50 protein-coding genes and 1 pseudogene (1 of these 51 running past the window's edge) are annotated in these 57,671 nt (G+C 41.8%); 25 read left to right on the top strand and 26 right to left on the bottom strand.

Annotated elements, in window-relative coordinates; all coding sequences use genetic code 11:
* The 7 genes from V7K21_RS08510 to V7K21_RS08480 all read left to right on the top strand — a co-directional run.
* A protein-coding gene (locus tag V7K21_RS08510) for a glycosyltransferase (protein ID WP_335173291.1) crosses the window boundary here: on the top strand, positions 1-227 show its end. The gene continues 928 nt to the left of window position 1, outside the view; the window shows 227 of its 1,155 coding nt (coding positions 929-1,155); the start codon falls outside the window, past its left edge; it ends in the stop codon at positions 225-227.
* A 99-nt stretch (positions 228-326) separates the two neighbouring features.
* Positions 327-1,085 carry a sugar transferase gene (locus V7K21_RS08505; protein WP_335173432.1) on the top strand — a complete coding sequence of 253 codons (759 nt, stop codon included), beginning with the start codon at positions 327-329 and terminating at the stop codon, positions 1,083-1,085.
* A gap of 520 nt (positions 1,086-1,605) precedes the next feature.
* Positions 1,606-2,685: a GDP-mannose 4,6-dehydratase gene (gene gmd / locus V7K21_RS08500; protein WP_335173286.1), complete on the top strand. Its 1,080-nt coding sequence runs from the start codon at positions 1,606-1,608 to the stop codon at positions 2,683-2,685.
* Between the two features lie 23 nt (positions 2,686-2,708).
* Positions 2,709-3,653 (top strand): GDP-L-fucose synthase family protein, encoded by a 945-nt coding sequence (locus V7K21_RS08495; RefSeq protein ID WP_335173284.1) that lies wholly within the window; start codon positions 2,709-2,711, stop codon positions 3,651-3,653.
* A 73-nt stretch (positions 3,654-3,726) separates the two neighbouring features.
* Positions 3,727-4,302 (top strand): 5-formyltetrahydrofolate cyclo-ligase, encoded by a 576-nt coding sequence (locus tag V7K21_RS08490; protein ID WP_335173283.1) that lies wholly within the window; start codon positions 3,727-3,729, stop codon positions 4,300-4,302.
* 198 nt (positions 4,303-4,500) lie between these two features.
* The gene (locus V7K21_RS08485) at positions 4,501-4,779 is read left to right on the top strand and encodes a hypothetical protein (RefSeq protein ID WP_335173281.1); all 279 of its coding nucleotides are present in this window, start codon (positions 4,501-4,503) and stop codon (positions 4,777-4,779) included.
* Between the two features lie 129 nt (positions 4,780-4,908).
* A complete protein-coding gene (locus V7K21_RS08480; RefSeq protein WP_335173279.1) occupies positions 4,909-5,745 on the top strand; it encodes a carbohydrate ABC transporter permease in 837 nt (278 codons plus the stop codon).
* Positions 5,746-5,766: 21 nt separating this feature from the next.
* Here V7K21_RS08480 and V7K21_RS08475 read toward each other — a convergent pair whose 3' ends face one another.
* Together V7K21_RS08475 and V7K21_RS08470 are read right to left on the bottom strand one after the other, a co-directional pair.
* Positions 5,767-6,480, bottom strand: coding sequence for a sugar transferase (locus tag V7K21_RS08475; protein WP_335173277.1), 714 nt, complete (start codon positions 6,478-6,480; stop codon positions 5,767-5,769).
* A 358-nt stretch (positions 6,481-6,838) separates the two neighbouring features.
* A complete protein-coding gene (locus tag V7K21_RS08470; RefSeq protein WP_335173275.1) occupies positions 6,839-10,876 on the bottom strand; it encodes a hypothetical protein in 4,038 nt (1,345 codons plus the stop codon).
* A 557-nt stretch (positions 10,877-11,433) separates the two neighbouring features.
* On the opposite strand from V7K21_RS08470, the gene V7K21_RS08465 reads away from it, so the two are divergent.
* The 3 genes from V7K21_RS08465 to cobT all read left to right on the top strand — a co-directional run bounded on the left by V7K21_RS08465 (position 11,434) and on the right by cobT (position 14,146).
* Positions 11,434-12,135 (top strand): Crp/Fnr family transcriptional regulator, encoded by a 702-nt coding sequence (locus tag V7K21_RS08465; RefSeq protein ID WP_335173273.1) that lies wholly within the window; start codon positions 11,434-11,436, stop codon positions 12,133-12,135.
* Between the two features lie 10 nt (positions 12,136-12,145).
* Entirely contained in the window at positions 12,146-12,883 is a 738-nt protein-coding gene (locus V7K21_RS08460; RefSeq protein ID WP_335173271.1) for a DUF2232 domain-containing protein, read from the top strand.
* Between the two features lie 69 nt (positions 12,884-12,952).
* A complete protein-coding gene (cobT, locus tag V7K21_RS08455; protein WP_335173269.1) occupies positions 12,953-14,146 on the top strand; it encodes a nicotinate mononucleotide-dependent phosphoribosyltransferase CobT in 1,194 nt (397 codons plus the stop codon).
* Positions 14,147-14,618: 472 nt separating this feature from the next.
* On the opposite strand, the gene V7K21_RS08450 is transcribed toward cobT, so the two are convergent.
* Complete coding sequence (locus tag V7K21_RS08450; protein ID WP_335173267.1) at positions 14,619-14,990, bottom strand: hypothetical protein; 372 nt, start codon at positions 14,988-14,990, stop codon at positions 14,619-14,621.
* A gap of 356 nt (positions 14,991-15,346) precedes the next feature.
* Here V7K21_RS08450 and V7K21_RS08445 point away from each other — a divergent pair, with 356 nt between their 5' ends.
* Positions 15,347-16,507 carry an extracellular solute-binding protein gene (locus V7K21_RS08445; RefSeq protein ID WP_335173265.1) on the top strand — a complete coding sequence of 387 codons (1,161 nt, stop codon included), beginning with the start codon at positions 15,347-15,349 and terminating at the stop codon, positions 16,505-16,507.
* A gap of 90 nt (positions 16,508-16,597) precedes the next feature.
* Here V7K21_RS08445 and V7K21_RS08440 read toward each other — a convergent pair whose 3' ends face one another.
* The 8 genes from V7K21_RS08440 to V7K21_RS08405 form a co-directional block, all read right to left on the bottom strand.
* On the bottom strand, positions 16,598-17,146 hold the full coding sequence (locus V7K21_RS08440) for a hypothetical protein (protein WP_335173263.1): 549 nt from the start codon (positions 17,144-17,146) through the stop codon (positions 16,598-16,600).
* A 41-nt stretch (positions 17,147-17,187) separates the two neighbouring features.
* Positions 17,188-17,961, bottom strand: a complete 774-nt coding sequence (locus tag V7K21_RS08435) for a methyltransferase domain-containing protein (protein WP_335173261.1) — start codon at positions 17,959-17,961, stop codon at positions 17,188-17,190.
* A 385-nt stretch (positions 17,962-18,346) separates the two neighbouring features.
* Positions 18,347-19,534, bottom strand: coding sequence for a dGTP triphosphohydrolase (gene dgt / locus V7K21_RS08430; protein WP_335173259.1), 1,188 nt, complete (start codon positions 19,532-19,534; stop codon positions 18,347-18,349).
* Positions 19,521-19,721 carry a hypothetical protein gene (locus V7K21_RS08425; RefSeq protein ID WP_335173257.1) on the bottom strand — a complete coding sequence of 67 codons (201 nt, stop codon included), beginning with the start codon at positions 19,719-19,721 and terminating at the stop codon, positions 19,521-19,523. Before V7K21_RS08425 ends, dgt begins: the two co-directional genes overlap by 14 nt.
* A gap of 306 nt (positions 19,722-20,027) precedes the next feature.
* A complete protein-coding gene (locus tag V7K21_RS08420) occupies positions 20,028-20,645 on the bottom strand; it encodes a Uma2 family endonuclease (protein ID WP_335173255.1) in 618 nt (205 codons plus the stop codon).
* A gap of 164 nt (positions 20,646-20,809) precedes the next feature.
* The gene (locus V7K21_RS08415; RefSeq protein ID WP_335173430.1) at positions 20,810-22,612 is read right to left on the bottom strand and encodes an ABC transporter ATP-binding protein; all 1,803 of its coding nucleotides are present in this window, start codon (positions 22,610-22,612) and stop codon (positions 20,810-20,812) included.
* 242 nt (positions 22,613-22,854) lie between these two features.
* The gene (locus V7K21_RS08410) at positions 22,855-23,985 is read right to left on the bottom strand and encodes an aldo/keto reductase (RefSeq protein ID WP_335173253.1); all 1,131 of its coding nucleotides are present in this window, start codon (positions 23,983-23,985) and stop codon (positions 22,855-22,857) included.
* A 99-nt stretch (positions 23,986-24,084) separates the two neighbouring features.
* A complete protein-coding gene (locus V7K21_RS08405) occupies positions 24,085-24,582 on the bottom strand; it encodes a bifunctional nuclease family protein (RefSeq protein ID WP_273768592.1) in 498 nt (165 codons plus the stop codon).
* 340 nt (positions 24,583-24,922) lie between these two features.
* Between V7K21_RS08405 and V7K21_RS08400 the strand changes: the two genes are divergently transcribed.
* Positions 24,923-25,603 (top strand): riboflavin synthase, encoded by a 681-nt coding sequence (locus V7K21_RS08400; protein ID WP_335173251.1) that lies wholly within the window; start codon positions 24,923-24,925, stop codon positions 25,601-25,603.
* Positions 25,604-25,658: 55 nt separating this feature from the next.
* Here V7K21_RS08400 and V7K21_RS08395 read toward each other — a convergent pair whose 3' ends face one another.
* Both V7K21_RS08395 and V7K21_RS08390 read right to left on the bottom strand, forming a co-directional pair.
* Positions 25,659-27,215, bottom strand: a complete 1,557-nt coding sequence (locus V7K21_RS08395) for a M23 family metallopeptidase (protein WP_335173249.1) — start codon at positions 27,213-27,215, stop codon at positions 25,659-25,661.
* Positions 27,216-27,305: 90 nt separating this feature from the next.
* The gene (locus V7K21_RS08390) at positions 27,306-28,124 is read right to left on the bottom strand and encodes a biotin--[acetyl-CoA-carboxylase] ligase (protein WP_335173247.1); all 819 of its coding nucleotides are present in this window, start codon (positions 28,122-28,124) and stop codon (positions 27,306-27,308) included.
* A 77-nt stretch (positions 28,125-28,201) separates the two neighbouring features.
* Between V7K21_RS08390 and pgeF the strand changes: the two genes are divergently transcribed.
* Positions 28,202-28,975 carry a peptidoglycan editing factor PgeF gene (gene pgeF, locus V7K21_RS08385; RefSeq protein WP_335173245.1) on the top strand — a complete coding sequence of 258 codons (774 nt, stop codon included), beginning with the start codon at positions 28,202-28,204 and terminating at the stop codon, positions 28,973-28,975.
* Positions 28,976-29,258: 283 nt separating this feature from the next.
* On the opposite strand, the gene V7K21_RS08380 is transcribed toward pgeF, so the two are convergent.
* Positions 29,259-30,734 (bottom strand): glycosyltransferase family 87 protein, encoded by a 1,476-nt coding sequence (locus tag V7K21_RS08380; RefSeq protein WP_335173244.1) that lies wholly within the window; start codon positions 30,732-30,734, stop codon positions 29,259-29,261.
* 428 nt (positions 30,735-31,162) lie between these two features.
* Complete coding sequence (csaB, locus tag V7K21_RS08375) at positions 31,163-32,206, bottom strand: polysaccharide pyruvyl transferase CsaB (RefSeq protein WP_335173242.1); 1,044 nt, start codon at positions 32,204-32,206, stop codon at positions 31,163-31,165.
* Positions 32,207-32,436: 230 nt separating this feature from the next.
* On the opposite strand from csaB, the gene V7K21_RS08370 reads away from it, so the two are divergent.
* From V7K21_RS08370 to hisA, 3 genes are read left to right on the top strand one after another with little or no spacing between them, the layout of a single operon-like run.
* Positions 32,437-32,772: a DUF2499 domain-containing protein gene (locus V7K21_RS08370; protein WP_335173240.1), complete on the top strand. Its 336-nt coding sequence runs from the start codon at positions 32,437-32,439 to the stop codon at positions 32,770-32,772.
* A complete protein-coding gene (locus V7K21_RS08365) occupies positions 32,769-33,068 on the top strand; it encodes a DUF3593 domain-containing protein (protein ID WP_335173238.1) in 300 nt (99 codons plus the stop codon). Before V7K21_RS08370 ends, V7K21_RS08365 begins: the two co-directional genes overlap by 4 nt.
* Positions 33,069-33,122: 54 nt before the next feature.
* Entirely contained in the window at positions 33,123-33,896 is a 774-nt protein-coding gene (hisA, locus tag V7K21_RS08360) for a 1-(5-phosphoribosyl)-5-[(5-phosphoribosylamino)methylideneamino]imidazole-4-carboxamide isomerase (RefSeq protein ID WP_335173236.1), read from the top strand.
* 843 nt (positions 33,897-34,739) lie between these two features.
* Here hisA and V7K21_RS08355 read toward each other — a convergent pair.
* Both V7K21_RS08355 and V7K21_RS08350 read right to left on the bottom strand, forming a co-directional pair.
* Positions 34,740-35,816 (bottom strand): hypothetical protein, encoded by a 1,077-nt coding sequence (locus tag V7K21_RS08355; RefSeq protein ID WP_335173234.1) that lies wholly within the window; start codon positions 35,814-35,816, stop codon positions 34,740-34,742.
* A 58-nt stretch (positions 35,817-35,874) separates the two neighbouring features.
* Positions 35,875-36,858 carry a hypothetical protein gene (locus tag V7K21_RS08350; protein WP_335173232.1) on the bottom strand — a complete coding sequence of 328 codons (984 nt, stop codon included), beginning with the start codon at positions 36,856-36,858 and terminating at the stop codon, positions 35,875-35,877.
* A 599-nt stretch (positions 36,859-37,457) separates the two neighbouring features.
* Here V7K21_RS08350 and V7K21_RS08345 point away from each other — a divergent pair.
* The 5 genes and pseudogenes from V7K21_RS08345 to V7K21_RS08325 all read left to right on the top strand — a co-directional run bounded on the left by V7K21_RS08345 (position 37,458) and on the right by V7K21_RS08325 (position 42,607).
* Positions 37,458-38,210 carry a winged helix-turn-helix domain-containing protein gene (locus V7K21_RS08345; RefSeq protein WP_273768578.1) on the top strand — a complete coding sequence of 251 codons (753 nt, stop codon included), beginning with the start codon at positions 37,458-37,460 and terminating at the stop codon, positions 38,208-38,210.
* A gap of 53 nt (positions 38,211-38,263) precedes the next feature.
* Entirely contained in the window at positions 38,264-39,583 is a 1,320-nt protein-coding gene (locus tag V7K21_RS08340) for a sensor histidine kinase (RefSeq protein WP_335173230.1), read from the top strand.
* 28 nt (positions 39,584-39,611) lie between these two features.
* A complete protein-coding gene (gene phoU, locus V7K21_RS08335) occupies positions 39,612-40,280 on the top strand; it encodes a phosphate signaling complex protein PhoU (protein ID WP_335173228.1) in 669 nt (222 codons plus the stop codon).
* A 392-nt stretch (positions 40,281-40,672) separates the two neighbouring features.
* Positions 40,673-40,840: pseudogene (locus tag V7K21_RS08330) on the top strand (helix-turn-helix domain-containing protein); the annotation flags it as partial.
* A gap of 126 nt (positions 40,841-40,966) precedes the next feature.
* Complete coding sequence (locus V7K21_RS08325; RefSeq protein ID WP_335173226.1) at positions 40,967-42,607, top strand: iron uptake porin; 1,641 nt, start codon at positions 40,967-40,969, stop codon at positions 42,605-42,607.
* A gap of 464 nt (positions 42,608-43,071) precedes the next feature.
* On the opposite strand, the gene V7K21_RS08320 is transcribed toward V7K21_RS08325, so the two are convergent.
* Positions 43,072-43,332: a hypothetical protein gene (locus V7K21_RS08320; RefSeq protein ID WP_335173224.1), complete on the bottom strand. Its 261-nt coding sequence runs from the start codon at positions 43,330-43,332 to the stop codon at positions 43,072-43,074.
* 272 nt (positions 43,333-43,604) lie between these two features.
* On the opposite strand from V7K21_RS08320, the gene V7K21_RS08315 reads away from it, so the two are divergent.
* The 3 genes from V7K21_RS08315 to V7K21_RS08305 all read left to right on the top strand — a co-directional run bounded on the left by V7K21_RS08315 (position 43,605) and on the right by V7K21_RS08305 (position 46,531).
* Positions 43,605-44,207, top strand: a complete 603-nt coding sequence (locus V7K21_RS08315) for a DUF3318 domain-containing protein (RefSeq protein WP_334794420.1) — start codon at positions 43,605-43,607, stop codon at positions 44,205-44,207.
* 179 nt (positions 44,208-44,386) lie between these two features.
* Positions 44,387-45,931, top strand: a complete 1,545-nt coding sequence (locus V7K21_RS08310) for a hypothetical protein (protein WP_335173222.1) — start codon at positions 44,387-44,389, stop codon at positions 45,929-45,931.
* A 402-nt stretch (positions 45,932-46,333) separates the two neighbouring features.
* Positions 46,334-46,531: a hypothetical protein gene (locus V7K21_RS08305; protein ID WP_442948859.1), complete on the top strand. Its 198-nt coding sequence runs from the start codon at positions 46,334-46,336 to the stop codon at positions 46,529-46,531.
* A 187-nt stretch (positions 46,532-46,718) separates the two neighbouring features.
* Here V7K21_RS08305 and V7K21_RS08300 read toward each other — a convergent pair whose 3' ends face one another.
* The 8 genes from V7K21_RS08300 to acpP form a co-directional block, all read right to left on the bottom strand.
* Entirely contained in the window at positions 46,719-47,129 is a 411-nt protein-coding gene (locus V7K21_RS08300; protein ID WP_335173218.1) for a hypothetical protein, read from the bottom strand.
* A gap of 356 nt (positions 47,130-47,485) precedes the next feature.
* Positions 47,486-47,617, bottom strand: a complete 132-nt coding sequence (locus V7K21_RS08295; RefSeq protein WP_442948858.1) for a hypothetical protein — start codon at positions 47,615-47,617, stop codon at positions 47,486-47,488.
* Between the two features lie 41 nt (positions 47,618-47,658).
* Positions 47,659-50,277: a S8 family peptidase gene (locus V7K21_RS08290; protein ID WP_335173216.1), complete on the bottom strand. Its 2,619-nt coding sequence runs from the start codon at positions 50,275-50,277 to the stop codon at positions 47,659-47,661.
* Positions 50,278-50,303: 26 nt separating this feature from the next.
* On the bottom strand, positions 50,304-51,305 hold the full coding sequence (locus tag V7K21_RS08285; RefSeq protein ID WP_335173214.1) for an ATP-binding protein: 1,002 nt from the start codon (positions 51,303-51,305) through the stop codon (positions 50,304-50,306).
* A gap of 317 nt (positions 51,306-51,622) precedes the next feature.
* A complete protein-coding gene (tkt, locus tag V7K21_RS08280; RefSeq protein ID WP_335173212.1) occupies positions 51,623-53,650 on the bottom strand; it encodes a transketolase in 2,028 nt (675 codons plus the stop codon).
* A gap of 252 nt (positions 53,651-53,902) precedes the next feature.
* A complete protein-coding gene (gene fabF / locus V7K21_RS08275) occupies positions 53,903-55,153 on the bottom strand; it encodes a beta-ketoacyl-ACP synthase II (protein ID WP_335173210.1) in 1,251 nt (416 codons plus the stop codon).
* A gap of 333 nt (positions 55,154-55,486) precedes the next feature.
* Positions 55,487-55,681, bottom strand: a complete 195-nt coding sequence (locus V7K21_RS08270; protein ID WP_335173208.1) for a hypothetical protein — start codon at positions 55,679-55,681, stop codon at positions 55,487-55,489.
* A gap of 19 nt (positions 55,682-55,700) precedes the next feature.
* On the bottom strand, positions 55,701-55,955 hold the full coding sequence (acpP, locus tag V7K21_RS08265; RefSeq protein WP_273768562.1) for an acyl carrier protein: 255 nt from the start codon (positions 55,953-55,955) through the stop codon (positions 55,701-55,703).
* Between the two features lie 700 nt (positions 55,956-56,655).
* On the opposite strand from acpP, the gene V7K21_RS08260 reads away from it, so the two are divergent.
* On the top strand, positions 56,656-57,561 hold the full coding sequence (locus V7K21_RS08260; protein ID WP_335173206.1) for a CoB--CoM heterodisulfide reductase iron-sulfur subunit B family protein: 906 nt from the start codon (positions 56,656-56,658) through the stop codon (positions 57,559-57,561).
* Positions 57,562-57,671 lie beyond the last annotated feature (110 nt).

Genomic DNA, 57,671 nt, shown 5'->3' with positions numbered 1-57,671 from the left:
TCCGCTCTTATGTGGATACAGGGACAGGTATATTCTTCAAGACGCAAACAGAGGCGGCTTTAGTGGAGGCAGTAGAAAAGTTTGAAATGTATGAAGGTTTGTTCAGTTCCGAGTATATGCAATCGCACGCCGCGCAGTTCTCACCGCAAATCTTTGCAGATCGTTATCTAGATTTTGTAAACAAGTGCAACGAAAAAGACCGTTTTCAGAATGATGGTCTTGGTTAATGTCTTATTTTTTTGGGCTTTTGGCAATTTCCCCCCAGAAGAACCTCATTTTGGCTTTAATATTGGGACTATGTGTGGTGTGGATTATTAAGGAGTATGATGACTGCCCAGAGCTCACTCCTCTCCGGCAAGCGAGGCGTACGGCAAGACACTAGAGGGTCTACGCGTACTTTCTTAAAACGCGGTCAAAAAACAAAGACGCCAAAAGTTAAACCCAAAGGTTTCTCTTTTCAGGGTTTAAACGGAGAGTTTGCCAAACGACTGTTCGATATAATGTTTTCGCTGTTGGTGTTAATTTTGTTCTTCCCCGTCTACTTAATCTTGGCCTTGCTGATTGCTCTCAGCTCAGAAGGTCCAATTTTTTATGTCCAGGAACGGGTAGGGAAAAATTACAAGGCGTTTAATTGTATTAAATTCCGAACAATGGTGAGCAATGCCGACGAAATCCTCATGCAAATGATGGAAACATCGCCCCAGTTGCGACAAGAATTTGAAAGCAGTTTTAAGCTGAAACAAGACCCCAGGATTACCAAAATTGGTCGATTTTTGCGAATTACTAGCTTAGACGAATTTCCCCAGTTCTGGAACGTTCTAAAAGGGGACATGAGTGTAGTCGGTCCCCGACCTTTAGTAGCAGAAGAACTGCCAAAATACGGTTGTCACATTGATGAGATCTTAACAATCCGTCCAGGAATTACTGGTTTGTGGCAGGTGTCTGGACGTAATGACATTCCTTACCCTCGGCGAGTCCAAATAGACCTGCATTATGTCAAATTTAGGAATTTCTGGCTTGATTTATGGATTATCTTGAAAACTGTTGATGTAGTCATTCTGCCCAAAAATAACGGGGCATACTGAGTAAGTACTTAGGGTCGATTCTGTGGGACAGTTAATGCCCCTAAGTACCAATTCTTGCCGTAAAACTAAATTACTGTTCATTTTGTTTATATAGTTATCTATCTATATTTATGCTTTTCTACCTAACTCAGACTTCTCTTAATGTTCATCTGTAACTTTTTTTGCTCTTATTCAGATTTTTGCCAAAATAAAGTTTAATTTAAAATATTTATTTTATTCAGTCTTCACAAAACTAGAGATATATGAAGTTTTGACAAAAAACAACGTATACAATACAGAATCTTTAAAGAATCTTCATCTATTTGGTAAAAGAAAAAATACACATAATTAAACAACCTTCATCTATTTAAGCTTGATATAACATGTTAAATTAATTTTTATTAAGTATATTTATTTATGGAAAAAGTCTTCTAATAACAAGAAATAGTATGTTTCCCATTAGGCAATTCAGCAATTAGCTGCTAGGTTGTATAAGATTGACTGTAACTTTTTAATCAAAGACGATAAGGGATAATTGAGGATGACGCAACAGAAGCGAGCGTTGATTACTGGTATTACTGGTCAAGATGGTTCATATCTGAGTGAGTTTTTGCTGGAACAAGGTTATGAGGTTCATGGCATTATTCGCCGGACTTCTACTTTCAACACAGACCGCATCGATCACATTTACGAAGACCCCCACAAAGACGGAGTGCGGTTGTTTCTTCATTATGGTGACTTGACGGATGGTACGACGTTGCGGCGGATTTTAGAAGACGTCAAGCCAGTAGAAATTTACAACCTGGGCGCTCAATCCCATGTCAGAGTCAGCTTTGATTCACCAGAATACACAGTAGATGCTGTAGGAATGGGGACACTGCGTCTGTTAGAAGCAATTCGGGACTACCAACAGCGTACTGGAATTCAGGTGCGATTTTACCAGGCGGGTTCTTCTGAAATGTACGGTTTAGTACAAGCAGTACCTCAAACTGAGACAACACCCTTTTATCCCCGCAGTCCGTATGCGTGTGCGAAAGTTTATGCCCACTGGCAAACTGTAAATTATCGTGAATCCTATAGTTTGTTTGCTTGTAATGGCATACTTTTTAACCACGAGTCACCAAGGCGGGGTGAAACCTTTGTAACCCGCAAAATTACTAGAGCGGTGGCTGGTATCGTTGCTGGGAAGCAGAAAAAAATTTACATGGGTAATCTAGATGCCAAGCGAGATTGGGGCTATGCGAAGGATTACGTCAAAGCAATGTGGTTGATGGTGCAGAAAGACCAGCCAGACGATTACGTAATTGCTACTGGTGAAACCCACTCGGTGCGGGAGTTTTTGGAACTGGCATTTAGTTACGTAAATCTCAATTGGCAAGATTATGTAGAGTTTGATGAACGTTACCTCCGTCCATCTGAGGTAGAGTTATTGATTGGCGATTCTACCAAAGCACGGCAGAAGTTGGGCTGGACACCATCAGTAACCTTTGAAGAACTAGTTTCCTTAATGGTAGAAGCAGATTTACAAGCATTGGGTCACACTTCACCCAATGGAAATGGTTCGCAATTTCCAAATGATATTGCGACTATTCGTCAACAACTGGGCGCTTTGCACTTCTGATTTACACCACAGAGGATAAAAATATGACCGCCTTAGAATTAAAAAATAAACGCATTATTGTCACTGGTGGGTCAGGGTTTCTAGGTCGTCAGGTGATAGATCAACTGGGTAAAGCAGGGGCTGATCGTGAGAAGATTACAATAGTGCGATCGCGCGATTGTGATCTGCGTGTCTGGGAAAATAGCCAACGTGCAGTTGACCAACAAGACATAATTATCCACTTAGCAGCTCATGTTGGTGGCATCGGTCTGAACCGCGAAAAACCCGCAGAGTTGTTCTACGATAACTTGATCATGGGAACCCAGCTAATTCACGCTGCTTATCAAGCTGGAGTACAAAAATTTGTTTGTGTTGGCACAATCTGCGCCTATCCTAAATTCACTCCAGTGCCATTCAAAGAAGATGATCTTTGGAATGGCTACCCAGAGGAAACCAATGCCCCCTATGGAATTGCTAAAAAAGCGCTTTTAGTCCAATTGCAATCTTACCGTCAGCAGTACAATTTTAATGGGATTTACCTACTGCCAGTGAATTTATATGGCCCAGAAGATAACTTTGACACTGGAAGTTCCCACGTCATTCCAGCATTAGTTCGCAAAGTTCATGAAGCACAAATTAAGGGAGAAAAGCAACTTCCAGTTTGGGGTGATGGTAGTCCCACCCGTGAGTTTCTGTATTCAGAAGATGCAGCGCGGGGGATTGTTATGGGGACTGAATTTTATAACGAATCGGAACCAGTTAACTTGGGAACAGGTGATGAAATCTCCATCCTCAATTTAGTAACTCAAATCTGTGAATTGATGGAGTTTAAGGGTGAAATTGTCTGGCAAACTGATAAGCCTAATGGTCAACCCCGCCGCCGTTTAGATACTGAACGGGCAAAGCAAGCCTTTAATTTCACGGCTCAGGTGGGCTTTGAGGAAGGGTTAAAGAATACGATTGAGTGGTATCGTCAACACGCTGCATAACGATGTACTGGTGAATGTAGGGTGGTATAAGCTGGGCGATGCCCAGCTTATTTGTTTGACGCTATAAATTTTCATGGATAAAGTTAATCATCAAATAAATAAAGCAGAACTACGCCGCACTCTACTCAAAACACGTCAATTAATGTCCGTCGAAGAGTGGGGAGAAAAAAGCGATCGCATTTGCTCTCATTTACAAAACTCTACTTTGTTTACCCAAGCAAAAACAATACTTGCTTATTTCAGTTTTCGGCAAGAACCTGATCTCAGTCCACTATTTGCAAACAGCAAATACCGTTGGGGATTTCCTCGCTGCGTTGATAAATCCCTATGTTGGCATATTTGGGCACCTGAAGATTCTCTCCAAAGCGGCGCTTATGGCATCCCTGAACCGCACCCCGATGCTCCAATATTAGATCCGGCTGAAGTGGATTTGATTCTCGTCCCCAGTGTAGCTTGCGACTATCAAGGATATCGTTTGGGTTATGGCGGCGGATATTATGATCGCTTGCTCAGTTTACCGCAGTGGCAGACAAAGCCGACTATCGGAATTGTCTTTGATTTTGCCTATTTGTCCGAAATACCGTTTGAGCCTTGGGATAAACCACTACAAGCTGTTTCTACGGAAATAGGATTTACTCAAAAAGGCTGAAGGATTCAGGGTAATGAAGACACATCATCAAATGTTTTATGACTAATCCAACATCTACTACTAAGCAACAAGCAATCATCGACGAGGTAGCAACTAGCCTCCAAACTCAACAAAAAACAGGCTCAGACCCTTGCCCTAAAAATATGATAAATATTTAATTTATATAACACAATGCCTATTCTCAATTGGAGACCAACTATGAATAAAGATAATGAACTAACTGAAAAACTGAATAATATGTTCACTGAATCCGCAGATAAAGAATCTGTTATTAAGTTCTTGAGATTGAGTAATTATTCAAAAGCAGAATCAATTAAAGTTTTAAAAAATGCTTTGGATATTTCTTATTATGAAGCACAAGATATCATTCATAATAGTCAAACCTGGAGTAATGTAAAAGAACGTGACGCCAAAATAATGAATGACTTTTTTGATATTCTGGAAGAATTAGGGAGTTCAGAAAGTGAAGAAACTTAATGATATTAATATGTGAATAAATTCCATAACAGAATTAGGTGAATTAATTTAACCAATCATTTTTTCTCTTTTAATTGTAAGTCTTTAAGCGCAAAATAGTAGGTTTAGAGGATTTAGGTTATTAATCAAATGCTGAACTGGAAAAAATCACGATCGCAAATTCTGCTAATGTATGCGCTATTGGGAGCGATCGCACTGGTGATGCTCTTTCCTTTACTATGGCTAATTAGCACAGCCTTAAAATCGCCTACGGAAAATATTTTTCAGTCGCCGCCACAGTTGTTGCCTACCTCACCAACACTAAATAACTTTTTTACTGTATGGAACTCTCTACCTTTTGGACAATACCTGTATAACAGTACTTTGGTGTCAGTGCTGACTGTGGGCTTAAATCTGCTGTTTTGCGCTTTAGCTGCCTATCCGTTGGCAAGATTGTCGTTCGTCGGGCGAGACTGGATTTTTGTGGCGATCATCTCCACGATTATGATTCCCTTCCAAATCGTGATGATTCCCCTCTATATTTTGACAGTCCAGTTGGGTTTGATCAATACTTATTTAGGGATGATTTTTCCTAGTTTAGCTTCTGCCTTTGGCATTTTTCTGTTGCGCCAAGCTTTCATGAGTGTCCCCAAAGAAATAGAAGAAGCCGCCCGAATGGATGGTAGTTCCGAGTTAGGTTTATGGTGGCATGTGATGTTACCAGCAGTTCGTCCAGCACTGGTAACTTTAGCTATTTTTGTATTCATTGGTGCTTGGAGTGACTTTTTGTGGCCTTTAATTGTCATCCAAGACGAAAATTTATACACTCTTCCCTTGGGAGTCGCAAAGCTAGTCGGTACATTTTCCCTTGACTGGCGGTTGGTAGCTGCTGGTTCAGTGATTGCGATCGCTCCAGTATTATTACTATTTATATTTTTACAACGTTACATTGTACCTACGGAAACTGGTAGTGGGGTCAAGGGTTAAACAGGTGCGAGTAGCAACAAATTAATAAGCACCAGTCTTTTTTAATACTACCCCGATAGTTTTAACAATCAGACTCAAGTCGTAAGTTACAGACCACTTGTGTTGATAATCTATATCCATCTTGACAATGATTTCAAAGTCTTTGATGCTCGAACGACCATTAGCCTGCCATTCTCCGGTAATACCTGGTTTGACTCGTAATCTATTCCAGTGATGTGGATCGTAATGCGTGACTTCATCAGGAGTCGGTGGACGAGTACCAACTAAACTCATGTCCCCTACTAGAACATTCCAAAATTGGGGGAATTCGTCCAAGCTAGTACGCCGCAAAAATTTACCTACAGGAGTAATCCGAGGATCGTCAACAGATTTGAAGATGTGACCTTTAGCTTGGTTTTCGACCAAATGCTTGAGTTTATCGGCATCGACAATCATAGAACGGAATTTCCATATCCGGAAAGTTTTTCCGTTCAAACCGCAGCGCATTTGGGAATAAAATATTGGACTTGGTTCATGAATAAGGGTAGCAATTGCTACCGGAATTGCTATTAAAAATGTAATTGTCAGCCCCACAATGGCTCCGATAATGTCAATTAATCGTTTAGCCATGCTTACAGTTGAAGGATGTAAAGGCTGTTGTGAGCAATCAACTGAATAAAGATAAAGGTGATTCACAAGGGCTAATTTATCTACAACAGGACTTTTTGCATCAGTAGTATGTGTAGATATGGACATAATTTTCTTAATGCGATTTTTACTGCTTTGACCATTTCTACTGAGTGTTAACATACACAAAAATCAAACAAAATAAAAACCGAAAACTCAAAATTTACAGAATCTTTCAATTAAGATGATGAATTATAAATTTCCAGTATTTTTCCGTAAAGAATACTGCTACGATTTACAATCAGTAAATTCCGAATAAACAGTAGATTTCCTCAGAAAATTACGCGTTGTAGCTGGGAAATTTTTTAGAGAGCAGGCTGTCCTAAAGTAATAGTAGCGCTTTGTATAATTCAAAATTCAAAATGCTTGTGAAGTAAGCATTTTGAATTTTGAGTAGTTTCCTTATTTACACTGTGATCTCTTAGTCTCAATGATCAACCTCTAAGGCAAAATTCACCGTATATGGTTCCTCCAATGATTGCTGATTACTAGCCTTGATCGCATCTAGGTAGCGACGCAAAGACAACAGTTGTTGGGAATTGGGACGATAAGTGAGACTCCCTTGTTTTTCAAAAAGTGGGGCTGTAGCGATCGCTTGATAGTCAGGATTTTCTTGTGAACCGTGAGTGAGCCAGGTTGATTCTGTAACTGAAGGTATCAAACCTGAAGGCAGTTCACCTTCCAAAAAAGCCAGCAGCCGTTGCTGACAAGTGCGAGTATTGATCCCGCGACCCTCAAATAACTGGATAACTTCACCAAAAGATAAGGGTCGATCTGGTAGCAGCCGCAGCAATTCTGTAAACAGGAAATAATCAGTGTATTGTTGCCTGGGTATATCTAACATTTGGGGATGCAGAGGCAGCATCGCCAATCCATAAGCAACCCGACTACAATTGGGAGCGCCGTTTTCACCGAGATATAAATCTTGAATAATCTTAGCGTTGGGGAGTTTTTGCCGTAACCAGCGGTTTACCGTCCCAACACAAGCCACTCCACCAGTCAGGATCGCTTGATTAATTGCTTCTGTAGGGATGCCACGAGCTACCAATAACTTATTGAGTTCTCGGTTCAGGCGGCGCACAAACGGGATAAATACCTGGCTTTCTAAGTCTCGTCGCTGCAAAATCCACTGATGATCGGCCAATTCCAGGGTAAAAGAGTCTTGGTGTTGCAAAATCAATTTTAGGGCAAGTGCGGCATCCAATACCGCCTGTCCCAGCAGAGAACTTTCTAGACGCTGTTGGAGGCGAATCCGAGCGGTGATATCTGGTTCGCCGACTCTGGGTAGTTCTAATTCTTCCAACCCTAAACTCTGCCAACGCATTTGGTCTAAACCGGGAATTGATGGTTGCCATTGCCAAGGATTACTAGTAATAGTTTTGCGATCGCTTTGTGTTTGGGGGCGTGATTGCCGAGATTTCGGTGGCAATAGCAGCTGACAGATAATATCTTGTTCAATTCCCTTGCCAGCATAGGCAAAACTGTGGAGCATGAAATCATTGTATGTCAATTGCAGCAATGTTTCTGGTATATCTACCAGTAACATTTCTGTGGCAGTTGTCCCAATGTTAATCACCAGGGTGTTGCCAACAATGGGATGTTCGCTGGTTTTTGCTGGATGAGAACCCTGATGTTGGCTTAATTTTATTTGCTCACCGTTAGTAGCATCAAGTTCCGGGAGTAGACTAGCGATCGCTTCTTCCACAAAAAAGACTTGCTGCGGGTGTTGGATGAGTTTGCTGGTGAGTAAAGCTTCCCGCACGTTGAAGCGGTATTGTTCCGACCAGCTAGATGGGCAGGTGCAAATCACACCAGCAATATTATTGATAATCTGCGGAAAATTTTGTTCGCTGATCCCAACAGCAGCAGCCATTAAACTAGGGGTGGTACTAGTCTGATCGGATTTGAGGGTTAATAGTAGCTTAGAGAGCGATCGCACAACCCAAATCAAAGGCCCTGCCGAAAATTCATTTAATTGTAAAACAGGTTCCCATTTTTGCCGTTCACTCTTGTAGGGAATGGCTACTTGTAAATAGGGCTTCAATTGCGCCGAGTAAAGATTATTTTTCGTCGGATCTGCTGTTGATCTAGGTGTTGCCGGAGTGGTAGCTGAGTGGTCAGGCACTTTATCTTGAGCAACAGCCGCAGGTGCTATCTGCTCATGTGTTTCGATACTTTCATTTTCTCCGTGGGGTACAGAAGCTGTAGGCAGATAAACCTCTGTTGGTAAACGAAATGATTGCTGGAAGGAACTTGTTCCTGGCTGATTTTCTGCTGACCAGTAGATAGGATGTACAACAAAAGTCGAGCGATTTAATAATGCGGCAGAAATTCCTGTTGTACCTAAATCAATTCCTAAATACCAAACTGATTCTAGAACATTAAACGAAACTTCTGGATTGGTGATGGAGTTGGAAATTGAAGGTAAAGAACTGTCTTGAACAGGAGTTGTAACTTCCTTTTTTTTTTCAGTTTCTACCTGGGGAACTGCCAAGCTGGAGTAAGCAACAGTTGAGGTGTTTTCTGCTGTTTGGATATTTTCTGTTTGCGGTTCAGGGGAAGTTGTGGGGATTGGGTCTTGAGTTTTACCAATTAGTTCGGAGAAAATATCCAAGTTTATAGCTGGCTCCGACTCAGAATTTAGCTGCTGATCAAAATTAGCCAAATCCCGATCTAATTGTTGCAACTGTTCTTCATCTAAGGAAATATCAGGTAAGATTCGAGCCTGGTTTGACTCTAAAGAAAGTAAGTTTTCTTGGGGTGAAGCAGCAATGTAGTTATCTAAAAACGGTTCTGGCTGCTCATCGTTATTTAATACTTCCGATGTGGCGATACCTTCTGTAGCCTTTGCTAACGGAATTTCTGCTACTTCTGGAGTAACTGGTGCTGTAGCTGTGGCATTATCCACAGAAGATGATACTTCCGGCAGTTGCTGATCACTAGCTACATCAGCCAATAGCTCAGTTAGGGTATTAATTGTATCAACACTAGCTGGCTGAGTGTCAAGTTGCAACAAGGAACTCTCTGTTTGTGGCACAGAGTTGCTAAGAGGCGAGTCTTGGTCAGTATCTTCTTCAAAAAGTGGTTCTGATGAATTTGTGGTTTCTACTGGAGTCTGTTGAGTTGTTTGTGGGTGAGTATTGCTCAGATCCAACAGATCCATTTCTGGTGTCACAACCGCAGAATCCGCGGTTGGAGGCACAGGTGGACTCTCAGCGATGTTCAACGTTGATGGGGAGGCTGGGGAAGCAAATAAGTCATTTGTGACAACCTCAAGACTTGGGTTATTAACATCACCAGTACCAAACAAACTGGCGTAAAGCTGGTCTACTTCATCACCAATTAATGCAGAAATATCTTGTGGTAATTCGGTCGGGGTTTCAGAAGATTGAGACGAGTCTAAGCCAAGCTGCAACAGCACTGCATCTAAATCCTCTGTGAGGGTAGTATCCTGTTGCTCAGAATTAATTGTGAGTGAAGATGAAGTTTCTGGCTGGATCAGCTCCAAGGGTTGGGGCGCAACTTCAGTACTGATCTCGGCTGGGTTTGCCAATGATGGTGGTGTCTCAGATTCTCCCCCAAGGAAAGATGGCTGGGAACTAGGGGATTGTTGCTGCAAATGCTGGGTGAAATTGTTGAGAAAGCTAGCCATCAACTGTTCGCCTTGCATTCCCTTGTTATGCATTCTTGCCAGTGCTTGCGACAGGGATTCGTCATAAGTATTAATGTTGCGCTGTAGTGCCTCAAAGACTACATTTACCGTCCCGTCTAGCGATAATAAACGTTGATCCAACTCTCTGGCCAGCTGGGTTAATTGCTGCACACGGTCTGGGGATTCTAATAAAGGTTGAGTTCCAGAGGTTGCGTGATTAATTCCTCCTAAAGAACTGGTGGAATTTTCCCCCGTTTGTGCTATCAGTGGCGTTAAAGTTGGCACAAGGCGACTCATGAGTACCTGTAAAAACTCGGTAATTATTTGCTCCTGGTTTGTCAACTGCTGCGCTAGAGAGTAGTTTTGCAAACGCTTTTGTTCTAGCTGGCGAATTTCCTGGATGAGAGTGGTTCGCTCTTGCAAGAGCAATTCTAATTCCGATCGCAATGGCTCTATCAAGCTCGAAAATTCACTTTTTAATTGTCCTGCCCCAAGAGTGCTCTCTTCCTGACTGAATTCGAGCGGTGGTAGTGGATACTGGTTATAATCATGATCAATAAATTTTGTTAATAAAGGCGATAGCTTTGCCAACGCCAAGGGCGAACGCGGTTCTTCAGAAGACTGATTTGGGACGCCGCTCTCTAATGCCTCTTTTTCTTGTAGCCTCACCAAGAAGTTGCGAATTCGTTCCAAAACCTCTTTAGGCTCTTGCATCTGACCAGGCAGAAATCTAGACAGGCGCTTACCACCGCTGGTAAGTAAGTTGTCAATGTCTGCGATCAGCTTTTGAATTTCATCTGCACTGGAAGTCACTTTTATCACCTTACCTAAAAATGTATGTCAACTAATGTAACAATTACTTTCCAATCACCGTACCCCTGTGGGGATCTTGCTACGCGCAGCATCGACCATAGGAGAAGTTTTGAGTGGCAAAAGCCGTTGCTTGGATTTGTGACTGTCATTATGTTATGGATTACTGAGAGTCGTGGCAATCTTCAGTCAGCATTTGTTTAAAAAGCTTAGTTTTGCAAATCATTAGGTTGCCTATTTTTGAAAATCCCTAAAATACCTGAGCAATAATTTACTCCCTTTAGTATCATTAATGTTGTTTGCCTATATTCTTAACTAATCAAGTTTGCAGTGCAGCTAGCCCCTAAGCAATACAACCGCCGGCTATAAACTACTTTTTGCAAAACTTTTACCCCATTTAAACTTATAGGTAAAGATTATTTATAAAAACGTTCTTGTCGCTTTCTTATGTAGCATAGTTGGTTTTCCCTTTGAAAGGGGGCTGTGCAATGATAGCTTAGGCTAGAAAATGGCGCTCTTGTTTGTTGTGTGTACATAGCAGCTTGAATAAAGATGTCATAATGGAAGACCGATATAGCTTGCAAGCACAGGCTCATCCCTGGATGATCACATCGGCTCCCTTTTTTCAAGGGTTGCCAAAAACTGCTGTGGAATCAGCCCTCATCCATCTTGTCACCCGCACTCACCCGACCAATCAGGTGATTCTACTGGAAAATGACTGGGGTGGTTCTGTGTATTTTATTATGGACGGATGGGTAAAAATTCGCACTTACAATCTGGAAGGAAAAGAGGTAACGCTGAATATTCTTGGCAAAGGGGAATTGTTTGGTGAAATGGCGGCGCTAGATGAAGTACCTCGATCGACAGATGTGATTACCTTGGCCCCGACGGTAATTGGCAGTATGCCTGCTCAGGATTTTATCAAGTTACTTCAGATAGAACCCTTGGCAGGAGTTCGATTAGCGCAACTAATGGCACGACGTTTGCGGCAAGTAAATCGCCGATTGCGGTTGCGGGAATCTGATAGCCAGTCAAGAGTGGCAGATACGTTGCTATTTTTGGCAGAAGGACAGGGAAAAAAAGGGCAAACAGGAACCGAAATCCCCAATTTACCTCATCGGGAATTGAGTAGTTTGAGCGGACTGGCGCGGGAAACGGTGACACGAGTATTGACAAGGCTAGAAAAAAAAGGGTTGATTAAACGGGATCAAGACAATATTTGTATTCCCGATTTGTCAGCCTTGGAAAGAATGATAGTGTAAAGTACCAGATATGAGTATTTTAGATTCTCTGCCAGATGAGCCGCAGGAAGATCCATCTCCTGAATCTCCAACTCCCCGCAATCATTGGTTAGACAAAGAACAGCAATTAACGCCTCCTCAACTCAAGGCTGATGCGCCCTTGAGGATGGTGGAAACGGCATTTTTAGCCAGTACCGCTAGCTTGATTTGGTTTATTAATTTCTATTTTCCCTTAGGCCCAGTTTTACGGATATTTTTTCCGGTGCCGATCGCTCTAGTTTATCTGCGTTGGGGCAAGCGTGCAGCATGGATGGCAGCACTTACCTCTGGGTTACTGCTTACAGTACTGATGGGGCCAGCCCGCAGTTTGCTGTTTGTCATGCCCTATGGGTTCATGGGCGTGCTTTTGGGGGCGACGTGGTATCGTCGTGTTCCTTGGATTGTTTCTATCACTTTGGGTACACTGTTGGGTACTGTGGGAGTCTTTTTTAGGCTGTGGTTGCTGTCTGTTTTGTCAGGTGAAGACCTGTGGATTTATGTGATTACTCAGGTGACTGAATTCATTGAGTGGGTATTTTTGAAGCTAAGTTTGTTGGCGAGTCCCAGTGTATTTTTGATTCAAGTGGGAGCGATCGCTCTAATTGTACTCAACAACTTTATCTACCTTTTTGTGGTACACCTGGCAGCATCGTTTCTTTTTGACCGCCTGGGCAACCCCATTCCCCGTCCACCACGCTGGGTACAAGTCCTCATGGATTATGAAGGATAGTGACCAGTTGTGAGTTAGGAGTTATGAATTAAACTCCTAACTCACAACTCTTAACTCCTAACTTTTTAAATGATTAGTATTTATACCCAAGAAGAACAGGGTGAAGAATGGCTACGACGGTATCGTGGTTGTCTACCCGTATTTGCCTGTGTTTTAGGATTTACTGAAACTGGTTTAATTCCGGGGATTTCAGCGGCTGGTCGCACTCCAGAGGATCGAAAATATACTGCTTGTGCCGATGCCGAGTTTTTGTATTACGGCCCAGAACATAAGCCGCAATATCCCCTACCACCATTAGCGGCTGGGGCTTCACCTGTATTGATTTCTCGCGCTGTCTTTGAGTCACTAAAGATACCAGTTCATTTGTTTAATGCTGGTTTACCCCAGCCTCCTGCTGTGCCAATAATTGATTTGGGTGGCGCTCCTGCTAGATGTTTAAGTGGAGGTGCTGCTATGGAAATCACAACGGTATACCATTTGTTTGAACAAGGGCTACTTTGGGGAGAACGTCTTGCTACCAATATCAAACAGGGGTATCTGATTGTCGGTGAGTGCGTCGTTGGAGGCACTACAACTGCCCTGGCAATTTTAACTGGTTTGGGTATAGAAGCTGCCGGAAAAGTTAACAGTAGCCACCCTGTTTGTAACCACGCGCAAAAGTGGGCACTAGTGCAAACTGGGCTGGAGCAGGGAGAGATAAACTTCCAATCTCCAATCCAGAATCCAAGTTGCGCTGTCAGCGCACCTTTGGTGCGACCTCAAATCAAAAATTCTGTAGATCCTCTAAAACTCGTCGCCGCTGTGGGTGATCCCATGCAGGTAGTGGTAGCTGGGATGGCGATCGCTGCTAGTCGTAGTTGTGGTGTAATGCTTGCTGGTGGGACGCAAATGCTGGCGGTTTATGCGCTGATAAGTGCGATCGCTCAAGCTTACGCCTTATCATGGCAACCAGAAGCAGTAGTTGTAGGTACAACCCGCTGGGTGGCAGAAGACCCTACTGGGGCTACGGTTGACTTAGCCCTCGATTTAGGAAAAGGTAGCTTAACTCAGAGTGGAGGAACCCCTCCCCTATTAGCAACTCATCTGAGCTTTGCTGATTCTCGTTATCCCCAACTGAGAGCTTATGAGCAGGGCTTTGTAAAAGAAGGTATGGGTGCTGGAGCCGCTTGTATAGCCGCCCATCTTAGCCAAGATTGGCAGCAAAGCCAACTTTTGGCAGCGATTGAAGCCCAACTTGAACGGCTAAGTACAGCATTTGATTAATTCGTAGCGAATTAATCAAAGGCAAGGCTCTGCGCCCTCACCGAAGTTATAAGCGGAGCTTTCCTCGTAATAGCCTAACGGTTGAGTAGGAGCAGGTTGCAAATCAATTTTTGCGAAAGCTGTCTGGCTTGTCATCAACCAATTTGATCAGTAGATGCCAAAAACATTGATGATAAAAACGCAGATTAATAAGAAAATCTTGGTTTTTGAACCATACAACATCCTAACGACACCAGTCTTAGGGTTGTTTTTTTTGTTTTATAGTGAGGTATTCACTAAAAGCTTATAAGTAGATATATCACACTATTACGTAGATATATGTAATAGTGTGTTTAACTTTTTTATCAATTTGGTAGCTAGATTAGTTGCTTATACTTAATATATGCCCACAAAGCCATGACTCGACATTGAACCTAAAGGCTTGCGTTCCCTACCTCCAGCCATTTTTTAATTCGTTAAACTTAGGTTAAATTTAATGAATTCTCTCTCTGAGTAATTGTTCTTCTAAAGCAGCAATGCGATTGTATGCTGCTGTTAATTGTGCTGTCAGTCGTTGTATTTGAATTTCTGGTGTTATGTTATCTCCACATTGACGATGCATGTCTAGATAAATGCCATCTGTCAATACATCCTTGTGTTCCATTTCTGGATTTAAGCTGATACGTCCTTTGAACTGGTAGGCTCCAGGCACGTCATTTTCCTGATAATTATCCTTTGCTTGTGTATTCGCTAAAGAACACTCTGAGAAAGCTTGAGTGACTTTACCATCAAGCTGCTCAATTACTTGGCACAGGGCATCCAGTTTTTTGCTTAAAGTCAGGATCTGCTGCTGTAATAGCTCCATTTAATACCTTTATCCGTACATTTTCTATATGTTATTCAATTTACTCCCAATCTTAACAATACTTATGAATTATTTAAGTATTGATAATTTTTGGGGAAAATGTGACATTTAAATCAATACTTCTAAATATAAGTAAATATTTACTAAAAGTACTACTAAGGAAATTTATGGAGAAAAATTAATCTTTAGGCAGTTATTTGCCGGATAACCCGCTAATTTGGGTCAAATATTCAGATTTATCCGTATTACCAACAAAAAATACCGATAATTTTCCAACTCCACTTTTTCAGCTAGTCAGCCTTTGGTGAATCTCTGCTTAATATTAGGTATAATCAAAAATCTCAAATCCAAAATCAATGGATCGACGGTCTTTTTTGCTAGGTACAAGTACACTGGCACTTTCACAACTACTTTTTGGCTGTGGTGGAAACAAGCAAACGCAACTAAAAGTACAGTTATTAAAAGGTTCTATACCTGGTCAGGTGGTGAATCAGTTCCACAAAGGTTTGCAGCAACAGGTGCAGTTAAAGTTTGCTCCAGTCGAGCAGATACAGGATTTATTTCGGCAATTACAAGATTGGCAGCAGAAACCAAAAGCCACTGATGAGCAGGGATGGAAACGTTTTATACCCTTTAGGCAAGATCAAAAAGCGGCTGATGTAGACTTAGTGACATTGGGAGATTACTGGCTAAAAGCAGCTATTGAGCAGAAATTGATTCAACCACTCCAAAATGTACAGGGAAACCTAGAGCAGTGGTCTGCTTTAGATAAAAGGTGGCAAGAACTGGTAACGCGCAACGATAAAGGTTACTTGAATACTCAAGGGAAGGTGTGGGGTGCGCCTTATCGGTGGGGTAGCACGGTGATTGTTTATAACCGTGACAAGTTGCAAAAATTGGGATGGACGCCTAAAGATTGGAGTGATTTGTGGCAAGATGGAGTGCATCAGAAGATTTCCCTACTTAATCAACCACGAGAAGTTATTGGTTTGGTTTTAAAGAAGCTAGGAAAATCTTATAATACAGAGAATCTTGACCAAGTACCAGACTTGGAAAAGGAATTAAAGAAATTAAACCAACAGGTGAAGTTCTACAGTTCCAATAACTACTTAGAACCTCTAATTATGGGAGACACTTGGCTAGCGGTTGGTTGGTCAAGCGATGTATTGCCAGTTTTGGGACGTTATCCGCAACTTGGTGCAGTTATTCCCCAGTCAGGAACAGCAATTTGGGCAGACTTGTGGGTACGTCCCGCAGGTATTACTACTAAGAGTACTTTCTCAGATAAATGGATTAATTTTTGTTGGCAAACAGACACAGCTAAACAAATTTCGGTGCTGACCAAAAGTAATTCGCCAGTTTCTACAAATATTGCCGCTTCCGATATCCAAGAAGCATTATGGAGTATTTTAGAGAGCAATCGCAAAGTTTTTGATAAAAGCGAATTTTTGCTTCCCTTCTTAGACTCATCAACAATAAAACAATACCAGTCTTTATTCGCCAAAATTAAGGTTTAATTGGGAATTGGGCAATTCAATTTTAGATTTTGGATTGACAATTTTTGATTGAAATTTAATCCAAAATCTAAAATCTAAACTTTCAAATTACTAGAGTGAACGCTCTAACCCGATCTTGTTCTTAATACTCGTTTGGATAGTGCATAAAGCTGGACTTATACTAAAGTTGCAAGTGTAGGTTGCAAGTGGTTCTTTTTGATAATTAAATACCCGGACGTTGTAACCAAAGTTCCTTGCAGTGCTACCCAAGCGATTTACGAAGTCGTAGCGCTCTATAGTGTCTAGTAAGCTCCAAATTTGCTGATTCACAATCAAGTCTACTCGTGCAGGTTCTTTTTCAGAAGCTGGATATGCTATCCAATTATCCAATAGCTTTCTCTCAAAGTTTTCTTGTGCCCACCATAAGCTAGGAACGGTTAATCGTTCTGGGTTTATGGTGTTAGCTGTGATTACATGGTCTTTGGGCTTGGTTAATAAGTCTAGTTCTAGAGGCGCATTAGAAGGCGATGGTATTGTGGGGGTTTGCGCTTGTGAGGGCGGGACTAATAAAGTGGTGAGGCTAATGGCTAGTAGTAATGAAAACCATGTCTGGCGTTGGCGCAGCCCGCCGCAGGCATCGCACAATTTAGGTATATGCATAACTAATTCATAATTAAGATATTAGTAAAAATTCGTACATTTTAAAGTTTAATGGCAACGATGCGAATTCTTCGATAGTCTGCTATCCAAGTTCCTTGTTGATATAGTGTTGGCTTAAGATATTCTTCAACGACGCGAATTACTTGTATTTGTTGCTCACTAGAAAGCCCTGTTAAAAAACTACCGGCGAACATCCCAATCCAGTTTGCCATACCTGCTTCTCCTTCTGCTAAAGGAGTTGGACGAGCAAAAAGCATGGCATGAATGACATCAAAGCCTTGCTGTTCTAGTAAGGTGGCGTATTCACCAATACTAGGGAAATACCAAGGATTTAGGGTTTGTGCAGAAATATTAAATGGTTCTAAGGCGCTTTCCAAAGCTTTGACGATCGCCTGTATATTCCCCTTACCACCAAATTCTGCGACAAAACGCCCTCCGGGTTTTAGGGATTGATGTATGGAAGCGATCGCACTATCTGCTTCTTTCACCCAATGTAGTACAGCGTTGGAAAATACAGCATCCAATGGCTTGTCTACTTGAAAGTTCCTAGCATCAGCAACATCAAAGCGGATATGGGGATAGTTTTGTCTTGCCTTCTCGATCATCGTGGCTGCATGATCAACTCCCATTACTTCAGCCCCAGCTTGGGCAATTTTTTCTGTGAGTTGTCCAGTACCACAGCCAAGATCCAAAATGGATTCTCCTGGTTTAGGGTTGAGGAATTTTAGTAAATCCTGGCCATACTGCCAGACGAAGGCGTGTTTGTCTTGGTAAAGGGCAGTATTCCAATTATTGGGTATGGAAATATTATGCATAACTGTAAAAGTACAGATTGTTGGCTTGCCAATTTTCAACCATATGTTTGAGGTGGATGATTGGCTAATCATCACACTAAAAAAGATTTTTGCTTATGTCCAATATATATTTTCACCTTAACTAATATTTTAAAGATATCCGACTTAGTAAAATTTTGTACCTACATTCTTGCGTTAAACCGATCTAAACGAAGTAAATCGCATCTACCCCATTTTCCACAGCAGCTTTAACACAATTCCAATTACCTGCTGGCGTGAGTAGTTCAGAACATTGAAGGGAAGGTTGGGAAAGGGAGCGATCGCTTTTGATCAGATTTAGGGAGGGTTAAGTAGCACCATAGTGATTTTATCGAAGTTGGTGGGGGAGGGTGCGATCGCAGCCACTTTATCCCAAGGAAATACCGCTAAATTGTTGGAATAAACTGGTAGTGTAAGAATCAGTCATGCCAGAGATATAGTCTGTAACTTTAAGAATTTTATTATAGGTATCTTCGTCCGAATTCGGATTATTGTATTCTTTGGGAAGCATATGATAGACCAAATTACCTTTCTTACTGTTGTGCAGAACGGCATTAACAAATTCAGCAAATAGTTTCCCTAAAACTTCATACCCAGCAATCTGGATACTAACAACATCACGATGTAGGAAAACAGCCTCACGGGTTTGCTTTCCAATTTCTTCTAGATGGTTTGCATAAGTGCTTAGAGATAACAAGTCTTTATCAAACTTTCCCGAAAGTATATCTTCTTCGTGTTTCAGGAAAATACTACTTGCCTCATTGATGAGTTTATTGATAGCGAAAGCCCGCAATCGCTTAACTGTTTCTGTAGGGTTTTCGCCATGTTCTTGAATGTTTTTATCTGCAATATTTGCAACTTCGTTGAGTAATTCCTTAGTTTTTTCAAATGGAATGTACTTCATACGATGACCGTCTTCCACATCAACAATTGAGTAACAAATATCATCCGCTGCTTCAACCAGAAAAGCAAGCGGGTGTCGAGACCACCAGGCTGCATTATCAATAGGGCGAATTAGCCCAACTGTCTCTGCTACCTCAGCAAATAAATCTTTTTCTGCCTGAAAGAAACCGTATTTTTTAACACTTCTATCTGAGTAACCGTTTAAGGTAGATTCTGATAGTAATGATTCTCTAGGGTACTTTGTGAAAGCAGCTAAAGTTGGGCAGGTTAGTTGCATTCCACCTTTTCTAGGAGGCATTTCAAGCTTGGTTAAAATACGAAAGCCTTGTGCATTACCCTCAAATAAATCAAAGTCAGCTTTTTGAGACTTGCTGAGAAGTTCCTTTCCCTCATGATTGACAGTGTTGTACCACGATTCAAATCCTGTACGAATAGCATCCTCTCCAGAATGACCAAAGGGAGGATTCCCAATATCATGAGCCAGACAAGCAGCAGATACGATATCACCAAAGTCTGAAGCCCGTAACCCATCCTGATTAAAGTCGTATTTTTTTACAATTGCCTCACCGACTATTCTGCCAAGAGAGCGACCAACGCAAGACACTTCAAGGCTATGAATGAGACGAGTGCGAATGTAATCATTTGTAGACAAAGATAAAAACCTGAGTTTTATCTTTTAGACGACGAAAAGGTGAAGAAAACACTAGGCGATCATAGTCTCTTTGAAAGGGAGTACGATCAAACTGGAGGTCTTCTGGTTTAGTCTTACCAAGTCTTTTTGGTGTCAGGAGTTTCTTCCAATCCATCATTGCTGTGTTATCTAAAAGTGGGTTAGACAATGCCCCCTAGCTAGAAGCAATGGGCAATGCCACATTGTAACTCTACTTAGTCAAAAGTCAAACTTGATTCTATATTAGAGAAAAAGTTTAAGTAATAACCACACTTTCCATTACTCAACTTCAACTGTGAAGAGAAAGTCAGGAGTGAAGTTTGTACAGCAAGTTGATGCTCCGAGGTAATACGTACTTTATATAGGCTACGCATAGCTCAATTCAATTAAGCGATCGCCTTTGTCAAATGGGGTAAATTAAGCGATATCTTCTCTGCGAGACGCTACGCGAACGATGGGCTACGCCTACGCACCCTTACCCCAATCCCTCAACATCAGTACTTTCCCCTTCCGACTCAACAACCTCAAACTTCACCTTGTTATATAAATCTTGTAGGGAAATCTCAAAGGGTACGGTTACAAGTGCGATCGCTTCATCTTCTTCATCATATTCACGAAGCGTCCATTGTTTTTTCCCAGTTTTGGAAAATTGATCTACATAAATCCGAGTTTGGTCAATTAATAAATATTCTTGGAAAGTGGAAATAGTTCGGTAAGCCTGAAATTTATCCTCGCGATCATAGCCTTTGGTCGATTTTGATAAAACTTCCACAATGATCTGTGGGTTGACAATTATATCCCTCCGGTTGTTGAAATACTCCGGTTCACCTGCCAAAATCATCACATCTGGATAGGTATAGGTATGCTTTTGAGGTATCCACAGACGAACATCACTCATGAAAACTTCGTAATCTTGCTGTCGAAATGCAAAATTTAAGGCAGCACTTAGATTCAGGGAGATTCGATTGTGATTTGCTGTTCCACCCGCCATAGGAATTATTTGCCCGTCAATATATTCACTTTTGTACTCAGCAGCTTCTTCTAGCTCTAAATATTCCTCTGGTGTATAGTATCGCTGTTGTGTTATTTGCATAGTTCTATCGGGTAGCAATGTTTAACGATACGGAACGTATAGGCCCTAAAGAGATTTTACCCATGTTTAACGAACAGTTTAACGTGGTTAGATAGAAGTGTTATGTGCTTTGTACAAAGTGAGCGATCGCTATTTCAATTCACAAAGTCTGTTAGCTTCCTTTCCTATTGATAACCAGCTGCTTGTAACAAAAACAATTTGGCGTAACGTCCTCCTAGCTGTAACAATTCTTCGTGAGTTCCTTGTTCTATAACTTCACCGTTTTCTATGACTACGATTTTGTCAGCCATCCGTACTGTCGAGAAGCGATGGGAAATCAAAAGTACCATCTGATTTTGAGTAATAGCGCGAAAATGATTGAAAATCTCAAACTCAGCTTGGGCATCTATTGCTGATGTTGGTTCATCTAACACCAAGATATCTGCTTGCGATCGCATAAAAGCACGAGACAGGGCAATTTTCTGCCACTGTCCCCCAGAAAGTTCCTGTCCTTCCTTAAACCAACGACCAAGCTGAGTTTGGAAGCTTTGGGGTAATTGGTCAATAAAAGATTGGGCCATACCTTTTTGGGCAGCAGTTTGCCAGTTGGTTTTATTTTCGAGATGTTCTACATCGCCCACGCCAATATTCTCACCTACAGTGAATTGATAGCGGACAAAATTCTGAAAAATCACACCAATGCGACGCCGCAACACATCCACATCCCATTCCTGCAAGTCCAAGCCATCTAAGAAAATTCGCCCAGAGTCTGGAGTGTAGAGTCGGGTAAGTAGTTTGATTAAGGTAGTTTTACCAGAACCGTTTTCACCTACAATTGCCAGTTTCTCTCTGGGTTTCAAATGCAGCGAAATGTTTCTCAAGGCTGGTTTGGAACTTCCCGGATAAGTAAATGATACGTTCTCAAAACGGATTCCATCTTGGGGATTTAAACCAATGGTTGCCTTACCCCAAGTTTGTGGTACCTTCTCTTCGAGGAAATCGTAGAGATTTGATAGATATAGATTGTCTTCATACATCCCTCCAATAGAAGTGAGGGCATTGGAAAAAGTAGACTGTCCTTGGCGAAAAACGGTGAGATACATTGTCATATCTCCCAAGGAAATCTTACCTAGCACTGTTTCCAGCACAATCCAAGCATAAGCTAGGTAAAAAGCACCAGTACTGACTAAACCCAGGAGATACCCCCACAGTCCTCGCCGCAGAGTCAAATCGCGGTCTTCGCCATAGAGTTGATCAAATAGGTTGCGGTAACGTCCTAGCAACATCTCTCCCAGCTGGTAGAGTTTGACTTCTGTGACAAAATCTTCTCTTGCTAGCAGATTTTCTAAGTAATGCTGTTCACGAGTTTCTGACGCACGCCAACTAAACAAGCGAAAGGCTTCCCCAGCAAATTTAGTTTCCGCAATAAATACAGGCATAGCTGCCAAAATCAGTACCAGCACTGCCCAAACTGAGAAATTTATTAGCAAAATACCGTAGGTGATTAGGGAAAGGGCATTTTGCACCAACCCAAAAGTGCGGCTTACTAGGGAAAGGGGACGAACTGATGCTTCTCGTCGGGCATTGGTCAATTTGTCATAAAATTCTGAGTCTTCAAACTGCCTAAGATCCAGTGTCAGCGCCTTTTCTAAGATGAGTACATTCACCCGCTGACCCATTAGCGCCCGCAATAACGACTGACAAATGGTGAGTCCCCGCTGACTGCCTGCTAGTAAAATTATAGCGATCGCTTCTAATCCTACATAAAATAGCGAGGGATAAATATTGACAAAACCATTGTGTGAATTAACTTGAGAGGCAAATACCACTGCATCAACAATTAACTTGCTGATGTAGGATATCGCCGCCGGTAAAAGACCAGCAACTATTGTTAAACTTGCCAGAAGAATAGTAAGCGATCGGCTAGTAGTCCATACTAAGCTTACAGCCCGTCCACTGTAGCGGAAAACCGTCAGTGATTGGCGCAGGACATTTCTTTTTTTTTAATTTTCATCTTTTTTTGGACGAGATACCCCAGGTGCAGCGGATCTTCCTAACTCTTTTAATCTTTATTAATTTTACATTTTTATCGGCTGTGATGCTGTGATAGGCGCAAAACATAAAAAGAGAGAGGCTTTAAAATCTTACTCTCCAACGCTTGTATGGTTGAAGTTGGGGGTTAGGTCTGTATTCCATCCAATTAAGAATCGCTATAGAAATCAGAAGAGTGTCAATCCCATAATCTCCTACCTGCTTTCCCACTTAATTTTTGGTGAGCATCTTCCAATAAAGCTGGAATATCTAACTTTTCTGGACACCGGGGCAAACAGTCACCGCATTCTGTACAGCGGTTGGCTTTCATTCCAGGGAACCAGTGACCAGCATTTTCAAACATTCCGTAACGATATTGTCCATAATCTTTCATGTCGTATGCTACTGCAAGATTACGTAACCGCAACACCTCTGGAATATTGATATTTTCTGGACAGGGTAAACAAGCATAACACTGGCTACACTTATCAGTTTGCAAAGCAACTTTTTGGTGATTTTCTAATTCCTGGAAAGCAGAAATTTCTGCTGATGTTAACTCTTTATCATAGTCAGCTATTTGCAAAGGTTGCCTTAATTCATCTGGGTTTGCTGGCCCGATACTTAAAGTAGTAATACGGCTATCTGCAAGTAAAAAACGATAACTTAGCTCTAAGGGTGAATACGGCTGACACAGGTCTGTTAGGGTTTGGGGTGGCGTATAGAGGCGTCCTCCCTTGTCAGCAGGGGAAATTATAAAAATGCCCATGTCCTTTTCCGCAGCTAGCTGAATCGCTGGTGCGTGCCGTTGGAAAAAATAGTAATAATGCAGATAGACAAATTCAAAAAAATCTGTATTGATTGCTGCCTGAATTAGCTCTAATGGCCCGTGGGTGGAAAAACCAACGTGTCGGACTCGGCCATCAGCTACAGCTTCCTCTACGGCTTGCATACAGCCATTTTTGGCTAGTACCCACTCCAAATGTTGCCAAGTGTTCAAGCCATGAACACCTAAGCAATCTAAATAATCTAGCTGTAATCGTTCTAGGGATTCATCGATGTACCGACGCATGGAGTCAGCATCTGCTGTGGCTGGGATTTTGGTAGTGACGTGAAGCCTCGTTCGGGGTACTGACAACCCAGCTTTTAGCGTCCTACCAAGAAACTCCTCACTTTTGCCGTAACCTTTGGCGGTTTCTAAATGATTAATTCCTAGCGCTAAGGCTTGTTCAATAGTCTGGTGAGCATTTTCAAAAGAAGCCAGGTAGCGCATTGTTCCCAGAGAAAAAACCGATAGGCGCAGATTCGTTTTCCCAAAACGTCGGTATTGCATCTTTAACAAAGTTAGGAGCCATTCAATTTTAGATTTTAGATTTTAGATTTCAGATTTTTCCTTCAATCTAAAATCAAAAATTCAAAATCTAAAATTGGCCTAGCTGTCGCCATTACCAAAGCGCTTGATCAAATCTTCAGGACGGAGATTGGAAATAAATTCACGGAAGGCTTGCTGTTCGGCTTCATCTGCATCGCGATCAACAGGGATAGAAGCATCGGCAATAACTTCTTCCATTACCCATATAGGGGTATTTGTACGGAGGGCAATAGCGATCGCATCGCTAGGACGCGCGTCAATTTCTTTTTTAACATCGCCTTGCTGAACAATTAAAGCCGCATAAAATGTGTCCTTTTGCAGGGAATGAATAATCACCTTTTCTAGAGTCATGTTCCAGGTCTCTAGAAGATTCACAATCAAGTCGTGGGTTAAGGGTCTGGGAGGCTTCTGATTCTCCAATGCACCCATAATTGCCCTAGCCTGTTCCTGACCGATGTAAATTGGCAAAGCCCGCCGATCTGAAGAATCTTTCAAAAGGACGATCGGGCTGCGGGTTATGGCATCTAATGCTATGCCAGCGACTTTCATTTCAATCATTGGCTAAGCCTCTACAATCCTTTGAGAGCCTTGGATGCTGTGTAACAAATAGTACCCATTATTGGGCAGGTTGGCAAGAGTAATAAACATAAGCATTCGTTCTCTATAATTGCTTCTATTAAACTCCGAACTTGTGGTGAAAACCAGAGTAAGTCAAATTGGTCTTCTTAGACAATAACCTTCTTACCCAAGTATGCCTCGTGAAGGATGCTAATGTGTTAATATTCCTAGATGAAAAAAAGTCAGAAAATATACTTGGATATTTTAGATTTCTGTGACAATTACCAATTGACTTCAGGCACAATTAGGCAATAAATAGAGTTAGTTTGACAAAAAAGCCGTGTTTACAGGATTAATCCAGGCATTAGGAACGATGGAACCCTTAGGGGGTGATTCTTGGCAAATTACTTGTGTAAGCCAGCCGGGTGAAGTAATTATGCAAGATTTGGCTTATGGTGACAGTGTTGCAGTAGATGGCGTTTGCCTGACAGTAGAAAAAGTTTTAAACGACGGGTTTATCGCCACGGCTTCACCGGAAACGCTACGTCGCACGACGTTAGGAGGTAAGCAAACGCAACAGAAATATGTCAATTTAGAAGCGTCGCTAAAGGTAGGCAGCAAAGTTGGCGGTCATTTTGTGATGGGTCATGTAGACGGCATAGGTCGATTGCTAGTGGCAGAACAAACGGCTAGTTCTTGGGAAATGACCTTTATTGCATCCCAAGCGATCGCCCGGTACATTGTCCCTAAAGGTAGCATTACTGTCAATGGCATCAGCCTCACAGTAGCCTCATATGAGCCAGAACTCTGCCAATTCAAGGTGGCAGTAATTCCCCTCACCTATGCCGAGACAAATCTTCGCTATTTGGTTCCTGACAGTTTGGTGAATCTAGAAGGGGATATTCTCGGCAAATACGTGGAAAAATTTCTTTCCTCTGGCAACCCACACACCACAGCCCCTGATGAAACTAGTATAGATGGCATTACACCCGCATTCTTAGCAGAACACGGGTATCTCTGAATTTTGGATTTTGGATTTTGGATTTTAAATTAATCCAGAATCCAAAATTTCCAATCTAGCTGCCTGGTTGTTGGCTTACCTGGGCGGTTTGCAAACCTCGGACTAACTGGCTGAGGGCGGACTGTAATTGCACGCCTGGGTCAGTCGCAACCCACCCATCTTGTGTTAGGTGGCGAATTTCAAAGTGCAGGTGAGGGCCTGTGGAGGCCCCAGTGCTGCCAACTCGCCCTATGACAGTTCCAGGTTGTACCCACTGACCAGGTTGAACAAGGATCTCTGACATGTGACCATAGAGAGTTTGTTCAGCGGATTTGTGATTCAGGATAACGGTTAAACCATAACCACCCACCCAGTTAGCAGTTTCCACTTGACCAGCAGCTGCTGCCAAAACTGGTGTTCCCATCGGCGCACCCAAGTCTGTACCAGCATGGAAGCGTTGATTACCTGTGATTGGATGAACTCGCCAACCAAACAAAGAAGTAATGGGAGCGGGAATAGACAATGGATACATCATTCCCGTACCACTATAAGCGACTACCCCAGTGTAGGGGATTTGCGGTAATACTGATGCCAGCGAGAAGTCGTAAGCTACAGTGCTGGGGCGGGGTGCAATGTTGCCATCTGCCATTGGTGGAGGTAAAGTCCCGCCACTCGGTGCGATGGGAGTTGCACTGACTGTTGTGGGGCTGAACTCGCTGGGAGTCGGGATAAACCGATTAGGATGAAATGCGCTCTTGGTGACACCGCCAGAACCACTTTGAGCAGCACGCCATCTACTGGTGTTGCCGGTAGTTGCAATCTGTCGCACGGGTGGAACTACTGGTAATTGGGCATTTTGACTTCTTCTGAGCCAATTCGGTGCTGGTTTACCATTAGAATCAGCTACACTCCTCTGGGGTATTTTGGCACAAACGCCGCCTAATACACTTTGCCCTGACGGCAAAATGGCTCGACAACCACTGGCGCGTTCTGTGAGGATTACGGAATTTGGTGCTTGATAAATACCTGTGGCACCACTGTCATAACTATTAGGATCAATATAGGCGTTATTATAATCCTTGGTTTTCTCCGGCGTTGCACTGACAGTGCTGTTCAAGTTATTTGCTGGTTGAGCAACTTCTCTTAATTTTTCAGGTAAAGAACGGGCAGGGGTATTGGGTTTTTCCAGTCTCACCCTTGCAGGAATAACCTGGGAGGTTTCTACCTTGGGTTTTGACTGTCTGATAATCACAACAGCTTGGGCAGCTTCGATTTTGGGTGTAGATTGCCTAACTGGCTCTTTTGATTGAGCAACCTTTGGCTTATGTAATCTCTGGCTGAGTCTGGCTCGTCGTTGGGAAAATTCCGGTTGCGCTTGAGCAGCTTCCGGTGCTACAGCCTGTTTTTTTACTGGATTTGTAACTGCTGTTGGTTGGGAACTTTCAACAGTGGGAACGATATTGTCTACTTGTGTTTCCGTTTGGGCAAACACGAAGCCGCCGCTGAGGAGGCTGACGCTACTCAGCCAACAAAGGCTCTGAGCTGGTAGCGTTGAGGCAAAACGTTTTTTCGTTAGACCTTGCTGCCATAAGTAATGCAAACGATGATGGGCAGAATTATTGCGCTGCGTCATTTGTTCTCTCAGTTGTGTGTAATTAGCCTAAAGAGATGATGCTAGTGGTTTGTCTTGCCCAAAGAGCGAAATTTTGAACAAACCTCAAATTTAAACGGAAGATTTTTGGTATCCCAAACTGATTGTACCGGGTTGAATATAAATTTCCGGTGTAATTAGTTCCTTTGTATCATCTGTTTCTAAATCAACTCGTAAATTTCCTTGAGGAGTCACCCCAACTACAGTACCTGAAAGATTATTGACGTGCACTTTATCACCCATATTTGTAAGCAAATCTAAATAGCGAGACAAGAGTATGCTTACTCCTTCTTGACAAAGGCACTCCATACCGGATTCTATTCCCAGTAAGACTGTAGAGGTTAGCATTTCCAGACAAGAAATTGGTCTGAAATCTTGGGAACCTTGCCATGATTCCAGATTGATTCCAGTTTCCGGTACTGGGTTTGTCCAGTTAATACCAACGCCAATTACTGCTTGGGTGATGTGTCCTTTGTTTACTTTGGTTTCTGTCAAAATGCCGCCTAGTTTGCGACCATTTAAAACTAAATCATTGGGCCATTTTATCCCAACATCTACACCACATTGGCGTAATTGAGACGCAATTCCCCAAGCACTAGCAAAAGTTAGCTGGTAGCTGTCAGTAGCCTCTATTTTGTGGTCGAAAGAAATTGCTACCGAAACATATAATCCCCCAACAGGAGAAATCCACTGGCGTCCCCATTGTCCCCGCCCAGCAGATTGCACAGTTGCAATTACTACTGTTCCTGAAATAGCCCCTTGGTTGAGCAAGTTCCAGAGGGTTTGGTTAGTTGAGGAGACGCTTTCAAAAAAGTGAAGAGAAAATGGTAAATATGTATACTTACGCCCTGCTTTCAAGGCTGCTTCCAAGTTTTGCAGATTAAATTCCACAGCAGTTAAGCCAAATTCGGTTGTTCAAGTTAACATTGATTGGCTGATGAGTGATTTCTGTTTAGGTTTGGTTGAAGATGCACACTTGGTACTGGCGCAATTGGGAAGGACTGCCCTATTTAACTTGTAGTATTCTGGAATATTGGCATCACGGCTTCTTTACCCAGCAGTTTTGGCCGCGATCGCCACAAGTTATCACAGAAGTATTGCAACCAGCGGCATCAGTCTATCGCTTAAAGCAGGTTCATGGCAATACTGTTCTTACTCCCCAAGAAGTTGAGAGCTTCTTAAGCACTGTTGGGGAGGATTTAGCATCGGCGGATGGTTTAATTAGTGAGCAGCCTCTACAAGCAGTCTGGGTAGCTAGTGCAGATTGTACACCCGTACTGATTGGGGATGTGGTAACTGGACGGGTGGCAGCATTACACGCAGGCTGGCGGGGGACTGCCAAAAAAATTGTGCCCTTAGCGATCGCTCGACTCCAATCTCAAGGCAGCAAACTCGATGATTTAAGAATTGCGATGGGCCCGGCGATCGCTGGTGAGGTTTACCAAGTCTCTATCGAAGTGGCTGCCGAAATTGGGGCTAGTATAATACCACATGATGATCAACAAAAAATTCTAACTGCATTACATGAGCTACCCAATTCACCCTTGCTGGAAGATCCCAATCCTGGAAAGGTAAGGCTGGATGTGCGGCGAGTGAATACCTTACAACTGGAAAATTTGGGGATTAGTGCAGAACAAATTGCGATCGCACCTTATTGTACTTTTCAAACTCCAGAACATTTCTTTTCTTACCGCCGGGAGAAAGAGAAAAAAGTTCAGTGGTCAGGAATTGTCAGCGCTTAAAAGCAAAATTGATTTTAAATTGTAGCATCAAGATGATTCCTGGTGTTTTAAATTTACGTGAGTTCGACGAACCTCTCCCCGCGTTGAACTAACGTTCAAACCTTTACCTCAATACGGTTCAGTTAAGCTTCAAAGTCATGTAAACTACAATACGGTTCAGTTAAGGCTAAAACTCTTTGTCAAAGTCAATTTTTTGAACGAACCGCAAAGAATGCAAAGGACACAAAGATAAAATAAGTGCTTAACTGAACTGTATTGCACTATATAACCCGTCGAACTCATGTTAAATTGACACCCGATTCAAAGGTTCAAATTTCAAAACCTGTTTTTGACGAAGAGAACTAATTGCTAATAGTAAAATACTTAGGGTGATTCCTAAAATGGCATAACTCGGTAGGGCGAAGATAGTTACCTTCATAATGTATGGCAATTCTCCAGCTTTCACGTTCCAGCGCTTTGCTAAAGAGCCGATGAGCCAGCCATGAATAACTGCTGTTTGCACTGCTAGACAGCAAACCCCTGCTAACCAAAGAGACATTCTTCTCTTAGAGAATGTACAATGCCCGATCTGATACAGCAAATCATTTAGCAAAAAAACTACAGCAGGTATTAACATCACAGAACTAGTTTCCTGTGAATAGTTGATGCCAATACTCAAGCAAGAAACTATTACCATTTCTGCTAAGTAGATTTTTTTTGACCAGGCTGTGAAAGATTGTTGTAGATACCAATACCAACCTGCCAAACCAAGGAGGATTAGAACAATTATATTTGACAAAAGCTTGGCAAAGAATGGGTTATTAGGGAATAATCTTGGACCCACAACCATTAAATCGAGGCGACTGATCGAAATATAAGGGCTAACTGATGGGTCATTTTGCCAGAGTGAAAATCCCCGAGCTGCATCCGACAGGAATTGTGTCAAAGAATTGCCCGTTAAGGCTAGACCTAAAAATACTAAGCAAGTGACTGTGACAACAGATACAAAAACTAAAGAAAATCTTCTTTTAAGTAGAAAATACAGAATGAATAATGCAGCTAATGTTGGTTTGCAAAGAGCAAGCCCCAGGCAAATTCCTGCTAAAATATCCTGATGTTTTCTAGCCAAGATAAACATCCATAAAATCAGAACTGCAATAAAAATGGCAATATTACCAACTTGAAAATCGCGAACTAAGCCATAAATCAAGGCAACCGAGATTGTGCAAATAGTTCTCAAAGCTGGCGACTTCGACTCCAAGAGGATATTCGCTCCCCATAAGGCCAAACCGATTGCTAATATATGCATCACAATCGAGATTTTAAATGCAGTATTTATCGAAAAATAACCGAGAAACCAGACCAGAGGAATAATATTAGGTGGATAGACAAACGGTGGAAGAGATCCACACACCTTAGTTATGGTGCAGAAAGTTTGGTTAAAAATCTCGACATTAAAGGGACTCAAATGCTGATGAGCCAATTTACTCGCCACATAATACCACTGAAAATCCCATAAAGGTGGATGTGGTTGGTTTAGGAAATAAATTAGCCAACCTGTATAACAGAGAAATCTTGTAACGACTAATACAACAGATGCTTGGACGAGTAAGTTAACAATTGGTTGACGAAAAAATTGTATCAACCGTTGGCTTACAGAAGATTTTAATAATAAAGAATTTTTCCAGGCTGCCTTTTCACCATCTAATCGCCAATTATTTTTGAGAACTAAAGCAACTACAATTACTATAATTAGGTTCCAAAAGCCAAAGCTGATCATCTAAATAATCTCAATAATTATTTCTATATTTCGGAAATAATATCGCTAAAGTTAATTTTTCTAACAGATACTTAAGTAATTCTATAATCACTTTGTAAAATTTGGACAATTACTTCCTAGTAATTTCATAATAACTTCACAAAATCTTGACAATTACTCCCTTCCTGCCATAAGATTACCAACAAGACGCCTCTTTCCATGCCACTTGCTTCCAGGTCGGGTACCTTCCGTACTCCTACGGAGAAGCAAGCTAGCAAGAGCGTCTTTGTCTCTTGCGCGTCGCGTTGGCGCAGCCTCTCGTTGAGAAGCTGTAGGGTGTGTTACGGCTTCCACAGGGCACCATTTAAGGTTTTCGGTGCGTTACGCTACACCATTTTCTAATTATTTGCGCTTACTTACTTAAACGAAGTTTTATATTTTTTTTAGTCTTAATTATTAAATAAAGCTTGGCTTAATAACTCACGATGCATTAACGCTCTATCTACCAAAGATTGTATTTGCTCAGGTGATAACGGATCACCATTAGCGTAATGCTCCATCCAAGTCAGACTAATCAAATTGGGATCTTCGGGTAAACTCGCTAAATCCCACCCAGGCATTTCCAAGTCTTCCATTAGACGATTCACCTTAGGGTCATAACTGAGAGCAAAGCAGCGACAACCAACAGCCGCAGCCATAATCAAGCTGTGTAGGCGCATCCCAATTGCCATCTCGACACCGCGAAACACACCTTTCAAAAGTTGCGGATCTTCCAGACACAAAATTTTGCTGACATCTTTAAGTTGAGGTTGAATAGCTTCGGCAATACTTAAATCTTCACTTCTTTGAAACGGCAGTAGTAAAATAAAAGCCTGCGTGGCTTTTTGAAAATCCACCAAAGCCCGAGTCAAGTTTGCTAGGCGTGTTTGAGTCAGTTGGGGATGTGATCGCAACGTTAGAGCAACTCTTGGCGCAGGTAAATCCCAAAGTCCTGGAACTGGTTTAGATTCTAACGCCCAAACTGGGTCAGGAGCTATAATACAAGGAATTTGCCAATCAGATAATAAAGCAGCACTGGCGCGATCGCGGACACTAACTTTGGTACAATTAGCAAAGGTTTGCCGTGCTAACCAGTTAGTTTGCGGACGCACTAACGGCCCAATACCCTGCGCCCAAGCAACAGTTTTCAAACCCATTTTCTGCGCCAATGCCATCAGTCCCCCATAATAAAATGGGCTGATGGTACTGGTAACATCCTGAATGAGACTGCCGCCGCCCCAAATCAAGGCATCGCAAGAGCGTAAAGCTTGCAGTACAAGTAAGGGAGCCATGCGATTGTAGGTTTCTACATTGTAGCGATCGCGCGTTTCCTCTGGATTCCCCGAAAGCACCACAGGCGTAACATCTGGTGGTAACATTTGCAAAAGCGTTGCCAACAAAGCTTCGTCACCACCATTACCTTTACCGTAATATCCAGACAATAACGCCCGCATCTTGACCATTTTGAATTTTAAATTTTGGATTTTAGATTATCAGCTTTTTTCTAAAGAGTTGATGGGATGTCTACCATCCTGCCAACGAAAGATGAATTTTCTTGTGGGAAGATCAAGTTATGGAAAAACAAGAAAATTCTTGACTCCTGTACAGAGGCGATTAATCGCGTCTTCTAACTCCTGTACAGACGCGATTAATCGCCTCTCTACTCCTAACTCTTAACTTTCTTATGCACACTCTATCGATTCCCACCTGGATTATTCATATTTCTAGCGTTATTGAGTGGATTGTCGCCATTTGGTTAATTTGGACTTATGGCGAACTCACTGGTAATCGCAATTGGTGGGGCTTGTCCCTTGCAATGTTACCAGCTTTAGTCAGCGCCATGTGTGCCTGTACCTGGCATTATTTTGACAACGCCGAATCTTTAGAATGGCTGGTAACGCTGCAAGCTACCATGACATTAGTTGGTAATTTTACGCTTTGGGCAGCGGCGTTTTTGATTTGGCGTTCTACCAAATCTCCTGACACTGTTGAACCAAAACCTATCAAATCAGAGCAATGATTTCTAAAGAAACCCTATTTGCGCTTTCACTGTTTCCCTACTTGGGTTTCTTGTGGTTTATCAGCCGCAGTCAGCAAATGCCGCGTTTGGCGCTATATGGATTTTACGGCACTCTCGTATTTGTTGGCGTCACCATCCCGGTGGGGATTTATGCTGTATTGCATTATGGCAAGTCTTTGGCCAATGTAGATTGGTTACACGGCGGTGCAGAAGTATTTTTGACCCTTTCTAACATCTTGCTTGTGGTGGGTTTTGGACAAGCTGTAAGGCAATTAAAAATGAAAAATGAAAAATAGTAAGTTCAGCTATAGCCAGCGGTTTGATTGCATTGAGTTATGAGGAACAAGTAAATGGATGTAATTCCAGCGATTGATTTACTAGAAGGTCGGTGTGTGCGACTGTATCAGGGAGATTACGATCGCTCACAAGTTTTTAGCGAAAATCCTGCTGATGTTGCCAAACAGTGGGTAGAGCAGGGTGCTACTAGATTACACATAGTTGATTTAGATGGTGCTAAGGCAGGTAAAGTAGTAAACCTGGGGGCAATAGAAGCGATCGCTCATGCGGTGTCAGTACCCATTGAAATTGGTGGAGGATTGCGCGATCGCACCAGCGTGCAACAATTATTCAATTTAGGCGTACAGTGGGCAATTCTCGGAACCATCGCTGTAGAACAACCTCAGCTAGTGCAACAACTCTGTGAAGAGTTTCCTGGACAGATTATTATTGGCATTGATGCGCGTAACGGGCGAGTAGCAACTCACGGTTGGTTAGAAACCTCGGAAGTTTTAGCAACCCAACTGGCTGTACAAATGCAAGAATTGGGCGCAGCCGCCATCATTTACACAGATATCCACCGAGATGGTACACTCACAGGCCCCAATTTTGAAGCTTTGCAAGAACTTGCAGCAGCAATTTCCATCCCGATAATTGCTTCTGGCGGGGTAAGTTCTGTCACCAATTTGTTGAGTTTATTGGCGTTAGAACCTCAAGGTGTAACTGGTGTGATTGTCGGACGTGCCTTGTATACTGGGGATATTTTACTTAAAGAAGCATTACGAGCGATCGGCCCTGGGCGGATTCAGGATATTCCACCCAATCTAGGTTTTTCTACTTTTGCTTGACATTTTCTGTGTATTTGGTGACATCCACACACTGACTCGGAGTATCGAGTCCAGTGGTGGCTTTTTTAACCAGTCCGGCTATTTGTTTTAGCTAAACAGTGAAGGGTACGGAGGATGAAAATGATCCTCAAGAACGTATTTGTGATTGATAGCATCCTCACCACATAGACGAGTTTCCATTGTGTTTCCTAATGATAAACCTAAATACTTAGGTGTTAAGGATTAAGCCGTATGGTCAGTATTCCCGGATATCATCTTACATTGCCTATTTTATCCAGCCACCAAGCGATCGCTGACTCATATATTAAGATTTGTATTTATCCCGTTAAAATTGAAGGTTCCTACAGGGGTAACATTATCTACTAACTTTTTTTAGTTAAACTCAAATTTTCGGTGATATATTTCTGTAATCTCCAATACCTGTGCTGTAGATAATATTGTCGTAGATTTAAAAATTTAGTCTTATGTCTACTCAAGAACCAAATTCCAACCAAGCATTTAAGCTAACACAGGCTACCGGAATAAAGAAGAAGAAACCACAACCTCCTCCAGACATCAAAAAACCAAGTAAAACCGAATAAAAAGCGTTATATAGCAATCCTATTTGAGCTGTCAAAACTATCGTAGACGCGCAGCGGCTTGCCGCAGGCTACCGCCAAAAGGAAGACACTTCTGTGCAGGGTTTCCCTTTTGAGGAGAGTGTCCGTCGCCAACGCGAAGTGTCTTGTAGAGAAGAGAAGAAAATAAACAGAGAATTTCATAAATCATTTAGAACTGTTATAGTTCCTTGTAGAGACTTAAATTAAATTAAGTCTCTACAATTCTCATCAAAAAGAAATCAGCTTATTTGTTTTTCGCTTGAGTTTTCGCTTGTTCTAAAGCTATTTCTTTGATTGCCTGATAGGAATTAACATTTGAAGTACCTTCAATAGCTTTAACTGCCAAATCCTGAACTTGTTTGAGAGCAGATTCAAGTTGTTTAGAAAGATTTTGAATCCGAGTCTCTTGATTAGTAATAGTTTGTTCTAGAGATTGCAGTCTTTGTTCATAGAAACGCTTTTGCCCTTCTACTTCCTTAGAATATAAATCTGATTTTACTTTAGCTTGGTAGTGGGCGATACCTTTGCCTTCTTCTGTAGCTTTTTTTATAGCTGCTTCTTTGTCTTTCGGAAAAGCCTCTACCTTGGCTTTTAATTCTTCAAATTGTTTCTCTCTCTCAGAAATTGCTTTCTCCCGTTCAGCCCACTGTTTTTCTGTTACTTGTAGTAATTCCTCCAGTTGCTTATATTGTGCTTTCTGCTCTTGTTCGTATTCGTCACTTCCTAGTTGTCGCTGGAGTTCTAAATTATATTTATACTCTGACGCATCGCGTTGTCGAGTTTTATTCGAGTTTTCATTCTGTTCTTTTATCGCCCGTTGCTGTTCATCTTGTTCTTTTACCCAAGTATTTCTTTGCTCTAGTATTTGTTGGAATAACACTTCAGAACGCTGGCTATATTCTTCCTGATAAGCTTTAGTATTATCTTCATAAGCTTGGATGAGAATATCCAATATCTCATCAGAAATTTCCAAATGGTGCAAGCGTGCTAATTGTTGGATTTCCTCTTCTAAAGTTCGCCTGATTTCTTCTAATTTAGAGGCTTTTATAGTTAGCTGTTCGGATAATTCATTAGTAGCACTGCCAAAACCTAATTGAATCTTCCCCAAACTTTCAATTGTATTGTTCATCTTTTGTTGGACACTAGAAAGCTGATTCATAGCTGTTTTTTGCTCTAATTTAGGCTGTTCTTTAGTTCCAGACTGGTTTTTGACAACTTGATCAAGCTCTGATTTCAGCGCTGCTTTTTCTTTAGTTAACTCCTCATACGCCTGAAGAATTTCTACTTTAGTATTCTTATCAGTCGGTTTTTTTAGCACCACAATAAACCTCCTCTTCAGGAATTAAAAATGATTAATATGCTACACTACTGACTTATAACTATTTAGAATTAGAATTACCAAAAGCCCTCATAGCTAAGTCTTGTGCTTGTTTTAATGCCGTTTGCAATTGAGCAGAAATACCTTCTATTTGCTCAGACTGTTTCTTAATTGTTTCTTCCAAAGATCGAATTTTTTGTTCATAACTCTGTTTGTTAGATTCCCATTCTTTTTCAAATAAATCAGCTTCAATTTTAGCTTTTTGGCTTACTTCTTTAATGGCTTCCTCTCTAGCTTTCTTAACGGCTTCTTCCAGTTCGTTAGGAAATGTAGCTACTTTTTGTTGATAGTCTCCAAAGAGTGGTTGGCGTTCAGTGAATATCTTTTCTCGTTCTGCCCAATCTTTCTCTTTATTTTGAGAATTTTCTTGTATTTCCCTTTGTTGTTGGCGTTTTATCGCTTCGTAGCTATCTGTATTGAGTTTACGAGTATTTTCTAACTTATACTGAGATTCTTCTTCTTCTTCCTGGCGCTCTTTAGCTAATAAATCGTTATATGCTTGAAGTTTTTCTTCATACTGTGCTTGTTCTTTTTGCCATTCTTTGCGCCTGATTGTAATTTCTTTTTCTAATGCTTCCCTTTTACTGATAGTATCTTGTTCTAGGGTTTTTAATTTTTCTTGGTGTTCTTGACTTAAAATGTCTAGAGTATCCGCTACAACTCTGATTTGTTGAAGCTCCTGTAGGCGTTGAGCTTCAATTTCTATAGCTCGGTTTAATTCATCTAACTTAGAGTTTTCCTGAGCTAGTTTTTCAGATAATGCGTTGAGAATACTACCAAACTCCAATTGTAAATCAGCTAAACCTTTGACAATACTATCAACTGTATATGCAGAAGCTGCTTGCAAAATTTCTTGACTTTTTGCCTTATCTGCTTCCTCTTGTTTAGTTGCTATTTTAGATTCCAGCTTTTTTCTTTGAATAATAATTTGTTGAAATGCTTGCATTAGTAGTTGTTTGCTGTCCTTGACTCCAACTGTAGTCATTTTCCAACTCCCTTCAATAGCAATGATTTATGGGGTAGCAAGCCATACCAAGGACTACCCTATGCAGACATCAGGGTAGCCTTTGAATAAACATTTTTAACCCAGTGGAAATACTGAAATAACCAACCTCTGACACTTAGGTGGGGTAGAAATTTTCCACGCGTGTGTCTTTCTGTTTTTCAGGTATATAGCGTTTCTCAGTTGAGTCTAATAGAAACCTAACAAGAACCGCCCCTTCCCTTATCGGAAAGGGGAGTAAGATTCAAAGCTTCTCTCCTTTAAGTAGAGAGGTTGGAGTGTATTCCATACAAACGAGAAGCACTATAAGCTTTCACCAAGAGATATAGTATTTTTGTACTATAATAAATATACCTAACCTAATCTGCTCTTGTCAAGACAACCAAAGTCCTTAATTAAAAGCTATTAGAAGCTTGCAGCCACAGTGATTATGATTTAAAAGGGTGCTGTGGTATATCTTACTTTTTGTAAAGAAAATCTAAAAGAATAAACTCTAGTAGAAGCACGGTTGCACTAAGGCGACATAATAGATTAAATCATTTTAATTGATACAAGCACAGTCCCAGACTTTTGTGATATCAATGTATACCAGTGAATCGACTAAATATTCTGCCACAACGGATATTGGACAAACTAGCCGTATTCTAGTAGTAGAAGATGAAGAATTAATCCAAGAAATGCTAGCTGTAGCCCTGGAAGAGGAAGGTTATCGGGTGATAACTGCCCCCGATGGGCGGTCTGCTATAGAGTATCTCAAAAGTTTTGAAACCAACTCAGGGGAACTTCCCTTTGATCTGATCATTCTTGATTTGATGCTGCCTCAAATCAATGGGCTAGATATTTGCCGTTTGCTACGTCATCAAGGAAACCCAGTACCTATTTTAATGCTTAGTGCTAAGGGTAGTGAAACTGACCGTGTTCTGGGGTTAGAGGTGGGAGCAGATGATTACCTGACCAAACCCTTTAGTATGCGCGAGTTAGTGGCTCGTTGTCGCGCTTTACTCCGCCGCCAACGTCTAAGTAATTTACCACAACTACCAGTATTAAAATTCAAGGATGTCACCTTGAATCCCCAAGAATGTCGCGTGCTGGTTCGTGGTCAAGAGGTGAATCTTTCTCCCAAAGAGTTTCGCCTGCTGGAACTGTTTATGAGTTATGCCCGTAGGGTATGGTCACGGGAACAATTACTCGACCAGGTTTGGGGGCCAGATTTCGTCGGCGATAGTAAAACCGTAGACGTTCACATTCGGTGGTTGCGCGAAAAATTAGAGCAAGACCCCAGTCATCCCGAATATATTGTGACTGTACGAGGTTTTGGTTATAGGTTTGGATAATTAGTTTGGATAGTTGTTAGTTTTTAGTAGTCACCAAGAAACTAACAACTCAAATGCTTTTATTGGGATTTTTTCTGGGTTTAGCGGTAGGCATTGGGTTTTGGGTTTGGCAACAGGTCCAACTTAACCGCTACCTGGGGCGCTTACTCCGACCGTTAACCTCGCATTCTGACAAAATGGGACTGCTGCTGATTCCTGCGTTGCGGCAGGAAATAGCGATGGTGAAACAGCAGGGGCAAGATTTGCAGCAGTCGTTGCAAACTTATCAAAACCTACTAGATTTTGCACCAGTGGGATATTTGCAGGTGGATGAAGAAAATCAACTGCTGTGGTGCAATCAGCAGGCGCAGAAAATTTTGTATCTGCAAAGCTGGCAACCAGAACAGGTGCGCTTGTTACTAGAGTTGGTAAGGTCTTACGAACTTGACCATTTAATTGAGCAAACTCGTGATCGGCAAAAACCACAGACGCGAGAATGGATATTTCATCCATCTTGTGATGATGCAGCAGAGATGGCAACAATAAAATCTCTAGCCTTGCGGGCGTCTAGCTTGCCTTTACCCAATGGACAAGTGGGAGTCTTTTTAGAAAATCGTCAACCCCTATTAGATATAAATCAAATACGCGATCGCTCTTTTTCTGATCTAGCACACGAACTCAGAACGCCGCTAACATCGATTCGGTTGGTTGTAGAAACGCTACAAATCCGCTTGGAACCACCTTTAGATCGCTGGGTTAACCGCCTAATGCAAGAAGTTGATCGGCTGATTAACTTAGTGCAAAGCTGGTTAGAACTTACTCAAATGGAAGCCAACCCAAATATGCAATTGCAAGCCAAACCTGTAGAATTGCGATCGCTAATTGCATCTGTTTGGGAAACACTAGAACCCTTGGCAGGGCGCCAACATTTGTCTTTGGCTTATTCTGGCCCAGAAAATCTTTGGATTAAGGCAGATAAAGCCCGTATTTACCAGGTTTTTCTCAACTTGCTAGACAACAGTATTAAATACAGTTCTCCTTCTACAAGTATTTACGTTGAAGCGAAAATCTTATCAATAAAGGATAATGATGGGGCTTATCCAATTCTGGAAATAAATCTTATTGATTCTGGAGTCGGGTTTTCTGAGGCAGATTTACCCCACGTTTTTGAGCGATTTTATCGAGGAGATAAAGCGCGAACCCATTCGCCACAAGATAGTAACTCCATCGGGGCGATCGTTGGAAATGGTTTAGGATTAGCGATCGTTGAGCAAATTATTCTCGCCCACGATGGTTCAATCAAAGCTATGAACCATCCAGAAACTGGCGGTGCGTGGATGCAACTCCAATTTTATGAAGTTATGGCAAACTCCTTAAGCCAAGACTATAGTTAATAATATCTTCACGTTTGAGACAACAAGTGTGAAAGCTGTCGATTACACTCCCAATCCTCAAAGACCCCAATTCGCACGCGCCATTAGGCGCTTAGAACGGGATGTATTACGCATGGGTGCTCTGGTAGAACAATCATTTCGCCTCAGCCACCAAGCGTTATTTGCTCGTAATTTAACAGCAGCTGAGGAACTTCCCCGATTAGATAAAAAGATTGATCGCTTTTATCGTCAAATCGAATCAGACTGTACGGCGATTATGACGCTGCAAGCGCCTACAGCACAAGATTTGCGTTGCTTGAGTGCCTTTATGCAGTTGGTGCGAGACTTAGAGCGCATTGGCGATTATGCTGAGGATTTAGCTGAGATTGCGATTAAAATTTTTCCTTATGCGCCTCATACATGTTTGCCAGAGATTGAAGCTATGTCCCTTCACGCGCAGGCGATGCTAGCAACTAGTTTGAAGGCTTTGGGAGATTTCGATGAGGCTGGTGGACGCCGTTTAAAGCACCTAGATGATACTGTAGACGATGCCTACGATCGCGTTTATCAGACTTTAGCTCAACAACGCGATGTGCCAGGAGTAGTCGAGCCAATTGTGCTGCTGGCACTGGCAATTCGTTGTCTGGAACGCATGGCAGATCATGCCACTAATATTGGTCAGAGGGTAGCATATATTGTCACCGGTCAACGCTCTTAATTGACGTGCTGCCCAGATCCCCGACTTTTTGAAGAAGTCGGGATCTAAATCCAGCGATTTAGTAAGCGCCATTTCAGCTTATATCTTCATAATTATTTGCGCCTACGTACTTAGTAGTCAGAAAATACCAAATTAGTAAAAATAAGTTAACTATATATTTTACTAAAAGCTTACCTTTTCTTAAACTTGCACAATTAAAGTAACAGATAAATAACTGAAAAATTCCGGTCTATCTCACTGATAGATACTTTAAACCAAAAGTTGTTGCTATGAGAAGATTTGAAGTTAGTCCCTAGCTCTGATTAATAAAAATACACCTTCAGATATTCAGGTAAATTTTGATCCAAATCATTAGAGTTTCTTAATCATTGTAAATAGCGAGATTCCTTGATAATGTTACCCATCAAGATATTGCTGAAGTGTTAAATACCATACGAGTAATATTTACCCGACTCCTACAACAGTTGCAGGAAGAAGGAAAAGTTTTACGTCACAAACGCCGTATTATTTTGCGCTTACCAAATAAATTAATTGAAAATTATAGTTCAGCACTATATTAAATGACTTGTATTTATCACAGTATAAAGGTATAATCCGGACTGTGATTGTGTGTAAAATTCCTGAAAGTAAAGTGTTATAAGCATTTTACGATGATTGGATTAGTAGGTGTGAGTGAGCTAAAAAACATGACAAAACGATTCTGGAATCTTTTTAAGGTTAGTCCGGTTATTCTCGCTGCTACGTTTTTCGTTGCCAATAGTGCATTAGCCGCTGAAGTCAACGAACAGGTAACAAATGTTGCCCAGTTATCTGAAGCTCAAGACTCTGACAGCATGAGTCAGGTTACATCAGTTTCGCAATTTTCGGATGTGCAGCCCACAGATTGGGCATTCCAAGCTTTACAATCTTTAGTTGAACGCTACGGCTGTATTGCAGGTTATCCCAACAGTACCTATCGTGGGAACCGGGCTATGACCCGTTATGAATTTGCCGCAGGTTTGAATGCCTGTTTAGATCGGGTTAACGAACTGATTGCTACAGCTACTGGCGATTTGGTCACTAAACAAGACCTGGCTACTTTACAGCGTTTACAAGAAGAATATTCTGCTGAACTAGCAACCCTGCGCGGTCGTGTAGATGGACTAGAAGCTCGCACTTCTGAGTTGGAAGCCAATCAGTTCTCTACTACTACCAAGTTGGTTGGAGAAGCAGTTTTCGCCGTGTCTGATGTTTTTGGTAACAATAGAGCAGTTCCTGGTGGTAATCCGACTCAAAACTTGGATTCTAACACCACTTTTTCTGACCGCGTTCGTTTGAACTTGTTGAGCAGTTTCACTGGTAAAGACCAGTTGCAAATTCGTCTGAATGCTAACAACACCATCTCTAATGCTGGTGTGAGCGGTACTAACATGACCCGCTTGGCATTTGACGGTAATAACAACAACTCTGTTGTAATCGATAAACTCAATTATGCTTTCAACTTTAATAATGCAGTGCGGATCAAAGTTGATGCTAGTAATGCTGAGTTATACGAAAACGTTAATACCTTCAACCCTGACTTTGCTAGCTCTGCTAGAGGTGCTCTCTCCCGCTATGGACGTTTCAGCCCCATATATCGTCAAGGTCAAGGTGGCGCTGGTTTGACTGTTACCTTCAATCCTAATGGCCCTATCAGCTTGACTGGTGCTTATATAGCTAGGACTGCTAATGACCCTACCCTTAATAATGGGCTATTGGATGGTGATAACGCTATATTTGGTCAGTTATCTTTCCAACCCAGCAAAGCCTTTAATATTGGTCTAACCTACGCCCGCACTTATCAAACTAATCTTGTTAACAATAATGTTAACAACAACCTTTTCCAAGGTACAGGTAGTACTTTTGCCAACAATCCCTTTGGGAATAACACTCGTACCGAATCCAATAACTACGGTGTAGAAGCTACCTTCCAATTTAGCAAGTTGGCTATTAGTGGTTGGGGAGGTTATACAACTGCTGATGCTATTACTGGTGCTAATGCAGGTACAGACGCAGATATTTGGTACTGGGCTGGATCGCTTGCTTTGAGAGACTTTGGTGGAAAAGGTAACGTCTTAGGTGTTATCTTTGGTCAACCACCCAGAGTTACTGGTGGTAGCATAAAAAATGTCGCCGCCAATACTAACTTAGATGACGATAAATCTTATCACTTAGAGGGTCTTTACAAGTTTAAGGTTTCCGATAATATTCAAGTTACCCCTGGCTTGTTGGTAATCTTTAATCCAGAGCATAACGATGCTAACGACACTGAATACGTAGGCACTCTACGTACTACCTTCACCTTCTAAAATTGGTGATGGTAAACAAAGCTCAGAATTAGGTCAACAAAAGCCCACTTTAAAGTGGGCTTTTGTTTGTTATTCACAGTAGACTTATCCGAAAATTAGGTTTTGACTCTTGCTGTACAAGGCTTTGATACTCATTTGCGGATATGTCTAGTGATTAATAAGGGATTTCCAAGAAATTATCAAAATAAACGTAGACGCGCAGCGGCTTGCCGCAGGCTACCACAGAGACGCAGAGAAGCCAGTGCGCCCTTGCGTTTCCCCGACTTGTACCCCTGGATCTTGCTACGCGCAGCGTCTCCCTTAAGAGAAGCAACTGGCGCCACACAAAGAGGAGAAATAAAGAGGATTTTTGCGTCAGTTTTAGGATACTTTTTTATTTGGAAGTCCTTAAGAGTCTAAAATGCAGTTAGATTTTGTTCCTCAAGTAAGCAGGTAGAGTTTTATAAGTTATTTAATCCACTTTCCTATATGGGATTATAGTCTGGCTGATTAGATATATCTATTGGGGGGCGATCGCTACTCCAAGCCCACCATACAGAACCACAGTGACAATAGTAGAACTCTTGCCATTTGCGACGACGGTCTTCTGTAAGTACAGGCGATCGCCGATTTAGCCAAACTTTTTCAGCTTCTCGGCTACTTGAGTGGCAGCTAGGACAGCAAAACTCATAGGCATGTATTGCCTTATTCGTCCATTCAGGCGGGAGGGTAGCAAAAACGTCCATGTATTTACAAGTATAGTCTCAATGGTTATCCAAAACTTTGAGGTTTTTAACTTGGGGGCAAACAGATATCATAAAATCCCGTCACACTATCAAACTGCTTAATCAATATTTTTATGGCTTTATCTAGTTTATTCACAAATCGCAATTTGTAGAGGTTTTCAACAATAGAACAGCTATTTTTAAAGACTGCTAAAGGATGTCATAAATTAAAGGTTAACACGAATGGTAACTAAAATAGTTACCATGCACATTATGGCTAATAATTAAATGTTATGGAGCCAAATGTTGAAATTCGCCGTTTGTTAGATGTGATGCCTGCTTCTGGTCGGATGACGACAAAAGTCGTTAGTAAACCAGAGCAGGCAAAAGTAATTGACGCCTCCTTTCCCCAACCCTGGAATCAGGCGCGACCGATATATATTAATTTTGATTTGTGGCGTCGCTTGACAAAGCCGCAACGAGACTTGCTGCTGTTGCACATGGTTAGCTGGTTGACGGGGGTGAAGTGGTTTAAACCCGACATTTATCAAGGTGTGGTGGTGGCGGGGCTGTTAGGCGGATTCATGGAAGCAGCACAGTCAGATGTGGTGGGTGTAGCCGTAGCTGGGGGATTAAGTGCGATCGCTGCTTTTCGGATCTGGCGTACTAACAAATCTCAAGAGTCAGAGTTAAATGCCGATGCAGCAGCAATTCGGATAGCACAGCGGCGCGGTTATTCAGAAGTTGAAGCGGCGCAGCATCTGTTATCTGCAATTGAAGCGGTAGCCAAAATTGAAGAGCGTTCTAGTTTAAATTTTACTGAGTTGATTCGTTGCCAAAACTTACGAGCGATCGCAGGTTTGTCACCAGTGGGTATGCCAGAAAGTTATAAGTAGAAATCAGGAGAATAATCTGTCTCTTTTCTACGAGATGCTTTACGTTCACGTAGTGTCTGGTAAAGAAGTCACCTTCTCTACCAGACTAGAGGCGTTAGCCGTTCTATAGTTTTCACAACTCATTTAGGATTGCTATATTGCTATATGTTGATCCAAATAAATTTCATTTCTAACTAACAATGTTAAACGAAAAAATTATCAAATATACTTCGAGATTACCTTTTCATTCTCCTTGGTTTATTATCATTGTTTTTTCAACTTTTGGTTTAATAGGTATTCTCAACCATTCGATGTGGAGAGATGAACTAAATCCCTGGCTTATTGTCAGAGATAGTAAATCTTTAGGGGATTTAATTGCAAATATCCATTATGAAGGCCATCCTGTTTTATGGTATTTTTCTCTGGCACTTCTGAGAAAAATAATCGATAATCCTATTATTATGCAAATTTTTCATTTGGCAATTACTGTTGTTTCAGTTACTGTTTTTTGCCTATATAGCCCTTTTAACCATCAACAAAAGTTTCTCTTTTCCTTTGGTTTCTTTCCTTTTTATGAATATCTTTTAATTTCTCGAAACTATGCCTTTAGTATGTTGTTTATTTTTGCTTTTTGTACAGTTTTTTCATCAAGAAAAATAACTTATGCTTATTTGGCCATTTTATTGGGTTTACTAGCAAATAGTAGTGCTTATGGTTTGCTCGTATCATTTTCTTTATTATTGACTTTGCTAGCTGAATTCAGTTTTGATAGTGAACATCGCCAGCAGTATTTTAGTCAAAGCCAAAAATACGACTTATTTTTAAGTATTTTAATTATCATATTTTCTTTTATTTTATCCATTTATATTATTACTCCTCCAATAGATAGTTATCTTTATGGTGGGTTAAATAATGGTTGGGTAATACAATTAGATATGCGTCACTTATTGAAAAGTGTAGGGAGAATATTTGGTAGTTATTTATTAATTATTCCTCAACACAAAAGATGGCTGGATTTAATTGTTTCTACGATAATTGCTCTCTTCATTGTAATTTTAACCTTGATTAAATTATCTAAAAAGCCAATTCCTTTCCTTTTCTATATAATAGGAAATTGTGTAATATTTGCCTTTACATACTTTAGATTTATCGGTATGCCTCGGCATTTTGGGCATTTCTATTTAGTTCTGATAGCGGCTTTATGGTTGGGAAGTTATTATCAAGAGTCTAGAGTTTTACTCAATAAGTTTTCTATTCGTCCAAATTCAATTACATTTATTCAAAAATGGCATCATATCGCTTTGATGCTAATTCTTTCTGTCCAGTTTTTAGGAGGTATTTATGGTTTTTCAAGAGATTTAGTTGTACCATTTTCTGCCAGTCGGGAAATATCTCAATATATTCAAAAAGCTGGGTTAGATAATGAGTTTATTGTTGCCAGTCGAGATGCAAATATGGCTCCTTTATCGGGTTATCTCAACCGAAAGTTTTACTATCCTGAGCTTCAAAAAATGGGAAGCTTTACCCTATTTAAAAAAGGTCGTCAAGATGTTGAAGAAGCTGAAATATTAAGCCAAATTAATTCTCTACTCAAAAATCAAGATGACCAAAAGAAAATTTTGCTGATTTTAAATAAAAAACTGAATGTCAACCGGAATGGCTTGAAGATTGTTCCAATCAAAGATTTTAAAAGAGGCTGGGTGGATAGTGAACGATATTATCTTTATTGGGTATATGAAGCATAAAGATAATGTGCCATAGAATTTTGGAGTTCTCAGGCAGATTGCGGCAATCTATAGCAAAAGATATTTTATTGAAGCTACAGCAAGGAACTAATCCTGCTCTGTTGGGCATTTTACAGCCCTGTTCTGTCTTAGAAACTATAGGCTTGATTGATTATACAAGCAACATGTATCGCCAAAAAACCCCAGAAATAAAGCTTTTAGATCGTTTGACCTAGCTTGCCACCACTGATAACTAGCTGCAACGTGTGAGGCTAATCTACACTGGAATAAGAGAATGTATGTTTAACTGACTTAGGTGTCAGAGAGTGAGGAGTTTTGTCATACTTTCTCGGTGTTGGTTATGAAGTGCTTACCTTGTGTGGTAAAACTTAACTTAAATTCTGTCAGTTACTAACGGAGTTGATGGGAATGGGTAACTTTATTTTTTTTGTTTTGATAGTAGTTTACGGAGGCGGCGTTTGGAAGTTTTGGAATGGGTTTGGGCGGACTAATTTTAATCCAACTCTGAGCAATCGCATTGGTTTAGCTTTGCTATGGCCAGCTTTGTTTATTACAAATTCATCCTATCGTCGAAACTTTAGAAAGGCTTTGAAGGGTTAGAGTTTACTATTAAGTCTAACGTCATCCGTTATTGACGGTGGCATCTATCTCAATATAAATCTAATCCCCAACCTCCCTTCCCTACTAGGGAAGAGAGGTTGGGTTTGCTCCTTTTAGGAAGCAGAGGAATTAGGAAGGAATAAGTTCGTTAACAGTTGGAAAGTATTTCGGCTAATGAATTTAGGAATTATTTGTGATTGGTTAATAGATGAATTGCTCCACCTACAGCTGCACCATCAATAGCATTACCAACGGTATGTCTACCATCACCAGTAACTGCGCCAGTCAATGCGCCAGCCCCTGCACCGACTCCGACATCTTGAACAGCGTTCCGGCGATTGTGATTCCGATACCGATGCTTTCTCAGACCATTTGCACCATTGACAGCTGCACCAGTCACACCACCTTTGGCAGCATTGCCTAATACACTACCATGTCCCCTAACAGCTCCTGTTACTACATTAGTAACAGCCCCAATACCTACATCTCTTAGTACTTGGTCATCAGCAGCAGCTGGTTTTGCTGGAACTAGGGTGACACCGGCTAAACTTGCAGCCATGAGGCTGGGTAGAAGTGTGCGCTTGAGGATATTATTCATTGTATTACCTTCTGAAAACATCAAACAATTGGCTAAAAACCAAAGTTACTAGGTCGGATAAAATCTGAATTTTTTTATCTGAACAACAGCAAGTATTTATTGTTCAAGTACATGTATATAATCGCATTTGCAAAGTCACAACTGCATCCACTGAAAGCATGAATATAAATTCAGTCTAGAGAAGGCCTTGCTGGTTTCTTCAGCAATGCCGGGTATTACATATTGACAAAATCAATCAAAGGTGCAACTAAGAATTTTCGGTATGAAAGTTGCATTTTTTCATTACTAGCAAGGGATTTATAATGATCTACCGCATAGTGTTTACCCTATCTATCTAAAGATAGTTGCCAAAATAATTAAACTAACTGATCGGGGTTAATATTTAATTCTCTTAGTTTAGCAGCCAAGCATTCCGCTCGTGCTTCTGCTTGCTGCGATCGCTCCCATCCTGTTTGTAGCAAATTACCCTGATTATCCCACCAGCGCAACCAGGGTAATTCTAGATTTTGATAGCGGGAATGCGATCGCCTCAGCTACCTACAATAGATTGAACTTCTATCGTGGGTTGAATCTCTGTTTCAACTTGAGCCTCGACAATTGACGTATAAATTGGAATATCAACTTGTATAGCTTCAAAGCTCATAACTAAAGAGTATGGAACGCTAGCTTCTGGATCGTTATTCCAACCTTCATGTCCAACTACCGCAATAGAAAATGCTTCCGTGAGTTCAAATGAATTTACAACAGCCCAATCCTTCTGAAGGGTTCCTGCACTTCTAGATACACCTTTAATTATTCCGTGATGATTTTGTTTGCCGAGCATCCATTTAAAAAGACCTTCTCCCTTCTCCGCATCTTCTGGAGCAACAAACTCTTCCAAAACTCTAGCCTTAAAAAGTTCTGGATCTTTTCCTTTTTTACTACATTCCCAATCAAGCCAAGTTGAAAGATATTTTCGGCGATTTCTACGGGTTCGACGTGGTTGGGCTTTGTACGATAAAGTAACCTCCAGAAGAATCTTAAATGCCTCTCCTTGAGAACGTAATTTTTCTGGCAGTTTTACTTGGTAAATATGAGCTTGTTTAGCTACAATACGGCGCTCTCCTGTTGTCATCAAAGTGATTCTATTGGGAGCATTACCCAAAGCACGATCAACATCGGGAAGACCATAACCAATTTGACGTAGGATGTGCAGTTTATCGCCACCATATCCCACTATCCATTCTGGCCATCTTGCTGATTGTACTATTAATGCACGGTAAAGAAGGCAACTCTCATTAGGTAACTCAGAAGCAAGACGTGCAGCAATATGGCTTACTTTGGGTACTGCAAAAGAAGTACCAACTTTATCAGCCCCAATCGCTGGGCCACCGTTCAAAGTTGATCTTACTAATTCGGGACAAACATCTTTAGGAAAAGTAATATTTGGTGGTAAACCTTCATCTATTACTAAATCTCCACCATACTCAACTACTTCTGGTTTAATCGTCTCCCAAATTCCTAATCCACAGCACGAAAAAGCGGAGGGTTTATCTTTCTGTGCAATCGAATAATAAGGTGGTGCATGATAAGAATTCAAGGCAATAGAGCCAACCGTTAAAGCTTGAAAACTTTGTGCAGGGTTAGCAATTCTGCATGAATCTTCTAATAGATAGTCTGGATATTGTCGATTTGCTGCTATATGTTCTCTCACAGATAATCTTGTAAAGCCAATTCTACTGTTGAGAGGTAAATTTCCTGCTGCAACAATAAAGAGAATATCCTTTTTTTGCCATGTTAAATTATCAATAGACGATGCCCAAGCACTCATATATCGGGTTAGGCAGGGAACAGAACCAGTAATAGAATGGTTAAAAATTCTAGTTCCTGTTTTTTCGTGATAAAATTCTACAATTTCAACCAGAAGATTCGCTGGAAATAGTTGTTTCGGTAGTTTGCGGTTAGCCTGAAGAACTCTGGCATTTTGAATCCAGCAAACAGCCTTTTCATTACCACTACGAGGTATAGTTCTTGGATAAAGGACTGCACCAGCGACACTTGTTCCATGTCCACCATTGCTAACATAGTCTGGAGTTTTATCAGTTTCTCGTGGAACCCAAGACCTTGAGTTTTTTGAATCAATTGCTGCTCTTAGCAGAGAATGTCTTTCTTGAATACCACTATCTATAACGCATACTTTAGGAGCATTTAATTCTGGCGATTCCAGTTGAAATGATGGAGAATCAGTATCAGATATATCCTCCCTCTGAATAATTTCAGCAAACTCATCTGGCTCACTAATATCAAAAATGTAAGGGAAATTTTCAACTAAATCTTTTAGACCTTTACCTGAAATTTGAATTCGACATGAAAAACTATCAGGCAAAGTAGCTGTACCAATCTCACCTCCATCATCTTGAAAACCTTTGCTAATATTGCCTTTATAAAATTGAATAAACTCTTCAAATTCTTCTTGCCTTTCCCAGGATATCTCTTCCCATTCTTGCTCAGTTAGCTGACGTTTTTGAATCCAATTATTAACTCGCCTTGTAAATTTATCATTAGTTTCATTAAGTTGGGCTTTTGGATAATTAGGCAGCTTGGTTTTGGTTCCTATACAAGCAACACCTACATCAACAGTATATATCTGCTCTTCTTTTATAGGGAGCCATTTCTCATATAGTTCAGCGAATAAGTTTGGAGAAAGAATCAATTCTGGCTTTTTTTTCCCGTCTATTAGTTCCCAAATTTCAGCAACTTTATTACCACCATACTGCTCATTAATAAATTTTTCTATCTTTTTTTGTAATTCACTAAGTTCTAAATCTGCTGATGCACCGATAATATATCCATCTTCTGTATCAGCAATCAATTCAATGCCATATGCTTTCAACCCATCTGGATTAAAAGAATCAGGATCAATTTCTAAGATAATACGTCGAGATTTAAGTAGCGGCTTCTCTTCTTGCTCTTGTTCTTCTTGAGTTTCTTGCCATTCAAAGATCAAGGAGTCAACCGAACTTTTGAGTTTACCTCCATGTCCCTGGCGATTACCCAGATTAACGACTGTTATAGGATTATTTTTTCCTCCTCCTGATGGCGATGCAGCACGTCCTTCTGTTGTAAGCCTAAGCCGGATATGCGGAAAACCCTGATAACTTTCAACCATTTATCCAAACACCCAAAAAATTAATACTAGGAAACTTTGATTTCTGCGATCGCTTCTTCTAAGTGTTCTTGAATCACTAGCTCCTCCCGCTCAAGGATTGCTCGTTTAGCTGCATCTTGTGCAACCCTCACAGCTTGAGCCGCAGAAAAACCTCTCATCTGCTCAATGATCCTTGGCCAGTTGATAGATCCCACTTCAATTGCAGATAGTGTTTCCTTTAGTATAAATTCTAGCTCTTGTTCTCCGGGTTTGGGTACTGCAATCAAGTCATCAAATCTTCTCCAAAGAGCAGTATCCAGAGATTTATTCAAATTTGTTGCTGCTACCAAAAGCCCTGAAGAGGGTTGATACTCATCCAAAATTTGCAAAAATGTATTTACTACTCGTTTAATTTCTCCTACTTCTTGAGAGTCTTCTCGTGTTTTAGCAATTGAGTCACATTCATCAAGAAACAATAAGCATGGATTTTTTGAAGCATCCTCAAATACAAGTCTCAAATTGCTCGCAGTTTCCCCTAAAAAAGACGACACCATTGCATCAAACCGAACTTTCAGCAGTGGTAATCCTGTATTCCAAGCTAAACGTTCTGCTCCTAGCGTCTTTCCACAGCCAGGAGGCCCATATAGAAGAATTTTTTGTCTGTAACGCAATCCATGATGAGCAAGCCTATCTCTGGCCGCATATTCACGTTCAATTCGGCAGAAACGTTTCTCAATTTTTTCTGGCAACACCATATGATGCCGCAAATGACCCCTTGGTATGATGGTTACTAAAGGAAGATTAAATCGCTTGCTAGTTGGTAATTCAGTTAATGTCTGTAAGTTTTCTGGTATTGAAGAAGCAGGTTTGCTGATGTTAGTAGGCTTCTCTTTCTGGCTTTTTTTAGTGATATTCTCTAACTGATCAGCTAAGAGAGTATGTCCCTTCGTGCGTTCTTCCTCAATCACTAGGTATGTAAGCTTATCAATCGCGTCTTGATCTGAACTAGCGATCGCTCTAAAAAATCTCTTGAGAAGCTCTGCTTTCATACTGCCTCTCAGTATAAATAGTAATTTTTGATTAATATAGTACTATAGTACTATATTATGTAGTGCATTGAAAATTATAACGCGATCGCCTTGTCCCCTATTGATTATATTAAGTAATGTCAACTAATAATCAGTCTTCTGCTCAGAAATAGAGTATATCTAACCATAGGGCGTTGCTTTTAGGTCTATATGATCTTCAGCTTCCATCAATAATAGAGTCATCATATCTCTCTCTGCGTTTACCTCAGTGCCCCTCTGCGTAAAAAAAGGTGGACAAGATGCCCACCCTATACAATTTCGAGAATATTCTGTTGCTATTAACCCAACAATTGTTTAGCCTTAGCGAACACATTATCAACGCTAAAGCCAAACTTCTCTAGACAAACATTGCCTGGAGCCGAAGCACCAAAGCGATCAATACTAACGCAATCGCCTTCAGTGCCTACGTACTTGTGCCAACCGAAACTGCTAGCAGCTTCTACAGACAAACGCTTGGTGACAGCTTTCGGTAAAACTGACTCTTTATAAGCCGCATCTTGTGCTTCAAACAGTTCCCATGAAGGTAGCGAGACAACACGGGCTTTCTTACCTTCAGCTGTGAGTTTTTCGGCTGCGCTGACGGCGAGGCTCAATTCTGAACCAGTGCCAATCAAAATGATATCAGGTGTACCTTCGCTATCCACCACGGTGTATCCACCCTTCGCCACGCCCTCAACCGATGTACCCGCCAAGTTCGGGACATTTTGACGGGTGAATGCCAACAAGGTAGGAGCATTTTCCTTCGCCTTCTCGATCGCTATTTTATAAGCACCAGAGGTTTCGTTACCGTCTGCGGGACGAAACACCGTTAAATTAGGAATGGCTCGCAAGGAAGCAAGAGTTTCAATAGGTTGGTGCGTGGGACCATCTTCACCTTGTCCAATGGAATCGTGGGTCATCACCCAAATCACGCCAGCTTGGGAAAGCGCGGATAAGCGGATGGCAGCACGCATATAGTCTGTGAAGATCAAGAAGGTAGCACCGTAGGGAATTAATCCCGAACTGTGCAGCGCTATCCCATTACAGATTGCGCCCATAGCATGTTCCCGTACACCAAAGTGGATGTTGGGGTTTTCGTAGTGCCCTTTTTGAAAGTCGCCTTTGCCTTTGACTTCGGTAAGGTTGGAGTGGGTTAAGTCAGCCGAACCACCAATCAATTCAGGTAAAACCGCCGCCAGTTTGTTAAGGCAATTTTCTGAGTGTTTACGGGTAGGCAGTCCTTTGTCTTCTGGGGTGTAGGTGGGTAGTACTTTATCCCAACCGTCAGGTAGTTTGCTGCTTATATAGCGTTCAAAGTCAGCCGCTTCTTGACCATACTTAGCTTTGTAGTCCGAAAAGGTCTTGTTCCATTCGTCTTCGTAACCTGCGCCGCGCTCAACTGCTTTGCGCGTATGGTTGAGGGCTTCTTCTGGGACTACGAAAGGTTCGTATTCCCAACCCAAATTTTTCCGAGTCAATGCTATTTCGTCTCCACCCAAAGCAGCACCGTGAACACCAGCAGTGTTTGCTTTATTGGGGGAACCGTAACCAATAATGGTTGTTACCTTGATGAAAGAAGGCTTATCGGTAACAGCTTTGGCTGCTTCAATTGCTTTGGCGATCGCTTCTAAATCAGTGTTGCCGTCCTCGACGTGTTGGACGTGCCAGCCGTAAGCTTCAAAGCGCTTAGAAACATCTTCGGTGAATGCCACATCAGTGGAACCGTCAATGGAAATGTGGTTGTCGTCGTACAGAGCGATGAGTTTGCCTAATCCCAAGTGTCCTGCAAAAGAACAAGCTTCGCCAGAAATTCCTTCCATGTTGCAACCGTCACCCACAATCACATAGGTGTAATGGTCAACAATCTTGGCATCGGGTTTGTTAAATTTAGCGGCCAGGTGTGCCTCCGCGATCGCTAAACCGACTCCATTGGCAATTCCTTGACCTAGTGGACCAGTGGTGACTTCCACACCTGGGGTCATGAAGTTTTCGGGGTGTCCAGGGGTTTTTGACTCCCATTGACGGAATTGCTTGATATCTTCAATGCTGACGCTATCGTAGCCTGTCAGGAACAGCAGGGCGTACTGTAACATCGAGCCATGACCAGCAGACAAGACAAAGCGATCGCGATTAAACCATTTGGGATTCTTGGGATTAAACTTCAAAAAGCGATCCCAGAGGACAAAAGCCATCGGAGCCGCGCCCATCGGCAGTCCTGGATGTCCCGATTTTGCCTTTTCTACGGCATCAACAGCTAAGAAGCGGATCGAGTTAATACAAAGTTCTTCGAGGGAAACTTCTTTGGGGGATTGGGTTGCAACAGTCATAATCTCTTGTTTTTAACGACGGGTTAGCACTCTTGGTAGCTTCTCTTGCTGGGGTTATTTTAGATTCCCCACAGTATCCTCATCATCCCACTCCCGCTTGTAGATGGACAAGCGGGATCTCCTGAGTTTCTGGTGATAAATCAAGCTGATAATTGGGTCATGCTGAACGCTTAAGTTATAGCGGAATGATATCTATCATACTTTTGGCACAGTCATCTCAGGAGAGCCGACCAGCAATAAAATGGGAAATTTTTAGAGGTATTTCTTAAAGGCCAGTGTGACATTATGACCGCCAAACCCAAAAGAATTGGATATTGCGACCTCAACTTTTTGAGCGCGGCTAGAGTTAGGCACGTAATCTAAGTCACACTCTGGATCGGGATTTTCCAGATTGATTGTCGGTGGAATTTGGTCATTAGCGATCGCTAATACTGTTGCCACTGCTTCAATACCTCCAGAACCGCCCAATAAATGACCTGTCATCGATTTGGTGGAGCTAATTGCCACCTTATAAGCATGTTCTCCCAAGGCTTTTTTGATTGCTGAGGTTTCAGTTGAATCATTAGCTGGAGTGCTAGTGCCGTGAGCATTAATATAGCTGATTTGTTCGGGAGTTATCCCGGCATCCTTGAGCGCTAGTTCTATCGCTCTAGCTGCTCCGAGTCCACCAGGGACGGGGGAGGTGATATGGTAGGCGTCACAGGTCATCCCATAGCCGATCATTTCGGCATAAATGTGAGCGCCGCGACTGATGGCGTGTCGCAGTTCTTCTAGAATTAAAATTCCTGAACCTTCACCCAAGACAAATCCGTTGCGATCACGGTCAAAGGGACGGCAAGCTTTAGTCGGGTCATCATTGTTAAAAGAGAGTGCCTTGCAGGCGGCGAACCCAGCTATCGACAATGGTGTGACAGCTGACTCCGTTCCCCCGCAAATCATCGCCTGGGCGTATCCCCCTTGAATGAGACGAAAAGCATCTCCTATGGCGTTGGAGCCAGCAGCGCAGGCAGTTACAGGACAGGAGTTTGGTCCTTTAGCACCCGTGTGAATTGCCGTTAATCCTGCGGCCATATTGGCGATCATCATCGGGATCATGAATGGACTACAGCGATCGGGGCCACGGTTGAGGTAGATAGTTTGCTGGTCTTCTAATACCTTAATGCCACCAACGCCAGAACCGATCATCACACCTACCTGTTCTGCATTCAGTTCATTGATCACTAACTTTGCATTAGATAGAGCCTGTTTTGCTGCCGAAACCCCAAATTGGGCAAATCGATCCATGCGCTTGGCCTCTTTGCGCTCCAAGTAATCATGTGGATCGAAGTTTTTCACCTCACCAGCAATCCGGCAATCATGGCGAGACGCATCAAAAAGTGTGATGTAGTCAATGCCATTGCGTCCACTCAATAATCCGTTCCAATATTCTGTTGCTGTGTTACCTATAGGTGTAATCGCGCCAACACCAGTTACAACAACGCGTTTACGTGTATGATCTGTCATGATTCAGTTAAAAATGGCGAAAAAGCAGCAGGCATTAAACAGTGTTGAGTTTCAAGTCCTGAGTTCTGAGTTTTGGAAGCAGCCGAAGATGGAGATCCTAAAACTCTAACTTCTAAACTTTTAACTACTCAGCACTCAGTCAAAAGTCAAAGCAGCGGTTTTTGCCGTAGATGCCCAGAGGGGGTAAGACAAAGCCATCTGAACTTGTCCCTCGGCGCTAGCCTCTCCCAATGTGAGAAGGGGAGCCACTACGGTCTTCTCCCAAGGGGAGACGCCAAGGGCGATAGCGTTCGCGCAGCGTCTCGTAGAGAAGCGGTAGCGAGTCAGACGCTCCTACGTCGCTAACGCTACGCTATCGAGCGTCTGGGGTTTCCCCAAGTAGAGGAACCAGCGGTGTGGTGAGGCAGTCCGGTCTTCTCCCAAGGGGAGACGCCAAGGGCGATGGGGGTTTCCCCCAGGAGGAACTGCCGAAAGGGTCTCCCAACTTGAGCGGACTGGCGTCAAGTGGCGTAAGATGCCAAGGGCCAACGGTGACTCAAAACTTTTTTTAAGCTGATGCGGTAACTTTGTTGTTAATGTAATCTACTGCGTCTTGAACCGATATAATCTGCTCGGCAGCTTCGTCGGGAATTTCGATATCAAATTCTTCTTCCAAGGCCATCACCAGTTCAACGGTATCTAAGGAATCTGCTCCTAGATCGTCCATAAACTTGGACTGGGGTGTGATTTTGGCAGGATCGTCAACACTCAATTGTTCGGTGACAATTTTCTTGACCTTTTCAAAAAGTTCCGTTTGGCTCATAAATAATAAAAGTCCTTAACCATTTGCTAGGATCTGCTCTTTAGAGGAGACATTGTTTTGAGCATATACATCTTATCGTCAAGCGCGATCGCCCGTACACTGCCAAGGGTTTTTCTGTTAGAAAACCTTTCTTCTAAAAAGAATAGGGTAAGTTTTCTTTTAACACTTGGGTAGGGAAGCGTGCCACGCCATCGCCGATACCGTGTAAATGCTTTGCTTATCAATTATTGCTAAAATTTTTTACAATGTCTCGATCAGTATTTACAGCCTTGCTAGCAATAAGGATATGTCGAGCCTGCGGCTTTTAACGTAGATGCTTAAAGGGTCGCTGAACGTCAAACATCAGAACTTCGGTGCTAACAAGGGATGATAAAACAGTTACAGTTATTCTTTAGAGCGATCACTCTAACCCAAATAATATCTGCTATACAAAACTTGACTAAACTTATTCAAGGCTAGTTATTCAACTGAAGAAAACTTTAGAGGGTCTGCTTCTTGCTTCAACCAAGCCCTTTTTACAGGCTTGCTAGTTTTGAATCAGCTGTGGTTTACAAACCAGATTTTAAAAGCCCTTGGTTTTCGGCATTAATTTGATCATACAGATACAACTGACAGAATACAAGTTATAGAATTGTTACTTACTTAAACTGCTGAGATTTGAGCAAGTTTGAGCAAATATTTGGCTATTTAGTTTTACTCTATGCAATCTCACACTCTGAAATACGCTTACTTTCCCGGTTGTGTTGCCCAAGGGGCCTGTCGGGAACTTTACCAGTCAACTCAAGCGCTTACCCAAGCACTGGGTATTGAACTGGTTGAACTTAAAAAAGCTGCTTGCTGCGGTTCGGGCACATTTAAAGAAGATTCCCAACTGCTAGAAGATACAGTCAACGCCAGAAATATTACCCTAGCAGAAGAATTAAATTTGCCTTTACTTACCCATTGCAGCACTTGTCAAGGTGTTATCGGTCACGTCAACGAACACCTGAAAGAATGCAAGACTTCTGACCCTACCTACATTCAACAGGTTAATGGCTTGCTGCACAAAGAAGGCTGTTCACCTTATCGCGGCAGTACCGACGTAAAACATCTCCTCTACGCCTTGGTAACAGATTACGGTTTAGAGGAAATTACCAAACGTGTCACCCGGAAGTTAACTGGATTAAAATGTGCGGCTTTTTATGGCTGTTATCTCCTCCGCGCCCAAAAATCTATGCCCTATGACGATCCGTTCCAACCGGAAGCGATGGAAAATATGTTTCGGGCGGTGGGTGCAACACCAATTTATTACCGAGGCCGGACACAATGTTGTGGTTGGCCCCTGGCTAGTTATGCCACTACCCAATCTTTCAAGATGGCGGGGATGCATATTCAGGACGCTTTGACTTCTGGTGCTGACTGTATAGTTACGCCTTGTCCACTGTGCCACTTAAATTTAGATTCGCGTCAGCCTGAAGTAGAAAAGGTTATTGAACAGAAGCTAGGTTTACCAGTGTTGCATTTACCCCAGTTGATTGCTTTGGCACTTGGGGTTAGTCCAAAAGAACTGGGTTTAGAACGCCACGTTGTTTCCACAAAGCCAGTGTTGGAAAAATTAGGATTTTAACTTCTGAACCGGACATTCCGAGTTCAAAGGCTCAACTTCCGAGTTCAAAGGCTCAACTTCCAAGTTCAAAGGCTCAACTTCCGAGTTCAAAGGCTCAACTTCCGAGTTCA

The sequence above is a fragment of the Nostoc sp. genome, assembly GCF_036919595.1.
Lineage (GTDB): Bacteria > Cyanobacteriota > Cyanobacteriia > Cyanobacteriales > Nostocaceae > Nostoc.
The sequence above is the reverse complement of the archived record's forward strand: the minus strand, read 5'-3'. Positions and strand labels throughout refer to the sequence as shown.

Excerpts from the sequence above, each read along its gene's own strand:
- V7K21_RS08505 (WP_335173432.1), top strand. The coding sequence starts at position 327 with ATGACTGCCCAGAGCTCACTCCTCTCCGGCAAGCGAGGCGTACGGCAA.
- gmd (WP_335173286.1), top strand. The coding sequence starts at position 1,606 with ATGACGCAACAGAAGCGAGCGTTGATTACTGGTATTACTGGTCAAGAT.
- V7K21_RS08495 (WP_335173284.1), top strand. The coding sequence starts at position 2,709 with ATGACCGCCTTAGAATTAAAAAATAAACGCATTATTGTCACTGGTGGG.
- V7K21_RS08490 (WP_335173283.1), top strand. The coding sequence starts at position 3,727 with ATGGATAAAGTTAATCATCAAATAAATAAAGCAGAACTACGCCGCACT.
- V7K21_RS08485 (WP_335173281.1), top strand. The coding sequence starts at position 4,501 with ATGAATAAAGATAATGAACTAACTGAAAAACTGAATAATATGTTCACT.
- V7K21_RS08480 (WP_335173279.1), top strand. The coding sequence starts at position 4,909 with ATGCTGAACTGGAAAAAATCACGATCGCAAATTCTGCTAATGTATGCG.
- V7K21_RS08475 (WP_335173277.1), bottom strand. The coding sequence starts at position 6,480 with ATGTCCATATCTACACATACTACTGATGCAAAAAGTCCTGTTGTAGAT.
- V7K21_RS08465 (WP_335173273.1), top strand. The coding sequence starts at position 11,434 with ATGGAAGACCGATATAGCTTGCAAGCACAGGCTCATCCCTGGATGATC.
- V7K21_RS08460 (WP_335173271.1), top strand. The coding sequence starts at position 12,146 with ATGAGTATTTTAGATTCTCTGCCAGATGAGCCGCAGGAAGATCCATCT.
- cobT (WP_335173269.1), top strand. The coding sequence starts at position 12,953 with ATGATTAGTATTTATACCCAAGAAGAACAGGGTGAAGAATGGCTACGA.
- V7K21_RS08450 (WP_335173267.1), bottom strand. The coding sequence starts at position 14,990 with ATGGAGCTATTACAGCAGCAGATCCTGACTTTAAGCAAAAAACTGGAT.
- V7K21_RS08445 (WP_335173265.1), top strand. The coding sequence starts at position 15,347 with ATGGATCGACGGTCTTTTTTGCTAGGTACAAGTACACTGGCACTTTCA.
- V7K21_RS08440 (WP_335173263.1), bottom strand. The coding sequence starts at position 17,146 with ATGCATATACCTAAATTGTGCGATGCCTGCGGCGGGCTGCGCCAACGC.
- V7K21_RS08435 (WP_335173261.1), bottom strand. The coding sequence starts at position 17,961 with ATGCATAATATTTCCATACCCAATAATTGGAATACTGCCCTTTACCAA.
- V7K21_RS08420 (WP_335173255.1), bottom strand. The coding sequence starts at position 20,645 with ATGCAAATAACACAACAGCGATACTATACACCAGAGGAATATTTAGAG.
- V7K21_RS08410 (WP_335173253.1), bottom strand. The coding sequence starts at position 23,985 with ATGCAATACCGACGTTTTGGGAAAACGAATCTGCGCCTATCGGTTTTT.
- V7K21_RS08405 (WP_273768592.1), bottom strand. The coding sequence starts at position 24,582 with ATGATTGAAATGAAAGTCGCTGGCATAGCATTAGATGCCATAACCCGC.
- V7K21_RS08395 (WP_335173249.1), bottom strand. The coding sequence starts at position 27,215 with ATGACGCAGCGCAATAATTCTGCCCATCATCGTTTGCATTACTTATGG.
- pgeF (WP_335173245.1), top strand. The coding sequence starts at position 28,202 with ATGCACACTTGGTACTGGCGCAATTGGGAAGGACTGCCCTATTTAACT.
- V7K21_RS08380 (WP_335173244.1), bottom strand. The coding sequence starts at position 30,734 with ATGATCAGCTTTGGCTTTTGGAACCTAATTATAGTAATTGTAGTTGCT.
- csaB (WP_335173242.1), bottom strand. The coding sequence starts at position 32,206 with ATGCGGGCGTTATTGTCTGGATATTACGGTAAAGGTAATGGTGGTGAC.
- V7K21_RS08370 (WP_335173240.1), top strand. The coding sequence starts at position 32,437 with ATGCACACTCTATCGATTCCCACCTGGATTATTCATATTTCTAGCGTT.
- V7K21_RS08365 (WP_335173238.1), top strand. The coding sequence starts at position 32,769 with ATGATTTCTAAAGAAACCCTATTTGCGCTTTCACTGTTTCCCTACTTG.
- hisA (WP_335173236.1), top strand. The coding sequence starts at position 33,123 with ATGGATGTAATTCCAGCGATTGATTTACTAGAAGGTCGGTGTGTGCGA.
- V7K21_RS08350 (WP_335173232.1), bottom strand. The coding sequence starts at position 36,858 with ATGACTACAGTTGGAGTCAAGGACAGCAAACAACTACTAATGCAAGCA.
- V7K21_RS08345 (WP_273768578.1), top strand. The coding sequence starts at position 37,458 with ATGTATACCAGTGAATCGACTAAATATTCTGCCACAACGGATATTGGA.
- V7K21_RS08340 (WP_335173230.1), top strand. The coding sequence starts at position 38,264 with ATGCTTTTATTGGGATTTTTTCTGGGTTTAGCGGTAGGCATTGGGTTT.
- V7K21_RS08325 (WP_335173226.1), top strand. The coding sequence starts at position 40,967 with ATGACAAAACGATTCTGGAATCTTTTTAAGGTTAGTCCGGTTATTCTC.
- V7K21_RS08320 (WP_335173224.1), bottom strand. The coding sequence starts at position 43,332 with ATGGACGTTTTTGCTACCCTCCCGCCTGAATGGACGAATAAGGCAATA.
- V7K21_RS08315 (WP_334794420.1), top strand. The coding sequence starts at position 43,605 with ATGGAGCCAAATGTTGAAATTCGCCGTTTGTTAGATGTGATGCCTGCT.
- V7K21_RS08310 (WP_335173222.1), top strand. The coding sequence starts at position 44,387 with ATGTTAAACGAAAAAATTATCAAATATACTTCGAGATTACCTTTTCAT.
- V7K21_RS08305 (WP_442948859.1), top strand. The coding sequence starts at position 46,334 with ATGGGAATGGGTAACTTTATTTTTTTTGTTTTGATAGTAGTTTACGGA.
- V7K21_RS08300 (WP_335173218.1), bottom strand. The coding sequence starts at position 47,129 with ATGAATAATATCCTCAAGCGCACACTTCTACCCAGCCTCATGGCTGCA.
- V7K21_RS08290 (WP_335173216.1), bottom strand. The coding sequence starts at position 50,277 with ATGGTTGAAAGTTATCAGGGTTTTCCGCATATCCGGCTTAGGCTTACA.
- V7K21_RS08285 (WP_335173214.1), bottom strand. The coding sequence starts at position 51,305 with ATGAAAGCAGAGCTTCTCAAGAGATTTTTTAGAGCGATCGCTAGTTCA.
- tkt (WP_335173212.1), bottom strand. The coding sequence starts at position 53,650 with ATGACTGTTGCAACCCAATCCCCCAAAGAAGTTTCCCTCGAAGAACTT.
- fabF (WP_335173210.1), bottom strand. The coding sequence starts at position 55,153 with ATGACAGATCATACACGTAAACGCGTTGTTGTAACTGGTGTTGGCGCG.
- acpP (WP_273768562.1), bottom strand. The coding sequence starts at position 55,955 with ATGAGCCAAACGGAACTTTTTGAAAAGGTCAAGAAAATTGTCACCGAA.
- V7K21_RS08260 (WP_335173206.1), top strand. The coding sequence starts at position 56,656 with ATGCAATCTCACACTCTGAAATACGCTTACTTTCCCGGTTGTGTTGCC.